The sequence below is a fragment of the Idiomarina solivarensis genome (assembly GCF_033052755.1).
Classification (GTDB): domain Bacteria; phylum Pseudomonadota; class Gammaproteobacteria; order Enterobacterales; family Alteromonadaceae; genus Idiomarina.
The window spans coordinates 57,672-114,748 of record NZ_JAVFHZ010000005.1; the positions used below are offsets into that span (position 1 = coordinate 57,672).

General features: G+C 48.0%; 57 protein-coding genes (2 of these 57 cut by a window edge). 29 read left to right on the forward strand and 28 right to left on the reverse strand.

Annotation, left to right across the window (positions count from 1 at the left end; all coding sequences use genetic code 11):
* The 3 genes from RBK99_RS09350 to RBK99_RS09360 all read right to left on the reverse strand — a co-directional run.
* Nucleotides 1–951, reverse strand: partial view of a TonB-dependent siderophore receptor gene (locus RBK99_RS09350; protein ID WP_317504338.1) — the start only. The gene continues 1,200 nt to the left of window position 1, outside the view; 951 of the gene's 2,151 nt are visible here — the first part of the coding sequence; its start codon is at nt 949–951; its stop codon lies off the left edge, out of view.
* A gap of 72 nt (nt 952–1,023) precedes the next feature.
* On the reverse strand, nt 1,024–1,494 hold the full coding sequence (locus tag RBK99_RS09355; RefSeq protein ID WP_317504339.1) for a hypothetical protein: 471 nt from the start codon (nt 1,492–1,494) through the stop codon (nt 1,024–1,026).
* The gene (locus tag RBK99_RS09360) at nt 1,494–2,639 is read right to left on the reverse strand and encodes a PepSY-associated TM helix domain-containing protein (RefSeq protein ID WP_317504340.1); all 1,146 of its coding nucleotides are present in this window, start codon (nt 2,637–2,639) and stop codon (nt 1,494–1,496) included. Before RBK99_RS09360 ends, RBK99_RS09355 begins: the two co-directional genes overlap by 1 nt.
* A 110-nt stretch (nt 2,640–2,749) precedes the next feature.
* Here RBK99_RS09360 and RBK99_RS09365 point away from each other — a divergent pair, with 110 nt between their 5' ends.
* From RBK99_RS09365 to RBK99_RS09395, 7 genes are all read left to right on the forward strand, one after another.
* Entirely contained in the window at nt 2,750–4,894 is a 2,145-nt protein-coding gene (locus RBK99_RS09365; protein ID WP_317504341.1) for a TonB-dependent siderophore receptor, read from the forward strand.
* Nucleotides 4,895–5,016: 122 nt separating this feature from the next.
* On the forward strand, nt 5,017–5,919 hold the full coding sequence (ctlX, locus tag RBK99_RS09370; protein ID WP_317504342.1) for a citrulline utilization hydrolase CtlX: 903 nt from the start codon (nt 5,017–5,019) through the stop codon (nt 5,917–5,919).
* 201 nt (nt 5,920–6,120) lie between these two features.
* Entirely contained in the window at nt 6,121–6,330 is a 210-nt protein-coding gene (locus RBK99_RS09375) for a cold-shock protein (protein ID WP_248264387.1), read from the forward strand.
* Nucleotides 6,331–6,459: 129 nt separating this feature from the next.
* Nucleotides 6,460–7,287, forward strand: a complete 828-nt coding sequence (locus RBK99_RS09380; RefSeq protein WP_317504343.1) for a putative RNA methyltransferase — start codon at nt 6,460–6,462, stop codon at nt 7,285–7,287.
* 118 nt (nt 7,288–7,405) lie between these two features.
* Nucleotides 7,406–7,642: a DUF4160 domain-containing protein gene (locus tag RBK99_RS09385; RefSeq protein ID WP_317504344.1), complete on the forward strand. Its 237-nt coding sequence runs from the start codon at nt 7,406–7,408 to the stop codon at nt 7,640–7,642.
* Nucleotides 7,623–7,862: a DUF2442 domain-containing protein gene (locus RBK99_RS09390; protein ID WP_317504345.1), complete on the forward strand. Its 240-nt coding sequence runs from the start codon at nt 7,623–7,625 to the stop codon at nt 7,860–7,862. Before RBK99_RS09385 ends, RBK99_RS09390 begins: the two co-directional genes overlap by 20 nt.
* A 3-nt stretch (nt 7,863–7,865) precedes the next feature.
* Nucleotides 7,866–8,999 (forward strand): GNAT family N-acetyltransferase, encoded by a 1,134-nt coding sequence (locus RBK99_RS09395; RefSeq protein WP_317504346.1) that lies wholly within the window; start codon nt 7,866–7,868, stop codon nt 8,997–8,999.
* On the opposite strand, the gene RBK99_RS09400 is transcribed toward RBK99_RS09395, so the two are convergent.
* Nucleotides 8,996–10,771, reverse strand: coding sequence for an SLC13 family permease (locus RBK99_RS09400; protein ID WP_317504347.1), 1,776 nt, complete (start codon nt 10,769–10,771; stop codon nt 8,996–8,998). The genes RBK99_RS09395 and RBK99_RS09400 overlap by 4 nt on opposite strands.
* A 95-nt stretch (nt 10,772–10,866) precedes the next feature.
* Between RBK99_RS09400 and RBK99_RS09405 the strand changes: the two genes are divergently transcribed.
* On the forward strand, nt 10,867–11,892 hold the full coding sequence (locus RBK99_RS09405; protein ID WP_317504348.1) for a Vgb family protein: 1,026 nt from the start codon (nt 10,867–10,869) through the stop codon (nt 11,890–11,892).
* A 32-nt stretch (nt 11,893–11,924) separates the two neighbouring features.
* On the opposite strand, the gene RBK99_RS09410 is transcribed toward RBK99_RS09405, so the two are convergent.
* Nucleotides 11,925–12,755: a DUF4198 domain-containing protein gene (locus tag RBK99_RS09410; RefSeq protein ID WP_317504349.1), complete on the reverse strand. Its 831-nt coding sequence runs from the start codon at nt 12,753–12,755 to the stop codon at nt 11,925–11,927.
* Nucleotides 12,756–12,757: 2 nt separating this feature from the next.
* Nucleotides 12,758–13,825 (reverse strand): PepSY-associated TM helix domain-containing protein, encoded by a 1,068-nt coding sequence (locus RBK99_RS09415; RefSeq protein WP_317504350.1) that lies wholly within the window; start codon nt 13,823–13,825, stop codon nt 12,758–12,760.
* A gap of 141 nt (nt 13,826–13,966) precedes the next feature.
* Between RBK99_RS09415 and RBK99_RS09420 the strand changes: the two genes are divergently transcribed.
* From RBK99_RS09420 to RBK99_RS09445, 6 genes are all read left to right on the forward strand, one after another.
* A complete protein-coding gene (locus RBK99_RS09420; protein WP_317504351.1) occupies nt 13,967–14,749 on the forward strand; it encodes a ferredoxin--NADP reductase in 783 nt (260 codons plus the stop codon).
* Nucleotides 14,750–14,793: 44 nt separating this feature from the next.
* Nucleotides 14,794–15,633, forward strand: a complete 840-nt coding sequence (locus RBK99_RS09425; protein WP_317504352.1) for a patatin-like phospholipase family protein — start codon at nt 14,794–14,796, stop codon at nt 15,631–15,633.
* The gene (locus tag RBK99_RS09430; protein ID WP_317504353.1) at nt 15,590–16,180 is read left to right on the forward strand and encodes a uracil-DNA glycosylase family protein; all 591 of its coding nucleotides are present in this window, start codon (nt 15,590–15,592) and stop codon (nt 16,178–16,180) included. Before RBK99_RS09425 ends, RBK99_RS09430 begins: the two co-directional genes overlap by 44 nt.
* A 70-nt stretch (nt 16,181–16,250) precedes the next feature.
* On the forward strand, nt 16,251–16,499 hold the full coding sequence (locus RBK99_RS09435) for a hypothetical protein (protein WP_317504354.1): 249 nt from the start codon (nt 16,251–16,253) through the stop codon (nt 16,497–16,499).
* A gap of 9 nt (nt 16,500–16,508) precedes the next feature.
* Nucleotides 16,509–17,225, forward strand: a complete 717-nt coding sequence (locus RBK99_RS09440; RefSeq protein ID WP_317504355.1) for a PepSY domain-containing protein — start codon at nt 16,509–16,511, stop codon at nt 17,223–17,225.
* Complete coding sequence (locus tag RBK99_RS09445; RefSeq protein ID WP_317504356.1) at nt 17,222–17,899, forward strand: PepSY domain-containing protein; 678 nt, start codon at nt 17,222–17,224, stop codon at nt 17,897–17,899. Before RBK99_RS09440 ends, RBK99_RS09445 begins: the two co-directional genes overlap by 4 nt.
* A gap of 10 nt (nt 17,900–17,909) precedes the next feature.
* Here RBK99_RS09445 and RBK99_RS09450 read toward each other — a convergent pair whose 3' ends face one another.
* Nucleotides 17,910–18,371, reverse strand: a complete 462-nt coding sequence (locus RBK99_RS09450) for a methyltransferase family protein (protein ID WP_317504357.1) — start codon at nt 18,369–18,371, stop codon at nt 17,910–17,912.
* Between the two features lie 36 nt (nt 18,372–18,407).
* On the opposite strand from RBK99_RS09450, the gene RBK99_RS09455 reads away from it, so the two are divergent.
* The 3 genes from RBK99_RS09455 (at nt 18,408) to RBK99_RS09465 (ending at nt 20,840) form a co-directional block, all read left to right on the forward strand.
* Complete coding sequence (locus tag RBK99_RS09455) at nt 18,408–18,947, forward strand: DUF1415 domain-containing protein (protein WP_317504358.1); 540 nt, start codon at nt 18,408–18,410, stop codon at nt 18,945–18,947.
* Nucleotides 18,948–19,028: 81 nt separating this feature from the next.
* Nucleotides 19,029–20,417: a sensor domain-containing diguanylate cyclase gene (locus tag RBK99_RS09460; protein WP_317504359.1), complete on the forward strand. Its 1,389-nt coding sequence runs from the start codon at nt 19,029–19,031 to the stop codon at nt 20,415–20,417.
* Between the two features lie 213 nt (nt 20,418–20,630).
* Nucleotides 20,631–20,840, forward strand: a complete 210-nt coding sequence (locus RBK99_RS09465; protein WP_054490368.1) for a cold-shock protein — start codon at nt 20,631–20,633, stop codon at nt 20,838–20,840.
* Between the two features lie 62 nt (nt 20,841–20,902).
* Here the strand turns inward: RBK99_RS09465 and RBK99_RS09470 are convergent, their stop codons facing one another.
* Both RBK99_RS09470 and RBK99_RS09475 read right to left on the reverse strand, forming a co-directional pair.
* Complete coding sequence (locus tag RBK99_RS09470; protein WP_317504360.1) at nt 20,903–21,235, reverse strand: helix-turn-helix transcriptional regulator; 333 nt, start codon at nt 21,233–21,235, stop codon at nt 20,903–20,905.
* A gap of 3 nt (nt 21,236–21,238) precedes the next feature.
* Nucleotides 21,239–21,634, reverse strand: coding sequence for a hypothetical protein (locus RBK99_RS09475; RefSeq protein ID WP_317504361.1), 396 nt, complete (start codon nt 21,632–21,634; stop codon nt 21,239–21,241).
* A 221-nt stretch (nt 21,635–21,855) separates the two neighbouring features.
* Between RBK99_RS09475 and RBK99_RS09480 the strand changes: the two genes are divergently transcribed.
* The gene (locus RBK99_RS09480; RefSeq protein ID WP_317504362.1) at nt 21,856–22,515 is read left to right on the forward strand and encodes an SDR family oxidoreductase; all 660 of its coding nucleotides are present in this window, start codon (nt 21,856–21,858) and stop codon (nt 22,513–22,515) included.
* On the opposite strand, the gene RBK99_RS09485 is transcribed toward RBK99_RS09480, so the two are convergent.
* Nucleotides 22,489–23,346 (reverse strand): LysR family transcriptional regulator, encoded by an 858-nt coding sequence (locus tag RBK99_RS09485; protein WP_317504363.1) that lies wholly within the window; start codon nt 23,344–23,346, stop codon nt 22,489–22,491. The genes RBK99_RS09480 and RBK99_RS09485 overlap by 27 nt on opposite strands.
* A gap of 116 nt (nt 23,347–23,462) precedes the next feature.
* On the opposite strand from RBK99_RS09485, the gene RBK99_RS09490 reads away from it, so the two are divergent.
* Nucleotides 23,463–25,481: a ligand-gated channel protein gene (locus tag RBK99_RS09490; RefSeq protein ID WP_317504364.1), complete on the forward strand. Its 2,019-nt coding sequence runs from the start codon at nt 23,463–23,465 to the stop codon at nt 25,479–25,481.
* A gap of 4 nt (nt 25,482–25,485) precedes the next feature.
* On the opposite strand, the gene RBK99_RS09495 is transcribed toward RBK99_RS09490, so the two are convergent.
* A complete protein-coding gene (locus RBK99_RS09495) occupies nt 25,486–26,517 on the reverse strand; it encodes a phospholipase A (RefSeq protein ID WP_317504365.1) in 1,032 nt (343 codons plus the stop codon).
* Between the two features lie 166 nt (nt 26,518–26,683).
* Between RBK99_RS09495 and RBK99_RS09500 the strand changes: the two genes are divergently transcribed.
* Nucleotides 26,684–27,811 carry a TraB/GumN family protein gene (locus RBK99_RS09500; protein ID WP_317504366.1) on the forward strand — a complete coding sequence of 376 codons (1,128 nt, stop codon included), beginning with the start codon at nt 26,684–26,686 and terminating at the stop codon, nt 27,809–27,811.
* A 33-nt stretch (nt 27,812–27,844) separates the two neighbouring features.
* Here the strand turns inward: RBK99_RS09500 and RBK99_RS09505 are convergent, their stop codons facing one another.
* From RBK99_RS09505 to RBK99_RS09565, 13 genes are all read right to left on the reverse strand, one after another.
* Nucleotides 27,845–28,663, reverse strand: coding sequence for a hypothetical protein (locus RBK99_RS09505; protein ID WP_317504367.1), 819 nt, complete (start codon nt 28,661–28,663; stop codon nt 27,845–27,847).
* Nucleotides 28,664–29,440: 777 nt separating this feature from the next.
* Nucleotides 29,441–30,622: a BaiN/RdsA family NAD(P)/FAD-dependent oxidoreductase gene (locus RBK99_RS09510; protein ID WP_317504368.1), complete on the reverse strand. Its 1,182-nt coding sequence runs from the start codon at nt 30,620–30,622 to the stop codon at nt 29,441–29,443.
* Nucleotides 30,622–31,113 carry a peroxiredoxin gene (locus tag RBK99_RS09515; RefSeq protein WP_317504369.1) on the reverse strand — a complete coding sequence of 164 codons (492 nt, stop codon included), beginning with the start codon at nt 31,111–31,113 and terminating at the stop codon, nt 30,622–30,624. Before RBK99_RS09515 ends, RBK99_RS09510 begins: the two co-directional genes overlap by 1 nt.
* On the reverse strand, nt 31,097–31,876 hold the full coding sequence (locus RBK99_RS09520; RefSeq protein WP_317504370.1) for a class I SAM-dependent methyltransferase: 780 nt from the start codon (nt 31,874–31,876) through the stop codon (nt 31,097–31,099). The genes RBK99_RS09515 and RBK99_RS09520 overlap by 17 nt, the downstream gene beginning before the upstream one ends.
* Complete coding sequence (locus RBK99_RS09525) at nt 31,873–32,325, reverse strand: GNAT family N-acetyltransferase (RefSeq protein WP_317504371.1); 453 nt, start codon at nt 32,323–32,325, stop codon at nt 31,873–31,875. Before RBK99_RS09525 ends, RBK99_RS09520 begins: the two co-directional genes overlap by 4 nt.
* Nucleotides 32,322–33,194 (reverse strand): Dam family site-specific DNA-(adenine-N6)-methyltransferase, encoded by an 873-nt coding sequence (locus RBK99_RS09530; RefSeq protein WP_317504372.1) that lies wholly within the window; start codon nt 33,192–33,194, stop codon nt 32,322–32,324. Before RBK99_RS09530 ends, RBK99_RS09525 begins: the two co-directional genes overlap by 4 nt.
* Before the next feature lie 81 nt (nt 33,195–33,275).
* Nucleotides 33,276–34,829 carry an AAA family ATPase gene (locus RBK99_RS09535; protein ID WP_317504373.1) on the reverse strand — a complete coding sequence of 518 codons (1,554 nt, stop codon included), beginning with the start codon at nt 34,827–34,829 and terminating at the stop codon, nt 33,276–33,278.
* 45 nt (nt 34,830–34,874) lie between these two features.
* Nucleotides 34,875–35,948 (reverse strand): 3-dehydroquinate synthase, encoded by a 1,074-nt coding sequence (gene aroB / locus RBK99_RS09540; RefSeq protein ID WP_317504374.1) that lies wholly within the window; start codon nt 35,946–35,948, stop codon nt 34,875–34,877.
* 18 nt (nt 35,949–35,966) lie between these two features.
* The gene (gene aroK, locus RBK99_RS09545) at nt 35,967–36,500 is read right to left on the reverse strand and encodes a shikimate kinase AroK (protein ID WP_317504375.1); all 534 of its coding nucleotides are present in this window, start codon (nt 36,498–36,500) and stop codon (nt 35,967–35,969) included.
* 137 nt (nt 36,501–36,637) lie between these two features.
* Entirely contained in the window at nt 36,638–37,912 is a 1,275-nt protein-coding gene (locus RBK99_RS09550; RefSeq protein ID WP_317504376.1) for a type IV pilus secretin PilQ, read from the reverse strand.
* Nucleotides 37,909–38,736, reverse strand: coding sequence for a hypothetical protein (locus tag RBK99_RS09555; RefSeq protein ID WP_317504377.1), 828 nt, complete (start codon nt 38,734–38,736; stop codon nt 37,909–37,911). Before RBK99_RS09555 ends, RBK99_RS09550 begins: the two co-directional genes overlap by 4 nt.
* On the reverse strand, nt 38,729–39,253 hold the full coding sequence (locus RBK99_RS09560) for a hypothetical protein (RefSeq protein ID WP_317504378.1): 525 nt from the start codon (nt 39,251–39,253) through the stop codon (nt 38,729–38,731). The genes RBK99_RS09555 and RBK99_RS09560 overlap by 8 nt, the downstream gene beginning before the upstream one ends.
* Nucleotides 39,241–40,050 (reverse strand): hypothetical protein, encoded by an 810-nt coding sequence (locus RBK99_RS09565; protein WP_317504379.1) that lies wholly within the window; start codon nt 40,048–40,050, stop codon nt 39,241–39,243. Before RBK99_RS09565 ends, RBK99_RS09560 begins: the two co-directional genes overlap by 13 nt.
* Nucleotides 40,051–40,205: 155 nt before the next feature.
* Here RBK99_RS09565 and RBK99_RS09570 point away from each other — a divergent pair, with 155 nt between their 5' ends.
* The gene (locus tag RBK99_RS09570; RefSeq protein ID WP_317504380.1) at nt 40,206–42,668 is read left to right on the forward strand and encodes a penicillin-binding protein 1A; all 2,463 of its coding nucleotides are present in this window, start codon (nt 40,206–40,208) and stop codon (nt 42,666–42,668) included.
* Between the two features lie 23 nt (nt 42,669–42,691).
* On the opposite strand, the gene RBK99_RS09575 is transcribed toward RBK99_RS09570, so the two are convergent.
* On the reverse strand, nt 42,692–45,133 hold the full coding sequence (locus RBK99_RS09575; RefSeq protein ID WP_317504381.1) for a bifunctional aspartate kinase/homoserine dehydrogenase II: 2,442 nt from the start codon (nt 45,131–45,133) through the stop codon (nt 42,692–42,694).
* A 174-nt stretch (nt 45,134–45,307) separates the two neighbouring features.
* Between RBK99_RS09575 and metJ the strand changes: the two genes are divergently transcribed.
* The gene (gene metJ / locus RBK99_RS09580) at nt 45,308–45,631 is read left to right on the forward strand and encodes a met regulon transcriptional regulator MetJ (RefSeq protein ID WP_317504382.1); all 324 of its coding nucleotides are present in this window, start codon (nt 45,308–45,310) and stop codon (nt 45,629–45,631) included.
* Here the strand turns inward: metJ and RBK99_RS09585 are convergent.
* Nucleotides 45,628–46,872 (reverse strand): malic enzyme-like NAD(P)-binding protein, encoded by a 1,245-nt coding sequence (locus tag RBK99_RS09585; protein ID WP_317504383.1) that lies wholly within the window; start codon nt 46,870–46,872, stop codon nt 45,628–45,630. The genes metJ and RBK99_RS09585 overlap by 4 nt on opposite strands.
* Nucleotides 46,873–47,112: 240 nt before the next feature.
* Nucleotides 47,113–47,331, reverse strand: a complete 219-nt coding sequence (gene rpmE / locus RBK99_RS09590) for a 50S ribosomal protein L31 (protein ID WP_011235687.1) — start codon at nt 47,329–47,331, stop codon at nt 47,113–47,115.
* 167 nt (nt 47,332–47,498) lie between these two features.
* Here rpmE and priA point away from each other — a divergent pair, with 167 nt between their 5' ends.
* From priA to hslU, 5 genes are all read left to right on the forward strand, one after another.
* Nucleotides 47,499–49,709: a primosomal protein N' gene (priA, locus tag RBK99_RS09595; RefSeq protein ID WP_317504384.1), complete on the forward strand. Its 2,211-nt coding sequence runs from the start codon at nt 47,499–47,501 to the stop codon at nt 49,707–49,709.
* A 92-nt stretch (nt 49,710–49,801) separates the two neighbouring features.
* Nucleotides 49,802–51,544, forward strand: coding sequence for an arginine--tRNA ligase (gene argS / locus RBK99_RS09600; protein ID WP_317504385.1), 1,743 nt, complete (start codon nt 49,802–49,804; stop codon nt 51,542–51,544).
* 6 nt (nt 51,545–51,550) lie between these two features.
* A complete protein-coding gene (locus RBK99_RS09605) occupies nt 51,551–52,117 on the forward strand; it encodes an SPOR domain-containing protein (RefSeq protein ID WP_317504386.1) in 567 nt (188 codons plus the stop codon).
* An 82-nt stretch (nt 52,118–52,199) separates the two neighbouring features.
* Nucleotides 52,200–52,757 carry an ATP-dependent protease subunit HslV gene (gene hslV / locus RBK99_RS09610; protein ID WP_011235683.1) on the forward strand — a complete coding sequence of 186 codons (558 nt, stop codon included), beginning with the start codon at nt 52,200–52,202 and terminating at the stop codon, nt 52,755–52,757.
* A 1-nt stretch (nt 52,758) separates the two neighbouring features.
* Nucleotides 52,759–54,120 (forward strand): ATP-dependent protease ATPase subunit HslU, encoded by a 1,362-nt coding sequence (gene hslU, locus RBK99_RS09615; RefSeq protein WP_317504387.1) that lies wholly within the window; start codon nt 52,759–52,761, stop codon nt 54,118–54,120.
* Nucleotides 54,121–54,145: 25 nt separating this feature from the next.
* On the opposite strand, the gene RBK99_RS09620 is transcribed toward hslU, so the two are convergent.
* A complete protein-coding gene (locus RBK99_RS09620) occupies nt 54,146–56,218 on the reverse strand; it encodes a putative bifunctional diguanylate cyclase/phosphodiesterase (RefSeq protein ID WP_317504388.1) in 2,073 nt (690 codons plus the stop codon).
* A 161-nt stretch (nt 56,219–56,379) separates the two neighbouring features.
* Between RBK99_RS09620 and rraA the strand changes: the two genes are divergently transcribed.
* On the forward strand, nt 56,380–56,865 hold the full coding sequence (rraA, locus tag RBK99_RS09625; protein WP_317504389.1) for a ribonuclease E activity regulator RraA: 486 nt from the start codon (nt 56,380–56,382) through the stop codon (nt 56,863–56,865).
* A protein-coding gene (locus RBK99_RS09630; protein ID WP_317504390.1) for a formimidoylglutamase crosses the window boundary here: on the forward strand, nt 56,862–57,077 show its 5' end (the start). It continues 834 nt past the right edge of the window; only the first 216 of its 1,050 coding nucleotides appear in the window; it begins with the start codon at nt 56,862–56,864; its stop codon lies beyond the right edge, outside the window. Before rraA ends, RBK99_RS09630 begins: the two co-directional genes overlap by 4 nt.

Here is a 57,077-nt window from a genome sequence, read left to right on the forward strand (position 1 = left end):
GTCGCTGTAACGGCTTGCCAAACGTACGCGCCAATTGAGGTTTATATCATGCTCAACAATTGCGGTTAACGCGTCTTGCTCAGTATCGTATTTATCGAAGTCTGGCTCCGACACAAAGGTGGCGCTATCAATTTGGCCAAACTCGTTGGGTAGCAAGGTGCCCTGCCAGGGAAAGAATTGCGTACTGGAGCCTGACTCATTGCGCTGGATGTTTCCAATGAGCGTAATTTTAGTATTTTCGTTGGCGTGCCAGGTCAGAGACGGATTTAACACCAGACTGTTATCCGGTACGTAGTTGGTTTGGGTGTCACTATCACGATATAAGCCAACAAAACGACCTTGCAGAGACGCGTCCTCGTTTAACGCACCGGTAATGTCTCCGGCAATCTGTTTCCGTGAATAGTTACCGAGCTGAGCCCAGAACTCACCTTCTGTTTCGGCCTGGGGGCGTTTACTGACAAGGTTAATGATACCGCCCGTTGAGCCTTGCCCATATAAAACTGAGCTGGGACCTTTTAATATTTCGATTTGACCTAGCGAGTAAGGATTAACGCGTACGTTGTTGTAGTAACCAAAAAGAGATTTCAGGCCGTCTAAATACTGGACCGGAGACACAGCTCGGATTTGCGCCCAGTCTCCGCGTGTGTCAACGCCATAGGGTCCGTTGTATAAACCGGCGACATAACCGATAGCGTCCTGCACGGTAACGGCCCCTAAGTCTTCAATGCGAGCTTCAGTAAGAACAGAAACCGACAAGGGTGTTTCAATAATGGGGGTGTCAGATTTTGATCCGGTCGCGCTAACGTAAGAGATAAGTCCGCGAGAACTGACCTTGATGGTCTCCATCATCTCTTCTTTTGATTTTTCTTTTTTTTCTTCTTGTGCGTAACTGCTGGTGCTGGTTAAGGCAGCCAGAATACTAGCCGCCAACAACGCTTTTTGAATCTTCATTGTTCCCCTCGAGTTTTAGGTGGTGTCTAAATTGAGGTGGATCGTAAATGAAAACGATTCGTATTTAAAGTGTTATTTCACCCAATTGTCCGGAAGTTGCCAATTAGCGGTGTGCACATCGCCATTCCAGGTCTGCAACGTCACCCATACACGTTGTTCCGGCTCTAAATTTTGCGGGGCTATGGCATGCACATGTTGCAGCAGTTCACTACCATGCAAAATGCCAACATCGTCTTTCTGTAGTGTTTTTAGCGGTATCGGCTTTTCACCAATATTCACATAACCCTGACGAATGTTGCTGACTTTCCCCTCTTTCACATAAGCGGAAAAGTCTTTTACCCAGTCGTCGTGATGGGCATATGGCGCTTCGTCATTCATGGGCTGTATGGCGACTGTGAAGGGCCCTACTGACTTTTCAGCCCATACTGGAGGAAACTCAGGTGGCTGCAATTGTTCATACAAAAAGTAGAAGGGCAAAATAAGGATTAAGCCACTGAGTTTAAATTTGTTTCGGTTCCAAAACGTATTTTTGCGACGCGCCATTAGTGTGCCCCCTCGCTTTGAAGTTGTTCCTGAGCAGCCGCCCGCTTTTCCTTGGATGCTTTAACCGTACGGGATCCCCAGATCAAGAAGCCAGTAATGGACATGGCGGATAAAATAAGCCCGAAAATGAACCAAATAATTTTAGTCCATATGCCCCCTATAGTGCCGTAATGCAGTGGATCGGCAATATGCTGAATGGTCTGCAGGGCATTCATATTATCCGGTGAAATGGCTCTAGCAATATCACCGTTCCAGGGGTTTATATCCAGACGATAAGAATACTGGTCGTAGAAGACGAAGTCGCCGCCGCCCATAATTTTAAACATGTCGCGGTTATGCTCTGGCATCATGATGTAGCTGGGGCGAATATCAGGAAAGCGCTGCTCGGCAATGAGTAACGCGTCTTCAAAAGATACCGGTGGTTGTGCTTTGCTGCCGGTGGGAATATCGGACGCCTCGACCAGCGGTGCATGCCCTTCAATGTCGATATCCGCATGCCAAAGTACTTGTTGCGTAAAGTACCACAGGCCGGTCAGGCTCATGACAAGAAGGAACCAGATAGACCAGGCTCCGCCGTGCTTGTGCAAGTCGGTTAACAAGGTTTTTTTCCCTTGTTTGGCGCGAACTTTTGGCTGTGTGTAGGCACGCCAGAATTTTTTGTAAATAACCAAGCCGGTAATGAGCGCCCCTAACATGACGAACGACATGGCGGACACTAAGTAATAACCAACGCTGTAACCGTCCTGCCAGGGGAATAGCAACCAGCTGTGCAGCGAACGCATAAAGTTGATAAAGGTAATGCCCTGGTTTACTTCCTGAATTTGGCCGGTGTATTGGTTTACGTAAGCAATGCCAACCGGAATGTTCTCGGTTGAAAACATAACGGCATTAATCAGGTAGGGTTCAAACGTCATGACTGTTGTGACATTGGCGGTCGGGAACTGGCTCTTAACATTAGCAACGAGCTCTGAAATGGGTTTAGCGGCTAAATCGTTGGGGTTTACCGCACGGGCGTTTTCGTTAAATAGCCAAGTCAATTCATGACTGAACACGGCAATAGTACCGGTAATGCAGATAAAGCAGAACAGGATCCATATTGGCAGAGAGCACCAGCCATGTAATTTGAACCATTGTCGTTGCGTCATTTTGACTCCCTCACAAAATTTTCCGAAATGATATTGCAAATACGAACAATTATCAAATACAATGTATCGATAACGATTCGCATTTACGTAATTTGGTCGGGAGACAATTCATGAAGGCATTTGCCAAAAATTTTATAGCAACCGCGGTTGCTTCCGCGTTGCTAAGTACTGCGGCAGTCGCTGCTCAATCCGAAGATTCAACAACGCAATCAAAGGAGAAAGCACAAGCGCAGGAAAAGATTTTTGAACACGTTAAAGTCACCGGAAGCCCGCTGGACCGGGCAACGACAGCCACTGGTCTGCCTTTAACATTGCGCCAGACACCTCAGTCTATTTCCGTTATTGACCGTACCTTTATTGAAAGCTTCTCACTGGAAACGGTTGCCGATGTGATGCGATTTGCGCCGGGCATTCAGGCACAGCAGGCCGAAACTGACCGTTTCTTTTTCCGTGCTCGTGGTCGTGATGTAACCAACTTCCAGTTTGACGGTGTACCCATTGCCTACAATAGCTTTTTTAGTGAAGCATTAGCCGACTCTGTTATTTTTGAACGGATTGAAATTGTGCGTGGCGCAACGGGTCTGCTGACGGGGGCGGGGGAGCCTTCAGCGGCCATCAATTTGATTCGTAAACGCCCCAAAGCAGAGGATGGCGGTTACGTAAGTGCACAAGCGGGTTCATGGAGTAACCGTCGGTTAGAGCTGGATCATTCTCAAACCTTATCGGAAAGCGGTAATGTGAAAGGCCGCGTGGCCATGGCTTATGAAGAAGGTGAAAGCTATGTCGACTTATCCGAAAAAGAGAACGCGCAAATTTATGCGGTCATCACTGCGGATTTAAGTACCCAGACGCGTTTAACTGCTGGGGCGGACTACAGCGAACGGAATCCTCAGGGAAGTATGTGGGGTGCGTTACCGTTGTTTTATGCGGACGGAACCCAGGCGGATGATTTGCCGGTGAGCACGACAACGGCCTCGCCCTGGAACCGCTGGGATCGTCAGAGCACTAACGCATTCGTGCAGTTGGAGCATGCGTTTGATAACGGCTGGGATGTGCAATTGGACGTTGAGCGCCGCGAAGGTGAGATGGATGGCTACCTTTTGTACTTTTCCGGGTTCCCGGATCAGGAAACCGGCTTAGGTTTGAGTTCCTCGCCTAATCACTATGTTGCAGACAGGGAGCAAATGTCATTTCGGTTTTTGGCGTCAGGTCCTTTTGAGCTTTTGGGGCGTGAACATCAATTAACTGCCGGTGCCTTGTATTCAGATCAGGAAGAGTCTGCAGAGTCATTTGGCACTGCAGATACGATTGTTATTCCCAGCTTATTTGAGTGGGGAGATGGGGTGCCGCGTCCAGACTTTAACAATACGCCGGCGTATGGAACCAGCGGTTCTACAACTCAAAAAGGGATTTACGCCGCAGCACAGTTTAGCTTAACGGATGAATTGACGGCTATTCTCGGAAACCGAGTGACGACATACGATGCCAGAGTAGAGTCTCCTTGGGCTCCAAGTGATTACAAAAACTCAGGTGTGAATACCCCGTATCTGGGGGTTGTTTACGATATTACCGATATTATCTCAACCTATGCGAGCTATACGGAAATATTTCAGCCGCAAGACGCGCTTAACGTAAACGGCGAATTAGTAGGTCCGGTTGAAGGCTCTAACGCAGAAGTAGGTGTGAAAGGTGACTTTTTCAATGAGGCACTTTCAGCCAGCTTTGCTGTTTATAAAGTGAAAGAAGATAACCTGGCAATTAACGACCCGAACAATACCGACTTTATTCCCGGAACCAACATACGCCCGTCTATTGGCGTTGATGGCGCTGAAAGTGAAGGTTATGAGCTGGAGCTAAATGGTAAGCCAACAGAAGCACTGAATATCTTTTTCAGTTATACCCACAACGAGTCTGAAGCTCGTGATGGTTCAGATTACGCGCCGTACTTGCCGGAAGATATGATGAAAGCCAGTGTGCTTTACAGCATGACTGGTGCTTTGAAGTTTGGAGTGAATGCCAACTGGCAAAGTGAGGTTTCTAACCCGGGAGCCGGGCCGAATGGTGAAACCTTTAATCAGGACAGCTATGCGGTCGTTAATGCCATGGCGAGTTATGAGCTAAGTAAAAACTGGGACCTGAGCGTTAACGTCAATAATTTGTTCGATGAAAAATACTATTCCAGCATCGACTTTTATAATCAGGGCTTTTTCGGTGCACCGCGTAATTTTGAGGTGAGCGTCAAATACGCGTGGTAACACCAGAAGTGTTCGGTTTTACGAAGGGCAGTGTTGATCCACTGCCCTTTTCTTTTGTACATTGCTAAGCGCCCCGCAACTTGCTATAACTGCGCGCAAATTCTGCAATCTTGTTTTGTCCAATGAGCCAGTCGTCCAATACCGTTGTTATGGTGCGTCCGCATTACTTTGCTTCTAACCCCGAAACTATGGCAGACAATGCCTTTCAGTCGGTTGCGCAACAGGGCGTGAATGTTGCGAAAGCGGCCTATGATGAAGTGACAAAGGCGGCTGAAGTGCTGCAGAGCAAAGGCGTTAAGGTGCACCTTTTTGACGATGAAGGCACTGAAACACCAGATTCGGTTTTTCCGAACAATTGGTTCAGCACACACCGCACGGGTGAATTGGTCCTGTACCCTATGTATTGCAGTAGCCGCCGTAAAGAGCGGCGGACGGATATCATTGAGTTTTTGCGTACGGAATATGGTTACGAGAAAACTCTGGATTTAAGTTCGTTAGAGCAGCGTCATGTGTTTTTGGAAGGGACCGGCTCTGTTGTTTTCGACCATAACCATAAAGTGGCCTATGCTGCGCGTTCCAAACGCATGGATGAAGGAGCTCTGAGCCAACTGTGTGAGCGGCTGGGTTATGAGCCTATTGTGTTTGATGCAACCTCGGGCGACGGCAAACCCGTGTATCACACCAATGTGTTGATGGCTGTTGGCAGTGACTTTGTCATGGCGTCGCTGGATATGATCCGCAACCCTGAACAAAAACAGCGTGTGATACGCTCGGTTGAAGCCTGCGACAAAGCTCTGGTGCCCTTAACAGAGCAGCAAATTAACCACTTTGCAGGGAACACGCTGGAGCTGGATGCTAACGGCCGTAAAATTCTGGCTATTTCTGAGACCGCTTATCGTTCATTAAATACAGATCAGGTTCAGCAACTGAAGCAGTGGGTTGAGCTGTTACCGATAGCGGTTCCTACTATAGAGCTTGGCGGCGGATCAATACGTTGCATGCTAGCGCAGATATTTCCAAAATAATTGTTTGACATGGCATAGAATAAGCGTACAGTGGCGGCGTTGGATAAGAAACAGTTAGTTAAACACTCCTAATACGTCGCTTTATTAAGTAGTAATATCTTCGTCCTGTAGTTTAAGTTTCATTTTTTACCCCGCACGATCATCGCAATCGGGAACGCTCGGAGCGATTACTTATTTTTTTAAAATTTCAGGATATTTATTATGTCTAATTCAGTAAACGGTATTGTTAAGTGGTTTAACGAAGCAAAAGGTTTTGGTTTTATCGAGCAGCAAGGTGGCGCAGACGTATTTGCTCACTTTAGCGCAATTGTTGGCGATGGTTTCAAAACGCTGACCGAAGGTCAAAACGTTTCTTTCTCAATCACTCAGGGTCCTAAAGGTCCTCAGGCTGAGAACATTCAAGCGGCGTGATCCGCGTGAATTGAGCTTTTAATTAAGCCAGAATTATGAGAAGCAGCTTACGGGCTGCTTTTTTTGTGTCTGAATTTTGGCGTAAAACCACGTAGAATAACTCCAGAATCAAATCAAACGGAATGCAATGTGACTCAGCCGTTAACTCATTTTATTTGTCCGTTGGATGGCCATCCTCTTCATTTACACGGACGCAGCTGGCGCTGTGAAAACGGGCACAGTTTTGATGTGGCAAAGCAGGGCTATGTGAATTTGTTGCCGGTGCAGAATAAGCGCTCGAGAGACCCTGGTGACAGCAAAGCCATGGTGCAGGCTCGCCGCGATTATCTGGAACACGGTTATTACCAGCCGCTGGCGCAAGTTTTAACTGATACGGTTTTGGCGCATGGCAATCAGGCGCTGTTAGATGCGGGGTGTGGTGAAGGTTATTACCTGCGGTATTTGATTGAGCAAGCTGAGCAGAGCAACGTGAATTTAAACATTGCGGCACTGGATATTTCAAAGTGGGCAGTGCAGGCCGCGGCAAAGAAAGACAAACGTTTGAGCTGGATGGTGGCATCGAACGTTTCTATTCCGCTAGCTGACAATAGTGTCGATACCATTTTATGCGTGTTCGGCTTCCCGGTCGAAGCTGAGTTTAAGCGGGTTTTGAAACCCGGTGGCCGATTGATTATGGTGGACCCTGCCGGTGACCATCTGCAAGAGTTGAAAGCCATTATTTATTCTGAACTAAAAAGTAAAAATGAGACGTTACCAATCACCTCGTCCGAATTTGAACTGACCTCCGAACAGCAAGTGACTTTCCCGGTATCACTGACATCAAATCAGGCCATAAAAGACCTACTGACCATGACACCGCATCTCTACCGAAGTAGTGCTGAAGGCCGTGAAGAAGCTTCGAAACTTGAATCACTCGACTTAACCGCTGATATTTGGGTACGAGTTTTTAGTTATTAAAATTAGTATTCGATAGTCATAAAGGGCAAGTGACTACGTAAGTTTAAGTTATTTGTTAACGTATAATCGTTCAGATCGTTCTAAGCTTTGTTTCTTTGAAAAGTACGGAAACTAAAGCATGCCAACGATACTAAGGATTGGTGCTTATCGTTTTTTCTTTTATAGTAATGAAAGCGGTGAGCCCCCGCACATTCATGTGCAGCGAGACAATAAACTGGCAAAGTTTTGGCTGAAGCCTGTTTTAATGAGCAGCTCGATAGGTTTCTCATCGTTTGAGTTGAGGCGCATAAACAGAATAGTAGTTCAACACAGAAAAGGGCTTTTGGAGGCTTGGGATGAATACTTTAGAAATTGATCGGCATCCTGTTGCGGTGAATGTTTGCGTCACCGAAGCAACGCTCGAAGTAGAGCTAGCTGACGGGCGTAAAATTTCTGCACCGATTATCTGGTTCCCCCGTTTGCAAGCCGCCTCAGAAGAAGAGCGTAGTGATTGGCAACTATTGGGAAATGGTCAGGGCATCCATTGGCCGAAACTGGATGAAGATATTAGTGTGCGAGGGCTCTTAAGCGGCTAACACATGCAAGCCGTTATTCACTCAACAATAACCACAATACCCGAGGCTGACTGGAACCGGTTATTTAAGAGCGATTACCCGTTTACTCGTTATGATTTCCTGTTGGCACTTGAGCAAGGCGGCAGCCTTGGACCGCAGCGTGGCTGGTTGCCCCAATACGTTGTTGTAAACGACGACAACGGCACCATGATTGCGGCCATGCCGTGGTTTAAGAAAACACACTCCTATGGTGAGTATCTGTTCGACTGGGCCTTTGCCGAAGCTTTTGAGCGCTATGGCTTTCAGTACTACCCGAAATTAATTAACGCGATACCTTTTACTCCTTGTCAGGGGCCCAGGCTGGCTACTGCTGAAGGCGTTAAGCCCGGCGATGTATTAGCGGTGATTGAATCGGCGCTACTACAAGCCCATGATGTCAGTAACCTGCAGAGTTTGTACGTTGAGCCCGATGTCAGTCATGCGTTAACCGACGAGGGTTGGTGGCAGCGCTTTGATCTTCAGTTCCTCTGGCAAAACCGCAATTATGGCAGCTTTGACGACTTTTTAGCGGCACTGGTGTCGCGTAAACGTAAGTCGATTCGTAAAGAGCGGCAGAAGATCTCAGAACACAGTGTGCAAATGCGCACCTTGCATGGACATGAGCTCACAGCCGACTTTTGGCGACAGTTCACGTTGTTTTATCAGCGTACCTATTTAAAACGCTCGGGGCATGGAGGTTATTTAACGCCCGCGACGTTCAAATTATGGGGTGAGCATTTAGCCGATAAAATCGTTGTTTTTGCGGCCTACCGGAATGAAGAAATGCTTGCCGCTTCCTTGTGTTTTAAGGATGAAGACACACTTTACGGGCGTTACTGGGGCTGTCAGGAAGAGCTGGAATTTCTGCATTTTGAAGCCTGTTATTACCAAGGTATTGAGTATTGCATCAATCACGGTCTAGGCTATTTTGATGCGGGTGCTCAGGGTGAGCACAAGTTGCATCGTGGTTTTGAGCCTGTATTGAGAGAAGGGTTTTACCGTTTTAATCCTTCCCCGCTCAATGAGGCTATTGAGCAGTACTGCCGCGATGAGCGCACGGCGCTGAACGAACATCTGAAAACGCTACAAACTTACTTGCCTTATAAAGCCAACGATTAATACAACGGCCACACCAGTAATATCATCACCAGGGCAATAGCAGACACAAGCAAGGAAAGCGGTAAGCCAAGCTTCCAGTAGTCGCTAAAGCTGTAACCGCCCGGACCCATAACCAGAATATTGGACTGATGGCCAATAGGCGTCAGAAAGGGCACCGCTGCACCAATAGCCACTGCCATTAAAAACGGGTCCATGCTGGCGTTAAAACTGTCAGACATACTGATGCCAATCGGCGCCATTAAGACGGCCGCCGCCGCGTTATTGACAATGTTAGACAGCAACATGGTGACGAGTAACAGTAAGCCCACGGCTACAAATTCAGGCGAACCAGCACTGATAGACAATACCGCGTTGGCTATTGTGTCAGCAGCACCACTGCGTTCTAGCGCGGAACCGAGCGGAATGGTTGCCCCCAGCAGTACGATAATGGGCCAGTCGATAGCATCATAAAGTTCGCGCAAGGGGAGAATATTGGTTATTACCATAAGCCCTGCCGCCAGTGAAAACGCGACCGGAACCGAAACGAGACCGAGCGCGGCCGACAGGATGGTGGCAGCAAAAATGCCCAGGGGCAACAGGAGTCGTTTTGATGAGCCAATGCGCAGGCTACGCTGTGCTAACGGAAAGCAACCAAAACGCTGGAATACATCGTTAAGCACTTCGGCATCGCCCTGCAGTAATAAAACATCGCCGGGTTTAAAACGAATATTGGCCAGTGCTGTCCCGAGTTTTTGGCCTTGTCGAGCGACTCCTAACACGTTTATGCCGTAGCGGCTTCGTAACTTTAAGTCGGCTGCAGAGCGGCCAATAAGGCGAGAGTCGTGACCGACAATCCCTTCGATGACGGTAATGTCATCGGATTTCAGAAAACGTTCGTCAATCTGTTCTTCGGCGTTAAGCTCTAGCCCGGTTCCGTCAATAACCTGTTGTATGGTTTCAGCGTTGGCCTCAACAATCAGTACGTCGTCTGGTTTCATTCGTAAATAACGAGCGGGCGCTGACCACCGTTTATCACCCCGTTGCAAGGCGACAATAACAAAGTCTTCTTCGCTGCGGCTCTCCAGCTCATACAGGGTTTCTCCAATAAAGTTGGAGCCCGTGGGTACGTAGAGCTCAGTCAAGTAGCTGCTGACGTCGTAAAGTGACCCTGACTTTGACCTTCCGGATTTTTCCGGCACTAACCAATGACTGAGCAGCCACATAAACAGTAAACCGGCAACGGCGATGCTCAGGCCTACCGGGGTGAAGTTAAAAATGCCAAAGGTTTCGCCCATAGCGTCGCGGCGGATATCGGAAATAATGATATTGGGTGGTGTACCGACCATGGTGATGGTTCCCCCTAGCAACGAACCAAAAGCCATCGGCATAAGTACTTTGGAGGGGTTATTACCACTGCTGCGGGACAGTTGAAGGGCAACCGGTATCATAATTGCCATGGTGCCCGTATTGCTGATGAAAGCAGAGCAGATGGTAGTGACCGAGGTCAGGGCTATCATTTGTAGCCAGTGTTTATCGCCAATGTTTTTCATTGCTGAGGCGAGCGCATCCACCACGCCTGAACGCCACAAAGCGTGGCTTATAATTAATACGGCAGCGACAGTAATAACGGCGGGGTTACCAAAGCCACTGAAGACTTCAGTTGTTGGAACCAGACCCAGAATAGCGGCGGACAGCAACGCCATCATAGCCACCAAGTCATAACGCCATTTATCGATAATAAAAAGCGCCAGCATGACAGCTAAGATAATTCCAATGAGCCATTGATCCAGCATAGTAGGTTTACCATTGACGGTTTAAACAGTGAACATTGCATATGTTGGGATCTGGTGCAATATTTAGATGAGATCCAGCTCAGGAGGCCATAACGATGAAATACATCAGTGTAGCAAGTGCGGCAATTATTAGCCTGGCGGGAATAGCCAGCGCACCCGTTAAAGGTGATCACCATAATGAGGGAAATTTGGCGAACGCAACGATTTATGAATGGGTGGTTCCCTGGGAGGACTCGCGACCAAGAGACCCTTGGGTTCATGATGGTTTAGTCTGGTTTGTGGGCCAGGGAAGTGATTATGCAGCAACATTTGACCCGCAAACAGAAGAGTTCAAACGCTATGATTTAGCGGAAGGGACAGGTCCTCATACGGTGATTGTTGACGACCGCGGCGCGTGGTATACCGGCAATTTAAAGGAACACATTGGTTTAATTGACCCCGGTACGGGCGATATTACGCGTTTCCCGTTACCGGGAACTGGCCCCAAAGATAGCCATACCATGGACTTTACTAAATCCGGTGATATTTGGTTTACCGTTCAAGGCGGTAATCAAATTGGCTTTTTGGAAACGTCCAGTGGTGAAATTATGTTGTGGGAGGTACCGACTGATTCTGCCAGACCTTACGGTATCATTGTGGAAGATGGCGAACCCTGGGCGACGCTGTTCGGTACCAATAAACTGGCAACCATCACAAAGGGCAATCTACGTGAAATAGAGCTGGACCGAGAAGAGAGCCGTCCGCGTCGACTTGGTATGGCGGACGACGGCACCTTATGGTATGTCGATTACAATCAAGGTTATGTTGGCAGTTATGATCCGGTGAGCGGTGAAAACCAGGACTGGCGCGCCCCTGCCGAGATCAATTCACGGCCTTACGGCATGGCCGTTGATAAGCGTAACGATGTCTGGTTTGTGGAAACGGGCGTCCAGCCGAACCGGCTTGTCGGTTTTGATACAGAAACTCATGAGTTTTCAGAGCCGATTGAACTGGAAAGCGGCGGCGGTACCGTTCGTCACATGTTTTATGATGAAACGACCGATTCTATTTGGTTCGGTACCGACGCCAATACTTTGGGAGTGGTTCGTTTAGAGAAACCACCTGCTGTAACAGCCGATTAATTGAGCCTGACGTGAATGTCAGGCTGCATGGCTTATAACGGCAGTACTTCTAACACTGCAACATACGAGCCCTGGCGCTTACTTGCCGGGGCGTCACCGTTGTCATCCTCGTACTCAGCTTCTAACCAATACATGCCCGGCTCTTCTAATGAAAAGGTGACTTCGCCTTTCTCGTTAGTGCTCAGTTTTGTTGGCTGCGACTGGTCACGATAGCGCTCACCATCTTTGACTAAAATCAGGTCAGTGCCGGCGGCAGCTTCGCCGTCGATAGTGAATTTAAAGGTAATGTTCTCACCGGTGTATAAGTCGTTAGGATGAGTGACCGGATCCAGCTCCAGGCCTTTGCCTGTTGGCCCCAGAGTATCGTAAGTTGGTGCGGCTGAGGTAACAAAGGTTTCTACACGATGTGAGCGTTCACTGACCTCAAGGTCTTTGGCGTCTTGAGGGACTTCTTTATAAAAGTCTTCATTGGTTTTTTGCGCACCTCGAGGTGGCCAGTATTGGCGCTCACCCTCATCATCTGTCCAGCGCGCTGACAGGCCAGAGCTTGCTGAATAGATGGTGTAAGTGCCCTCTTGTTCCAGCTCAATATCGAATACTGAGCGATACTTTCCTTTATGACCGTTTTTCATAGTGATGGCAGAGCCATCGGGTGCCATAGCTTCTACGCGGTCAAGTCCAAGGGGATAGTGATCAGGGTAGAAAATGCCGTTTGCGATAGCGGCATCAAAGGTGACCCAGCCAGAGTCGCCCGATACGATGGTTGTGCTTGGCTTTATCCAAACCCGGTGGGCTTCACTGCTGGTGCTGGCGAATAACGTCAGCACCGCCAGGCTCGTCGTCAGTACAGAAGATAATTTCATGGTTAAGGCTCCAGAGTTAGCGACACTCGGCCAAGCTCATGCTCACCGGTGTCTGTTATGGATATTGGGTTTTCAATAGGTAAAGACAATGGCAGCCGCAACATTTCACGGCCACCGAGTTCACGCGCGGCTTCTACATATAAGTAGTATTGGCCAGACTCAAGCTCAGATAATTTGCTTATTAAAGGGGTTAAATCCACACGATTAATGCCCGGGCGGCGAGTTGCCCCTGAGACACCATCAATAGGCATCTCGGCCATACGGCCACTGCGGCGCCACCATTGGCGCATGTCCTTCAGCCATTTCTCGCCTTCGTTATTTTTCAGGTTAACGTCATACCAGACGGCAATATCAGCGACTCTTTGGTGGCGCTTGTTGGCTAACCACACAGCAAGGTAGGGAGGGTGATACTCAGCGACCGACAGGCGTGGAATTTCGATCGTCAATTCATTTTCAGCGGCGTGAGCCGAACCCATAATTGCAAAAAGAGGAATGATGAATCCGGCCAGAACCAACGGCCAGGTCGACTTTCGTCCTTTACTGTATTTTTTCAAAAGTAATAACCCCGTAACAGTGAATAAAATGCTGGCAATGGCAAATACATCAATGAATAAGCTCCACAAAAAGCCGGTATTACGAGCTTTGTGGAGGTCATTGAAATAGGCTATCCAGCCGCGATCGGTGGTTTCGGAATAAAAAGCACCGCTGGCTAAATCGACGCTGAACCAGCTATCCCCGCCAGGTCGGGGCATGGCGACATACAACTCATAATCCGTCCATTGAATTTCGGCATTTGAACTGAGACTGTTTTGCGTCTTATCTTCGTACCAACGGTGAAAAACGGCGGGTAGAGCATCATTCCCTGATGCATTCACCAGCCGGGCCAATTCCGTTTGTGGGAGAGAACCTTCGTGGCTTTCGACGGCGGGGGCGGACTCTATCCAACTGGCGTGGTTAAGGGTAATGCCGGTTATTGAAAATAACAGTATGCCAATAAGGCAAACAGCAGAACTTATCCAGTGCCAATCTTTTAGTGACCATCCTTTGCGTCCACTCGAGCGTCGAGCCATTGCGTTTCGTTCCTTTACAAACAGCAGTGAATGTATCTTATATAAAAACCATTCTCATTTGCAATACTTAATGATAAAAATTCTCATTTAGATTTAAAATCTATGTTATTATGCGCACAAAATCGCCAGTGAGGAGTATTTATGCGAAGTATCATTGCGGAAAAAGTCACTCAGGTCAGGCACTGGAACGACACCCTGTTCAGTTTTCGAACCACCCGTCAGCCGAGTTTTACTTTTGAAAATGGTCAGTTTGTGATGATGGGTTTGCAACTGGAAGAGAAGCCTTTGTTAAGGGCTTACAGTATAGCCAGCGCCAATCACGAAGAAGAACTGGAGTTTTTCAGTATTAAGGTGCCGGATGGCGCTTTAACGTCACGCTTGCAGCATATTCAAGTGGGCGATGAGGTGGTGCTGTCAAATCGGCCTACCGGTACTCTGGTGCCCGGGCATTTGCTGCCAGGTAAAAACCTCTACTTGCTGAGTACGGGAACCGGTCTTGCGCCCTTTATGAGCGTGATTAAAGATCCTGATATTTACGAACAGTACGATAAGGTCGTGCTGGTGCATGGCGTGCGTTGGATTTCTGAACTGGCGTATCAAAAGGAAATTTCCGAACACCTCCCCAATAACGAGTACTTTGGTGACTGGGTACGCGACAAACTGATTTATTATCCGACCGTTACCCGCGAGCCGTTTCGCCATGAAGCTCATCAACAGCGCATTACCGATTTGCTTGAGTCGGGTACCTTAACCAAAACCATTGGTATGCCGGACATAAACCCTGAGCACGACCGCTTTATGTTGTGCGGCAATGACGCTATGCTGAAAGACTTAATGGCCATATTGAATGAGCGTGGCTTCACCAAAGCAACGTCACGAAAGCAAGGTGATTACGTGATTGAGCAAGCCTTTATTGAAAAATAAAGGCTTTGGGAAAGACAAAGCGCTGAAAGAAAGTCAGAAGGTTTATGAAGCGAGAAGAGGCTAAAAAAGCACTGGTTGTTGAAGGTGGCGCAATGCGTGGTATCTTCGCCGCAGGTGTGCTGGACGGTTTTCTTGAGGCCGGGCAAACGGACTTTGATTTTGCAATTGGCGTTTCCGCAGGCTCCACTAACCTCATTGGTTTTCTTGCCGGTGACCATGGGCGTAACCGGCAAATTCTTTTACAGCATGCACGGCAGCCAGAATTTCTTAATTGGCGTCGGTTCTTAAAAGGTGGACACTTTTGTGATGTCAGTTGGCTCTGGCATGCTTCATTTGAACAGGTTCCTCTAAATACTCAATACTACCTTGAACAAAACCGGCCTTTGTATGTCGTGACCACCAATGTGGACACCGGTTTTCCGGTTTACACCCGGGTGACCGCAGACAACTTACACGAGCTATTTCCGGCTTCCTGCGCCATTCCGTTGGCCTACCGTGATTTTCCAACGGTTGACGGAGCCGCCATGACTGATGGTGGCTTGGCAGATTCGATTCCAGTGATTAAGGCGTACGAAATGGGCGCGCGGGATATTACGGTTATTTTGTCTCAGCCACGAGGCTTCCGTAAGAAAATACGACCATTACCGACCTTTATGAAGCGCTTCTTTAAGCATCATCCCGCCTTATTTGATGCCGTTGCTAGACGGTCGGTGGTATACAATGACGCTATAGACTTCATTGAGGATCCCCCCGGTGATTGCGCAATGACGGTACTGGCCCCGCCGGCTGACTTTCCGGTGGGACGTTTTACTCAGGATAAAAAGTTGTTGGAGCAAGGCTATGAAATGGGAAGAAACGCCGCACTGGCAACAACTACTGCGTGATGTTCGGGCTTGTACCTTATGTGAACCTGAGCTTCCGTTAGGTGCACGGCCTGTTGTTCAGTTAAATCCAAAAGCGAGGATTTTGGTTGCGGGCCAGGCGCCGGGTAAACGCGTGCATGCCTCAGGAAAACCCTTTGATGATCCCAGTGGCGACCGGTTGCGGGAATGGATGGGTATTGATAAAGAAACATTTTATGATCCCGAACAACTGGCAATTGTGCCTATGGGGCTGTGTTACCCCGGTACGGGTCATTCTGGTGATCTTCCGCCACGGCCCGAATGCGCTCCAGCGTGGCGTAATAAGCTACTGGAGCAACTGCCCAATTTAGAGCTCACTTTGGCCATTGGCCAATACGCCCAGCAGTGGCATTTGCAGGAACCCAGGCGTAGCCTGACAGAACGGGTGAGAGACTGGCGACATTACTGGCCGCAAATTTTACCGTTGCCCCACCCAAGTCCACGCAATAATATTTGGCTGAAGCGTAATCCTTGGTTTGAAACAGAGGTGGTTCCGCAATTAAAGCAGCGAGTGAAAGAACTGCTTTGACTTTTTAAAAGCGACCCGATAGTTTTGTAAAGCACTCTATAACAACTAATTATAACAACCGAGGTTTTTAATGGAAAATCAAAACACTAACAATGACGTTATCTCGACAGGTAACTGGTTCGTTACCATTTTAATTACCGCTATTCCGCTTATTGGCATCATTATGTTGTTTGTCTGGGGCTTTTCAGACGCAACGAATCCAAATAAGAAAAACTGGGCCAGAGCCGCCCTTATTTGGGTCGCTATTGCTATTGTCATTAATATTTTCATGTTTATTGGTATGCTCGGCATGGCAGGTTCAATGAATGGTGGTTACTGACTGTAACTTATGAACCCAAGAAAATGGCGCAGCTGGCACCGCTGGCTGTCTCTTATTGTCGGTTTACAGCTGGTGATATGGAGTATTAGCGGCGCCTATATGGTGTTTTTTGATCTGAGCTTTATTCATGGTGATCACCTGGTGAAAAAGCTTGAGCAGCCGCTCGAAAAAAACACGACGCTTTCGCCAATCAGCTGGGTTTTGGATGAAAAGCCAGAAGCAACATCAGTGCGTCTTATGCAGCAGTGGGTCGATGGTTCGCTGCGTGCTGTTTACCGTGTCGAAAGTAAAGCGGGTACGCAGTTGTTGTTGGCCGAATCACTGGAGCCAATCACGCTTGATCGAATGGATATTGGTTACATAGCTAGTCAGCACTTCGCCAACAATAAAGACGTAAAAGCGCAGGTCAGTTTTGTGGAAGATAAAGCCCCGGGTGAGCTTAACCCCGCCTTGCTCCCGGTATGGCGGGTTGATTTTAACGACTTCTCCAGCCCGACTTTATATTTCTCTGCTGCGACAGGCGAACTTGTTACTAAAAGGCATGATTTCTGGCGATTATTCGACTTTTTCTGGATGCTTCACATAATGGACTACGAACATCGGATAGACATCCAGACTTGGTGGTTAAAGGCCTTTACCATCGCGAATATATTGTTTTTAGTGAGCGGCGGTGCCTTACTCTATTTCCATTTTCGTCCACGTAAGAAAAGAAGGCGAGCAGCATGAAGTTTATGCGCAAACTGCATCGCTGGTTAAGCTTAATTATTATTATTCAGGTACTTATTTGGTTAATTAGTGGCTTCTATTTCAGTTGGCTTGGGCATCAGAAACTAGCAGCCCATGACTACTTCCAATCTGCCCCTGCAACTCCGGTTGGTTCAGCTTTTTATCCGGAGAATGCATTATTTGAACGTTTCAATGATATTAAAAGCATAGAAATACGTTCAGTAGGCGATACTCCCCAATATGTAGTAATAACGACCGCTGGTACCAGCCATTACGTGAATGCATTAACCGGAGAGGACTGGACAACATCGGCTCCGCTGGCGGCGGAGCTGGCGCGCAAAAGTTACAACGGTCCCGGTCGTGTCAAAGAGGTACAGGCTGTAAAGGGGAGCGACGAGATTATTGGCTGGCAAGATGCGGGTTTTAAAGTCACGTTTTCCGATGATCTCGCGACTCGCGTTTATGTTGATTCAGCGTCGGGCAATGTCGTGGATCACCGAAACAGTCGCTGGTGGCTCAGCGACTGGATGTTTCGTTTACACTTTATGGATTACAGTGGCGAGCGGGATTTTAATAGCTTGCTTAATATTATTGCGGCAACCGTCGCTCTTTGGTTTAGCTTGTCCGGACTCATTTTGTTAGGGCGCAGCCTAAAACGACGGCAGCTGTTTTGAGCTTAAGGCTCTACCACCAGCGCCCTGTTTTCTGGCAGTAGTTTTTGTAAACTTCCCCAAAGGTCTCGGTCAGAATGCGCTCTTCCGGCATAATTTGGAAACGGTTCATGTACGCCACATACAACGCTAAGCCCCACAACGAAAACACGCTACCCAGATAAACGCCCCAAGCCATCAGTAAAAAGAAAAAGCCTAGATACATAGGGTTTCGTGTTCGTTGGTAGATACCGTTGGTGACAAGTTCCGTACTTTTCCCCGGGTCTCGAGGGTCCACTGTGGTTTGTGCCCGGCTAAAGCTCAGAATGCCGAGCAAAGGTAAGAGTACCCCTAATGCCAGTAGGAAAATGGCAGCAGCGCGCTGACCAACATAAAATTGATTAAAGGCTTCAGTGTAGTGGGCAGTTAGCCACATGAGTCCGGCAACAACTGCAACAACCACTACGGGCGGTACTTTGAGTTCAAGTGATTTCATGGCAAAGTGGCTTCCTTTTCGGCAAAGGTACGAAAAATGATGACCGATACATCTGAGATTATTGAGCAAACTCGGCATTGGGTGCAACAGTTGATAGTGAAGTATAACATTTGCCCTTTTGCACGACGCGAAGTTGAGCGCAAGAGTATTCGTTATGTAGCGGCTGAGGAGCAAAAGCCTCAGGCGGTACTGCAACAGTTAATAGATGAAGCGAAACACCTGGATACAACACCTGAAACCGAAACAACTCTGCTTATTTTGCCGTCTGGGTTCGAAGGTTTTTACGACTTTCTGAATTTGGTTGATATTGCCGACGCTTTACTCATTGAGGAAGGCTATGAAGGGGTTTATCAGTTGGCACACTTTCACCCTGACTACTGTTTTGATGGTGAGCCGCAGGATGACCCGGCGAACTATACCAACCGAGCACCTTATCCAACGTTGCATCTATTGCGCGAGGCCAGTATTGAAGAGGCGTTGCAAAATTATGACCATCCTGAATTGATTCCGGAACGAAATATAGAGTTTGCCCGTCGTAAGGGGGTTGAGTTCTTTAAGGGAATCTTGACCGTTTAATCTGTGAGTTTTTGCTACACTATTTATTATAGTGTTAAAACGAACTGTTCGTACTGATTACCTATAAAGCGAAGAGGCGCAATGTCAGCAGACCACATTACCCATAAAGTTATTGCACAGCTACCGACTATGGTGGCCTATGTCGACCAGAGCCGGTGTTTTCGTTTCGTTAACACGGCCTACGCGTCGTTTTTCGGCCTAAAACCTGACGACATGCTGGGTAAGCCGGTACTTGACGTCCTAAGTGATGAATCCTACCAGCGAGTTAAACCGAACCATGACCATGTGTTTTCTCATGGTGAGAAAATGGAGTTTTCGGAATCGATTACTTTTCGCAATGGACGTAAATGTTTTTTGGATATTCGCTACCTTCCCGAGTTTGACGATAAAAACGATGTCATTGGTCTGTACGCCCTTATTGAAGATGTCACAGATTATTATGCATCGGTTGATCTGATGCGCACCATTCATGAGGTCATTCATAAACGCGGAAGACGTATTGATCCGGCATCAATTAATGAGCTGCTTAAAGTGGGCGTGGACTATTTAGGGACTGATATTGGTACTGCTAGTTCGATTAAGGGTGGTACCTATACGATTGAATGGGCGCAAACGGCAAAAATGGACTTTCCGGCCGGCACGCAATTACCATTGGAAACCACGTATTGTTCCGTCGTGCTTGAGGCAAATGACTTAATTTACACTAATGATGCTTCAACCGATTCACGTTTTAAAGAACACGCAAGCTACCGGACCTATGGTCTGGAAACTTATATTGGTACACCGCTTATTATTAATGACCAGGTGTGGGGCATTTTAGGTTTTGCACGCAAGAGCAAGCGGGCTGACCCTTTTAGTGAGCTTGAAGTAGAGATGGTGCGTATGATGGGCACCGCGGTGGAAACGGTGATTGCCGAACAAGAAATTCGTTCCGATTTAATTCGCCAGCGAGATGATATGGCCGTGATTGCCTACACCGACTCATTGACGGGGTTGAAGAACCGGTCAGCAGGCATGCAAATTCTCGAGCAAAGTCTTGAGCGGCAAAGTGGCCGCCAGAAATGCGTTGTCTCGGTCATTGACTTCGACCACTTTAAAAACATTAATGACACCTACGGGCACGATGTTGGAGACAAAGTGCTTATTGCTGGTGCTGCAGCAATGTCCGATGCGATCCGAAGTAGCGATAGTGTTGTTCGGGTAGGGGGCGAAGAGTTTATGGTGGTGTTAGCTTATACCGACCATGAAAGTGCTGCTCAAGTATTGGAAAGAGTTAGAAAGACGGTAGAAGACACGGTTGTGACGCTTGATTCTGGTGAAACCATTAACCCTACGGTGAGTATCGGGGCATCTGAGAGTCGAGCGGACGACGATGTTTCCAGCATTTACCGACGAGCTGATCAGGCGCTGTATAAGGCTAAGCGGGCTGGTCGTAACTGCGTTATATGGGAGGATGGCAGTGACTCTTAAATTTATTTTGAAAATAATGCATAAATCGTTTGACTCACTGTGGAATAAGCGTACACTCCAACGCGTCGGATAGATAGAAAGACAGTTAGTTAAAAAACTCCACTTCGTTGACCTATTATTATTAATACCATCGTCCTGTAGTTCTAAGTTCTTATTTTTACCCGCATCATCGGCCAACAGGCCACATACTTAAAAGTTACAGGAAGATATATTATGTCTGATAAAATTACTGGTTCAGTAAAATGGTTTAACGAAGCAAAAGGCTTCGGTTTCATCGAACGTGAAAACGGCGCAGACGTTTTCGCACATTTCAGCGCTATTTCTAGCGACGGTTTCAAAACCTTAACTGAAGGCCAGCGCGTTGAGTTCGCAGTAACTCAAGGCCCTAAAGGTCCTCAGGCTGAAAACATCGTAGCGCTGTAATAACACGCCTCGAAGTCTAAAAGGGCAACCCTCGGGTTGCCTTTTTTTGTGTCTGTTTTTCGCTACCGACTGGTTAGCCAAAGTGTTAATCCAATACCGATAGCCATGCCGAGTAATAGCGTGATTAACATAGGCAACGCATCTAACCAGCTGGGTGAGCGCTGCGGTTTCAGCGTATTACTATCTGCCCTGCCAACAACATTTCCCACTTCAATAACTTCTCGTTCTATCTCGTACACACTGCACAACGCTGACACAGTTTCCTGAGACGCAATGCCGTCTTTTTCGACGCGTTGTATGGTGCGTAAACTCACCGCGCAGGCGTCTGCAAGATGCTGCTGTGTCCAGCCGTGCTTGCTTCGGAGCTCTATTATCTTGGCTGCATCAATCTGCATAGCTTACCCCATTACCTGTAACGCAATGGTCGCAGCTAAATAGCCAAAGGCCATACCGGCCAGAAAGAAGAGAATGAGATTACGGATAAACGTCTTCTTGTTATCAATTGCTGAGCGCGTTTTTGTCTCTATCAGGTTTCCATTGGTCATTAGGCTACACTCTACCTGGCAGAAGAGAAATCCGGTTACGTTAAAGTGTAATTCATATTCAGTACCGTCAATCGCAAATTTGTGGCAGCTGGATAGACCCAGGTTCCGCTTTTTAGAAATGGACTTTCCATCTAATAGGATCTCTTCTTTACCGGTCAGGCTGGAGGCATTTGCGGTGACGATATGACCGTTGTGTTCAAACTCAAAACGATACGCTAAATACAGTTTTTCACTCAGTGATTGCTTCATAGGGATTTCCTTTTTATTTTAAGTCAAGAGTACACCGTTCGTGTGGTGAATAAAGCTATCAGTGTCAGAAAAATACTGTGACGTCAGTTTTGAGCCTGTCATATGACAGCGGGCTGTCACATTGTATGTAGCCCTTTTGTAACGTGTAAAAGTAGGTGAAGCAGCGATCTAATTTAATCCCCAGTAACGTAGGATCAGATAGTAAGAAATCAAGGAGGTGGATGATGAAAGTAGCTGTTATAGGTGCTAATGGGAAAATTGGTCAGCATTTGGTCGAGCAAATGCAGCATGCCAAAACGCATGAAGTGATTGCCGTGGTGCGCAAAGAAGCACAGCAAAAAGCTTTGCAGGAACGCGGACTGACCGCAAAACTAGCAGACTTAGAAGGCCCGGTTTCAGAACTGAAAAGTTTACTGAAAGACGTCGATGCCGTGGTGTTCACTGCCGGTTCAGGCGGCAATACAGGCGACGATAAGACCTTATTGGTGGATTTAGACGGTGCAGTAAAAACAATTGAAGCAGCCGAGGCTAGCGGTGTTAAGCGTTTTGTAATGGTCAGCGCATGGCAGTCTAATAACCGGGAAAACTGGGCTGAAGACTTGCGGCCTTATTACGCCGCTAAACATTATGCTGACCGCGAGCTGATGCGTAGCAAGTTGAGCTGGACCATAGTTCGTCCGGGTGCCCTCACCGACGAAGAAGCGACAGGCAAAGTCGTTGTTGGCGACTCGCTTGCTCCCGGAACAGTGCCGCGTGAAGATGTCGCCAGCGTTTTACGCCGGTGTCTGGATGAAAACGGAACTGAGTTCAGAGCCTTTGACTTAATGGCTGGTGAGAGCGAAGTCGAGCAATCACTACAGTCGATGAAAGAAATGGCTTAGTACTTCAACAGTCCGTTCAGTTTTCGTCGGTACGTTGTCCTTAATTGGCAATACGGCGTGTACACTGTACGGACTACCTTCCCAGTGTGGTAATAGTCGAAGTAAGTGACCACTCTCAATATGGTGCTTAACTTCTGGTTCCGGAAGTAAAGCATACCCGACGCTATCGAGTGTCAATTGAACAACGGTTTGCATATTGTTCAGTAGAATTTTTGGCGGCGGTAGCGCCAGCTCCGATGAATTAGAGCGATGTCCGATGAAGCAGTCCGTTGGTAAATCCTGAAAGCTTTTAATCGACTGTTTTGCTGCAGGATGGTTTGCGGCAATGCAAGGGATCATCCTCCAGTTAACCAAATGTCTTGCGTACAAGCTGGAGTCAGCCAGTGGCCCAATGCGAATCGCAAGATCCGCCCCCGCCTTAATCAAATCTATGGGGTCGTCGGTCATGTGGAGCTGAAACCGGACATTAGCGAACTCCTGTTGAAGCTGCTTTAATGGCTCGCTCAACAACCCCCCACCAAAGCCAACCGGCGCAATAATTTTTATTTCGCCCTGAGGCTGATTGCTTAATTGATCCCACTTTTCTTGATTTTTCGATGCAATGGTCAGCATGTCCAGGCAGGACTGATAAAACACACGTCCGGCTTCGGTGAGCGACAAAGAACGGGTATTGCGATGAAAAAGCGCAACGTCGTTGTCTTTTTCCAGTCGTTGCAGTTGTTGGCTAATGGCCGAAACGGTCATGTGCAGCTCATTGGCCGCTGCGCTCATACTGTTCAGCTCTACCGTCCGAGTAAACGCTTTTAATGAGCGAATCATTTTTGGATTCATGTGCTTTAAGTCCTGCTAAAAGAGCTTTCAATATTTTTGAAATTGCTGATTCCATAGTACCAGTTAAAATCGCTAATGAAAATAATTCGCATTTAATAACTTATTAGGGGATGACAATGAATCGCAGGAACAGCGGCTTAAAATTGAGTGTTTTGGCACTAACTATTGCGACAGTCTTTGGTGCCGCTCAGGCTCAAGAGCAGGGAAAGCAGGAGAAACATGAAAGTAAGCATCACAAGCGTCAAGGCATGGAAGTGATGGTGGTAACCGCATCGGGTATTGCGCAGCATTTGAAAGACGCTCCGGCCTCTATTTCTGTTATTGATAAACGTGATCTCTCTCAGCGTTTCTATAAAGACCTGACGGATGCAATGACCGATGTGCCGGGGGTTATTGTGACCGGCGGTGGAGATCGCCAGGACATTAGTCTGCGTGGCATGGGCGCTGACTACACTTTAATTCTGGTTGACGGCCAACGACAAAGCTCACGCGAAACGCGTCCAAACAGCGACGGTCCGGGCGTAGAAGGGGCATGGACACCGCCACTAGCCGCTATTGATCGTATTGAAATAATTCGTGGTCCTATGTCGTCACTTTATGGCTCGGACGCTATTGGTGGTGTCATTAATATTATTACTCGTAAAACGCCGGAAGAATGGCACTCAGAAATTCGTGTTGACGGCACCTTGCAGGAACGTTCGGAGTCGGGGAACAGTTACCAGACCAATTTGTATACTGCAGGCTCTCTTATTAAAGATACACTGGGCATTCAGCTTTCAGCGGGTTATACGCGACGTCTGGAAGACGAAATAGTGTCTGGTTACCGGGATAAAACGGCAGAAGATGCTGATTTAAAGCTAGCTTACACGCCAAACCGCGACCATGAAATTTTATTTGAAATTGGTACGGCTGCGCAAACGATAGACGCTTCTTTAGGGAAGACAATAGAGCCGCTGGCGCCTGGAGAAGAGTGTGGACGCCGAGGTTGCCCTGAGTCTTCAACCACCGAATACGACAGCAATACTGTGTCTATTGCCCACAATGGCCAATGGGGGCTGGTGGGATCCCGAAGTTATTTAAAACGTGACGAGTATGAAAACAAAGCGCGTTTAATGACCATTACCAATACTGATTTTCAAAGCCACTGGAACGTGCCGTTGTTGAAAGAAAATACAATGAATCTTGGTGTTGCGTATCAAAAGGAAGAGCTCGAAGATTTAACCAGTAATCAGATAAGCGACAGAACTCGCATTGAAGGGTCACAGTGGTCGGTGTTTGCAGAAACCGCCTGGCCGTTATTGACCGACTTTAGTTTAACGACAGGTGTGCGTTACGACGAGGACGATGTATTTGGGGGTCATTGGAGTCCACGCGTCTACGGTGTCTATTCGTTAAGTCGTGCAACTACCCTGAAAGGCGGTGTTTCGACGGGTTTCCGCGCGCCTAGCCTGCGTGAAACAACAGCCGACTGGGGACAAGTCAGTCGCGGGGGTAACGTTTATGGTAACCCTGACTTAGAAGCCGAAACTTCAACCAGCTACGAGCTGGGGTTATACAGCGACTGGGGGCGTCGTACTTTTACTTCTGTAACGGTATTTTATAATCAGTTTGATGACAAAATTACCCGAGTAGACTGCCCGGAAACCGTTTGCGATGCCGGACCTAACCAGTTTGGCTCTATGCCAACGACACGGGTGAACATAGATGAAGCCATTACCCGCGGCGTTGAAATAACAGCGAGTACTCATTTCAGCAGAGAATGGTCACTGAAAGGTAACTACACTTACACCGACTCAGAGCAAAAATCAGGCGAGTACAAAGGCGAGCCACTGAACCAGCTGCCTAAACATTTGATTCAGACGTCGTTGAGCTGGAAGCCTAACAAGCGCTGGAATAGTTGGTTGCGTGTGCATTACCGTGGGGAAGAAAGCCAACCGACGACGGGGCCGTCTCAAAGCTCTTTGGTCGCTCCTTCGTACACGTTGGCAGACGTTGGTGTGAACTATTTTGTCACGCGAGATTTAAAGCTTGGAGCAGGCATTTATAACGTACTGGATAAGCAAATTGGCGTGGAAGAGTACGGTTATGTTGAAGACGGCCGACGCCTGTGGCTGTCAGCCGCCTACAGTTTTTAACGGGTTACAGGACGTTGTTTAAGGCTATGCCTAAACCGAAACGTGTTTGTTTGTGGTTGTAATCAATCAAACTCTCTCCGTAACCGGTAAAAATTGAGGTATAGCCAATAAACTTACCGCCAATGGGAAACGTCCAGTTTAGTTCTGCTGAGCCGCGTCCGGTGTCAATGGCATGCCGCAGCTTAAAGATATACTCAAAATCACCATCGCTATAGGCGGTGGTGAATTCATAATCGCCAACGTAATCGGTAATATTCGGGTTGTCATCACCGCTGGACTGCAGCGGGTCCGTTTTCGGATCTTCTTGCAGGCGGATCCAGGGCTTAACGGAAAAAACAAAATTGCCTTTTTCTACCACAAATTGAGCATAAAAGCGGTTCCAGCTGCGCGATAGCGGCTGGCTGCTGCCGTTTGATAAATGTTCAGCACCAAATACGAGTCCGGTATTGGTACCAAATGGATGCCAGCCGGTTGGTGTGGCGTAGAAAAACTCCGGCATATAGTTTGTTTCACGGAAGGGCTTAGATATTTTGTTGGAATACACTTGCCACCAGGACTGAACCGTAAAGCCGAAAAACAGGCGGTCATTCTCAAAAAGTAAGCTTTCTCTATTGAACGGCACTTTAAAACTGACCTGAAACTTAGCCTCGTAGTCTTCCAGGTTTTGTTGATAACCCTGTAAGCCGCTGTATACTTCACGGTTGATATTATTCGAGGTAATAATCGGCAACATATAGTTACGGCGGTGGGGGGTTAACACATAAGGGTCAAACTGAGTGACTTGCTCGCTTCGAATGCGCTTCGTCAGTACCCCGGCTTCTCCCTCAACCGCATCCACTTCGACTACCTCTTCCTTCTTGGCTGCCCGCAGCTGCTTTTCACATTGAGAGCGAACCTCTGCAATAGTGGTGTCGGCATTGGTGGTGTTCATTTTATCCAACAGGCATTGTTGCATATCGGAAAGCACTTGCGCCTGAGCATTACCGGCTACTAATACGGTAAAGCATGATGCAATCGTCCAGATCCATTTCTTCATAAGCACAAGACTCCTTAATTTCAACTCCTAGTACTATAGCTTAAGGGAAGGTTTTAGATCACCCTGTTGGCATAAAGGGAGTGTAAAAGTGGGTTTTTAAGGCCTTGTTCATTGACCTTGAGTCAGCTAATGTTAATTAACATATTTACAACAGTTAACTAGTTTTATGAGATTATTTTTCGCATTTCTAATTTTCGCTCCAATGTTGGTGTCGGCAGAGAGCAAAGACAGTTCGACGAATAGCGTCGCTTATAGCCTCGAACAAGGACACATTAATAAGCTCTTGGAATCGGTAAGCGACGCACCACAAACAGAAGCCGCCTTTCTTACCCTGATGGGTCGTTCCGATAAAGTCTATGAGTTCCTGACCCAGTTTACGGCTCGTGGTTATTGCGAAGTAAGTTCTTCAGTTAAAAAAGTGGCCGGAACGCCGTTAGTAAAACAGCGTGTGGGCGAGCATCAGGTCGTTATGGTAAACGAAAACCATTTTAACGTAGCCTCAAGAGCTATTGTAGCCAAGTGGTTACCATGGTTTAAAGCGCAAGGCTTTACGCATGTTGGCTTTGAAGCCCTGCAACCCGGAGAGCACGGCGCAAAGGAGGCGTATGTGCAGGAACCCATGATGTCGAACCTTATTCAGAAGGCTAAGACGTTAGGTTTTAATGTGTTCGGATACGAGCGAACACAGCTTGCACCGGATGACATGTCATCTGCGGAAAGCTTTGCTTTCAGAGACCGTCAGCAGGCAGATAATATAATGACCCAAATTAGTCAGGCGGATGATAACGCCCGGTTCCTGATATTTGCGGGCTGGGCGCACATTGCTGAAGCTCCGCTTAATAGTCCGGATGGTGAGTATCGGACAATGGCTGACTTCCTGAAGAATGAGCACGGAATTGATCCGCTTACCATCGACACGACCGCGTGCCCTTACCGCGGCAATGACGAGAACCCACTTGCCACTTATGCCTACGTCCAGAACGGAAATATTCTAAACGTCGGCAGTGTGCAAAACGTTGATATACAAATACGAGTGCCTAAAGCGCCACCGGAAACGACAGGCTACTTTCGCAGAGACTTGGGAGACTCTTATATGCCAACTGAACCTGACTGGCCTGAGAATAGGCCCGTCATACTTCAGGCCTATAACCTTAAAACGGGCTATGTCGCGGATCGCGTTCAATCGGATGCAGCTGAAAAGCTGCCGCTTTATCTCCCTGCCGGGAACTACCGCGTTACGCTGCATGGGCTGGATGGAGAGTTGTTGTGGGAAGATGAGTTGGAACGGGATTGACTTATTAGCGTTCTATCGACGGTTATCAGGAAGCTAATCAGACACAATATGGGTAGCGCCACTGCACACTTCCTGAACGAACCTCATAGCCTTTTGTTTCTCACTTATGCTGCTTAATTCATACGAATTAGAGTAAGCTTGTTGAAGTCCTTTTTGGAATAGATAATAAGCCTTTAATGAAAGTGAATAATCAGCCCAGTTTGTAGGCTCAGGAGGCGCTTTATTGTTCAAAACAAACTTCTTTGTATTACTTGCGTAGATCTCATTACAGTAATCAACAGTGTAGGCCAAAACTTCGTCTTCAAGCTCAGTGATAGCTATTTTATTTTCATAAATAAAAACATGAAATGACTCATGAATTATTGTTCTGATTGCGTCTTTGAAAGACTTTACTATTAATTTCTGGTCGCATCCTTTGGTGTCCTCTACACCAAACACGAAATTCAATCTCTCAGAGCTATTCTTTTTCTTCTTGCTCGTTATTAGAAAATTTGATTTTGGTATGAAATAAACACCTAAATTATTGTCTTCTAATAACATCAAGAATTCATCAGATATTAACCCTCTAACTTTCTTCTCGAGAGACCTTTCTGTTTCAAAGCATTGGGCTAAATGCTTTGTGGTAAAAATTGACATGGTAAATTCTTCATCATGAATATTAACGAGATTAAATGTTTCATATTGAGCGATGGACTTAAGTGGTTCATAATTTTCCTCACCATAATATGAAGATACGATAGAAATATCATTCTCAGAAAAATTTACGCCGTGGGTATGACCTGGAATAGGAGTTGGAGCACATCCAGTGATAAGAGAAAAGAATATTAGAAACAGTGAAAGTTTACTCTTCAAAGGGACCTCGTATTCACCGACAATAAAGTTAACATACTAAAAGCTGGAGCCAACTTAACCACTATTCTTAACTTTTGCCTGTTTGAATGCCAGAAAAATTTATGAAATTAATCCAAATTTTTCTACGAAATGTCCATTAAATTAATAGATCGTTCAGTCTTAAAAGAGAGTGTCTGGTTCATTAATATAGATTAAAGATTTAAGGTAACTATAATCTTCTTTATTCATGTAAAACCCTGGTGCGAGCTTATAGCGCTTACCCTCATAGGTGAATCGTAGAAAAGGACCACCTAGCCAGAATGTCCAGTCTTGTTTCCTTAGGACATACTTGAGCTCATTTAAAGGAATTTTTTTCTCTTTTCCCAAGGTTCGTATGTAAAAAAAATGTTCATCGACGTAATACCGAGTTATTAACGCTTTTATTAAAACGTAAGGATAGTAAAACAGAATGCCAACTGCGGTAATAACGAGACTAAGAGCAAGGTATCCAGTCATCCTGGAACCGTTACCAGTATAAAAGAACTGGAATAAGGCTTGTTTCTCCTCATAGAGTATGTCGATCATTAGCGTCATAATTATTACGGTCGGGATCCACCAAATAAAGCTGTACTTAAATTTTTTCAAATTTTCTCCGTAGGCTTTAGCGGTTGAACTTCAACGGGTTGGAATCGCTACTAATTTATTGGAAACCCGATAGTTTCTTTTGAATCGCCTTTCATACTCTAGCGCTCGTAGTTAATCATTGAAATTATGTCGGTGTTTATTATTGCAAGAGACTCACAACTCCGACCCACAGGCAAACCCGCTGCTCCACGCCCATTGGAAATTAAAGCCCCCCAGCCAGCCGGTTACGTCCAGCACTTCGCCAATAAAATACAGGCCGGGTTGTTTCTTGCTTTCCATGGTTTTGGAGCTAACTTCATCAACGTTTACGCCGCCTAAGGTCACTTCTGCTGTGCGGTAGCCTTCGGTGCCGTTGGGTTTTAGTTGCCAGCGGTTGAGGTTATCGGCTATGGCCTGGAATTGCGCGTTAGAGGTGTCCGCTAACTTGTTGCTCAGGGGCCACTGGTGTTGTTTTGCAAATGCTGAGACCACTCGTTTAGGAAAGTGTTGCTGTAAAACAGTATTCAGTTGGGTTTTAGGTTGCTGCTGTTGCTGTGTTTTCAGCCACTCAAAAGCGTCTAAGTCGGGTAGCAAGTTAATGGTGACGGCTTCGCCGGGCTGCCAATAGGACGATACCTGCAAAATGGCGGGTCCGCTCACGCCCCGGTGGGTAAACAGCATAGCTTCACGGAAGTAGCCATTGTTAGCTTCTGCGGTTACGGGCACTGCAACACCAGAAACCTCAGCAAAGCGGTTTTTTTCATCTTCCTGTAGAGTAAATGGGACTAACCCGGCTCGCACCGGCACAATGGAATGCCCAAACTGCTCGGCAAGTTGATAACCCAGGGGCGTTGCGCCAAGTTTCGGCATGGATAATCCCCCGCAGGCGACCACCAGCTTATCGCAACGGTACTCCCCTTTGCTGGTCTCAATACGGTAATTGCTGTCATGTTCTACCGAGATAACATCGGTGCGCAATTGAACTTTGGCACCATGACGGTCGCACTCACTCATCAGCATGCGCACTATGTCTTTGGCGGAGTCATCGCAAAACAGCTGACCTAAGGTTTTTTCGTGGTAAGCAATGCCATACTCAGCCACCAAGCCAATAAAGTCCCATTGGGTATAGCGGCTGAGAGCCGATTTGCAAAAATGCGGGTTTGACGAAAGAAAATTTTCCGGGCCAGCGTACATATTAGTGAAATTGCAGCGGCCGCCACCGGAAATCAGAATTTTCTTACCGGCTTGTTTGGCGTGATCAAGCACCAGCACCGAATTACCGCCTTTTGCGGCGTGTGCGGCACAATGCAGCCCGGCGGCGCCGGCACCAATAATAATCACGTCCCAGTTCGACATTACTTTTGCAGTTGTTCCAGTACGTACTCGGCTTTGCTAACTTCGAAAGTTTTGTCGTCTTCGACAAACAAGCCAGTAACTTCACCGTCAGTGATGATCATCGCGTAACGCTTCGAGCGAATGCCGCCAAAGCTGCCGGTGTCCATGCTTAAGCCCAGCATTTGGTTGTAGGCGCCGTTGCCATCGGACAATAACCGAACCTTTTCTCCGATCCCTAAAGACTCGCCCCAGGCTTTCATTACGAAGGCATCGTTTACGGCAACACAATTAATGCTCTGAACACCCGCTTTTTCTAATGCCTCAGCGTGCTCTACGTAGCCGGGCAGGTGTTTCTCCGAACAGGTCGGAGTAAAAGCGCCAGGTACTGAAAATAGTATGTGTGTACCTTTAGCAAAAATTTCTGCGGGATCGTAGTTTTGAATACCAAGCTCACCTTTACTGGTGAGTGACCCTGACGATATTTTATCGCCTTCTTTAATTTGTTGACTCATTGAAACCTCGTTTTATGTAAACATCGAAACGATGCTTTTTACTCTTAATTTGACTGTTTGGTTCACGCTCGGCCAGAAAAGGTGCGCTATTCGGGCGTTTTACCACCACTCGGTATTTCGCTCGGGCTATTGAAGGCTCCAGTAAGTTGTCCGCGTCTTCATCGCTGCCGACCAGTTGTTGGAACATTTGCATGTCTTTTTTTACCTGAGCTTTTTGCTTACCGGTTTTTGGGTACATAGGGTCCAGGTAGACTACGTCGGGTTCGTGGGTGAAGCCTTTTCCGGTAAACAGGTTATCGGTGCCTATTAAGTGCATACGCTGGCAGGTTTCACCGATAAAGTCGGCTTCTTGCTGAGCGCGTTGTAAGCCGTTGTCGAGCAGCGCTGCCACAACAGGATGACGCTCAATTAATTGTAAGTCACAGCCTAATCCGGCAAGAACAAAGGCGTCGCGACCCAACCCTGCGGTAGCATCGAGTACCGACGGTTGGAGTTTTCCGCCTACACCAACGGCTTTGGCAATGGCTTCATTTTTTAATTGCGTATGTTGTGCCCGGTAGGCGGCTTTGCCTTGATGAAAATCCACTACCAGCGGTGACATTTTCTGTGGGCTTTCTAGCCAATGAAGTGCCAGTACCCCCTCTCTGAGCCAGAGTTGGAAGGTGTCTTGTTTACTGCTCTGAGTGGGTAAGCCCCAGCGTGCTGCAATTTCGGCGGCAGCATCAGCACATTCCGGTTCACTCAGTACAGGGGCGAGGATCACTGTGCGGCCTTACGTTGCATATCAATATGCGGAATATCGTCTTCCAGATATTCCTCGCTAATGGCTTCAAATTTAAAGCTTCTATAGAATTTTAGCAGGTAAACCTGGGCCCCTACCTGGATGGGTGCCTGCGGAGCCTGTTGTTCAAGATATTCAATACTGCGCTGCATGAGTTCAACGCCCAGCTTCTGACGGCGAACTTTCTCGTGCGTTATTACCCGCCCAATGCGGGAATGGCCGGTAGCAGCGGTTGCCAGGTACAAGCGGGCGTAGGCAATCATCTCGCCTGTCTCATTACGGGCATACAAATGCAAAGCCTGCTCATCTGCGCCATCGGCATCGAGGTATGGGCAGGTTTGTTCCACCACGAAAACTTCTTGCCTAAGTTTCAGCAAGTCGTATAGATCGTGTAGCGAAAGTTCATTAAATGCTTTTAAATGCCAGTTCATGTGCCTACTCTTCTCAATGACTTGTTAAGAGAAACTACGTTGCTTTTGTTCGCCTTGGTATCATACAAGGCGAGCAACTCAGCGACAGGTTTTCGACCGTCGCCTTTTTGACTGATGCTGCGCGAGACCGACAAACTACTGATATCGGCGTGCTTGTATAAGGCGCGAGTGAGGTCGGTGTCATGATTGCTAATAAGTACCGGAATGTGTCGTTTTTTGGCAACTTGAACCGCGCGGCGCGCTAACTCATCCTGATCGCCCAACCCAAAGCCGCCGGTCGCATAGCTGGTAAAATTCGAAATCTGGTCCAGGGGGGCGTAGGGCGGGTCGCAGTATATGACGTCGCCTTGGCGGGCGCGCCGGAACACTTGTTCAAACGGGCGGCAGATAAACTTAGCTTTACGCGCTTTTTCCGCAAAGTGCTCAAGCTCACGCTCGGGAAAATAGGGCTTGCGATAGTCACCAAACGGGACGTTAAAAATGCCTTTGCTATTGTAACGGCAGAGGCCGTTGTAACCGTGTCTATTCATATAAAGAAACAGCAGTGAGCGGAAGTATGGGTCGCTGCTGGCATTAAATGCGGCGCGCAGGGCGTAATAAGCATCGGCGTGATTATTGCGATCGACGAATAGTTTGCGGGCATCCTGAATAAAGGTTTTAGGGCGGCGTTTCACAAACTGATACAGGGTAATAAGGTCCTGATTAATGTCGTTAAGCAGGTAGCTGTCGTAGTCGGTATTCAGAAAGACTGAACCGGCACCAACAAACGGCTCGATAAGCTTTTTACCTTGCGGCAAGCGTGCGGTAATAGGTTCGATAAGTGAGTACTTACCGCCTGCCCATTTTAAAAATGCCCGATTTTTCTTCATGCGCCGGCCGTTGGTGAATCCTTAGTGGATTGTACCCCAAAGGCCGGGGGATGAAAATTGCTGACTGCGCGATTCGTTACCCTACTCGCCGGTAATGTCGTTCTGCACACTGCTAAACGACTTGGCCCAGGGCTCGATTTTCTGGACTTCTGTCGGCAACTCAGCCGTTGCTGCACGTGCCTCTGCAATGGTGGGGTAACTGCCAAAAATAACGACATAACGTTGGTCAGCGCGTTGGTAAACTTGGGTATTGCCCGCAATACCATAGTCATTGCGAAACGTACGCAGTAGCTGTGGGTCGCTAATAATGCTGATTTGCAGTGTATAGCGGTTGGTGTTCTGATCCAGAGCCCATTGGGTCTGGAACGGCAGCGCACGCTGTGGTTGTGGTTCAGGTTGCTCTGCAGTTGCTTCTGGCTCGGCTACAACGGTTTTTATACCGGCCTCCGCGGCTGATTGTCCCACGGGCTCAGCTTCTTTTGGTTGCTGTTGCTTAATAAAGCCCAGCGATATATCGCCTTCCGTTACTTCAGCAGACGCCACGGTATTTAATGTTCCCAGCGCAGTACGGTATGACGACGCAAGCTCAGCAGGAACCAGCTCCAGTGAACGTTCAGTTAACGGCTCAAAGGTAGGCAACTGGGTTGTTTCTTGAGCTGCTTTAGTGGCTGTTTCGTTGGTTTTCTCTGCTACGTCAGCGGTGGTTTCTTTGGTAGACGGTTGTGCGGTTGTCGCCGGCTCAGGGTTTATCTGCTGCCAATAGGCCGTTAACTGGTCCTTATTCAAAAATCCTGCAAAAGCCAGACTAATGACGGTTGTGACCAGAATAATAGGCCAAAGCTTCATTTTACGATCACTGTTTTTCTCTGATTTATGCTCCACTTTGCTCTGTGCAGCTGTATCGTTACGGTCGTCATTATTTTCAGTATGGGTATCGCGGTAACGGGCCGCCTGCGTGGTTAACGTTAACTGCAGGCGCTGCTGGATTTCTCCCGGAAACCCATGAATAGAGTTCAAAAATTGCTGAATGCGTTCAAGGTTCCAGAAGCTGCGCTGCTTTTCAGGTAGTAACGCCTGCACAAAGCGTATTTGTTCGTCATGATTCAGTGGCTGCACCTCAATCATGGTCGGGCCCTGTACACGCAAATGCGGTGCTGGACGTTGTTGCTGAGCCCAACGGCTGTCGCCGGTAATAATAATACTGGTGCGCTGACCAATAGCACTCAATTGCGTAACCGTAGAAATGCACTCAGCCAGAAAACTTTCGGAAAGCAGCTCACCGTTATCAATAACGATGATGGCATGGTTTAGTGGACGTTGGCGTTGCATCTGCCGGCTTAATGACTCGTCATTAATACTAATGGTGCCAAACAACTGGTTGAGTATTTGTGCGCGAACGCGGTCATTGGTGGAGCGTTCATTTGCGCCAATAAAAGCAACTTCAGCGTATTCCGACGCCTGCTCAAGAAAGACTTCCGCAATGGTGGTTTTGCCGCTGCCTTCTTTGCCGTGCAGCATAATAAGCGACACGCTTTGTTGGCAATGTTGGTGGAGCTGGTCAATAACCTGCTGTTGACTCGGTTTGGTTTTTACCGGTGCCGCAACAATATGTTGTGTGGTTGCAAGTGCTTGCATCTGTCTGTTCCTGTCTGTCAGCCGAATAGAGATAACGCTCAGGCGTTAGCAACATTCAGTGATCACAGCAGCAACGGTATGATGTTCTATCGTACTGACAACTTCAGCCTGACCAATAGCGACTGGGAGAACAAAATGCAGCTGTCCATCTTTTACTTTTTTATCGCGCTGCATGTAGTCTAACCAGTCCTGCCAGGGCATTTCCGGGCCCTTCGTTGGCAAACCAAGTGCCAGCATTAAATCTTTGATGCGTCGAAAATCTGACGAATCGAGCCGCTGTGTCACTTCTGACAGTTTAGATGCAATTATGATGCCAGCAGCCACTGCTTCGCCATGGGTCCATTCGCCGTATTCGGTAGCCGCTTCAATGGCGTGACCAAAAGTGTGACCTAAATTGAGTAATGCCCGTAGTCCTTTTTCTCGTTCATCCTGGGCCACAACTTCGGCTTTAATTTCGCAACTGCGCTGAATGGCATAGGTGAGCGCCGCCGGATCCTGCTGAGTTAATTCGGCGGTGTGCTGTTCCAGCCAGTTAAAAAATTCAGCATCGTAGATAATGCCGTACTTAATCACCTCCGCTAAGCCGCTGCGGAAGTCTCGCTCAGTTAGTGTCTGCAGGCAGTCAATATCAATAACGACGGATTTCGGCTGATAGAAGGCACCAATCAAGTTTTTGCCTTGTGGGTGATTTACCGCCGTTTTTCCGCCCACAGAAGAGTCAACTTGAGACAGTAAGGTGGTCGGAATTTGATAAAAGTCGACACCGCGTTGAAAGGTTGACGCAATAAAGCCAGCTAAGTCGCCAACCACACCGCCGCCCAAGGCAATAATGCCACAGTCGCGGTTAAAGCCGGCATCAATCAGAATATCCATCGCTTCGGCATAGCTGTCCAGACTTTTAAACTGCTCGCCGTCGCGCATTTCAAATACCTCAACCTGATGATCGGCAAGCGTGCGCAAAAGAGGTTTTAGGTAATATTGACTGACGGTCGGGTTGGTAATAATCAACAGCTGTTGATTGAGTTTTTGCGGGAGGTTTTCTACGTAGTTTGGTAACAAACCGTTACCAATATAAATCGTGTAGCTGCGTTCACCTAAAGAGACGTTAACCTCAGCCATGAACGCAGCTCCTGATACTTACCCGAGACCAGTAATTGATTCGAGTTGATCGATAATATCGTTGACGACAAATTTTGCACTTTGATCATCGGTTTGCACCGTGATGTCAGCAATTTCTTCATACAACGGATCGCGTTCCTGAGCCAGGTCTTCAAGCACCTTACGCGGGTCGTCAGCTTCAGCAATTAAAGGCCGGCGCTTGTCACGCTGGGTACGGGCCAGTTGCTTCTCGATAGGCGTTTTTAGATAGACAACCACACCCCTCGCCGAGAGACGATTACGGCTTTCTTTGCTTAACACCGAGCCGCCACCAGTCGCCAAGACGATGCCCATGTTTTCGGTCAGCTCTTCAATCACTTTTTCTTCGCGTGCACGAAAGCCTTCTTCGCCTTCCAGCTCGAAAACCCAACTGATTTCAGCACCTGTGCGGCGCTCAATTTCAGAATCTGAGTCGTAGAACTCTAAATGTAATTGTCTGGCGATTTGACGGCCAATCGTACTTTTGCCAGCCCCCATGGGCCCAACAAGAAAAATATTACGTTTCTCAGCCATATTCCTGCTTACATCATTAGTTAAAATTAGCTGTAACTCACGAATCCGGAGTGTCTGGAGACGTCCCCCAACCCAACGAAAAGAAGCGCGATTATCGCAACTTGAGCCCAGTTTAGCAATAGTAATCGGATTTTGGACTAAGTTTGTGGCAATATCGTCGGTGTGACGAAAATCATAAGCTCTCGCTTTTCATCGCGTTGCTGCTGATGTGAGAACAAATTTCCCAGTAACGGCAGCGATCCTAAGATAGGGATGCGGCTGTCATCAGTTAAGTTATGTTCCTGAAAGATCCCCCCTAAAACGATCGTTTCTCCGTTTTTGGCTAATACCCGAGTCGACATCTCCTGAGTATCAATAGCAACAGCCGGACCGGTTGGCGTTGCAACGGTGTCACCACGGGTGTTCTGGGTGATAGTCAACTCCATTAAAACATGGTTGTTGGGGGTAATTTGAGGGGTGACACTTAAGCCCATGACCGCTTTCTTAAACTGGACTGCGGTTGTGCCATGTGCGGCGGTTTCAACATAAGGAATTTCGGTTCCCTGCTCAATATACGCAGGTTGCTGATTAGAAGTAAAAATTTTAGGGCTGGTGATAATTTCCGCTTTATTTTCCCGTTCCAGCGCGGTTAATTCCAGATCCAGTAAAATGTCATCGCTGAGCCTTGCCAGGTTAGCGGCAAATGTTCCGGCCGGGTTACTGGCTGGTAAATCAATCTGCATACCCTTTATAAAGGTTCCCGCGTCTTCAGGTATAGCCAGACCATACTTTGAAGCGCCCCAGCGAATGCCGAGTTCTCTGCTGACATTGGCCTTAACCGTCACCATTCTGGCCTCTATAAGCACCTGCTTAACGGGTACGTCCAAATTACTGACCAACTGCCGGATGGTTTCTAGTTGTGTCGGCGTATCACGCACAATCAACGTATTGGTCCGTTCATCGACACTGACGGCGCCAGTAGGTGACAGAAAGCTTTGTTGCTCATTCTTTAATAGCTTTGCTAAGTCAGTAGCCTTAGCAAAATTAACACTCAGCAAAATGGAGCGATGTTCGCTGCTATTATTTTGCTGGTTATCTGCAATACCGATTTTTAATAAGGTGCCCTGTAAATTGATATCAAGGCCATGGCTGGTTATCAGTGTTTCAAATGCATCCAGCCAGGCAACGCCATTTAATTTTAGACTGGTGTTACCGTCGATTTTGTCTGTGATCAGTACGTTCAGCTGATGCTGGTCAGCTAATAACTGTATTAACTGGCGTAATGGCATTTTATTCGCATTAATCGAGACGGGTTGGTGCCGTTGTTCTTCGCTAAGCAGTCTTTGCCAATTTTTATTGGCGGCCTGGCTTTGTTGTGGGGACAGCATCAGCAGCAAAGCAACTACGCAGAAAGAGAATCGAATGTGTATCATTGTGAGTTCGTGTCCTGAGTTAAATAGAGTGTCAAAGAATGTGCTGACCAGCACCCGGCTTCCTTTTGCCAGTGTTGAAAAGTCGCGTAGTCCGGATGAATGCTTCGTAGTTGGATGAGCGGCGTTTCTATCCACTCGCGTTCAGTGAGCGTCAACAAGGGCTGTTCGGGTATTTTCAGTAATACTTTTTGTAACGGAGAGGTTTGAGTCGCGAGCAATTGTACTGACGACCACGCACTGATTTTAATCTCGCTGTGCGCTTTGGGTTTGCTCAGGCACTTAATTGGCTCAGCAATAACCTGGGGAAAATGTGTTTTAAACACTGCGGGGCTGTTGTGTTCCGGCAGTTTTGAGCCTGCAGCGGTGACCCACAGAAACTGCCAGCTAAGCTGACCGGTTTGAGCCCCAGTGTCTTGCCACTTTAGAGTCTGGGTTAACGGAAAGGACTGTTCTGAGTTCCGCTGTGCTTGCAGCACAGAAGCAATAAAGCGGGCGGCACTTTGATAATCCCCACTGACACCGACCAGCCACTGCTCTGAGTTACGGGCGTCTTGTTGGTAATGCAAGTTCACCTTCTGTTGTCTGGCGGCCTGGGTGAGTAAAGAAGACACATTGACAGGTTGCGCCGCTGACAAACGAGAATGGGGGAGTTCGGGAACACGAGGCACCGACTCGCGCAACGTCTGGTATTGACGCTGAAGGGTGTCGTTGAATTTTTTAGCCTGATAACTGGTTAAAAAATAGCTAACTGCTATAGCAAACACTATGAATAATAGAAGGCCGATCCCCCAGAGCCACAACACTTTTCGTAATGAATCAGCCATTCGTCTTTGCTCCGTGCGGATTATTTGAGTAGTGAAATAGCACACGCCGCTGCGGTAATAGCTGCTGCTTTAAACGAGCTTGAGGCAACTGTTTCTCTAGCCAGACATAGTGGTCATTAACGTCCTGCATCTGCTGGTATTCAGCGCGAAGCTGGAACTGTGAACCACTGAGAGACAGTTCACGGTGCTGCAGGTTTTGATGGGTTCTATAAAGTAACGCGTAGAAAGCATTAAGTTGGCGCTGGTTAGCACTTTTAAGCTGTACAAAAGCCCGCTGCGCTTTTTGCTTCTGCTGATAAGCTGTCCTGAGCTGCTGCTGGCGCTTCTGTTTTTTTAAGGCCGCTTTATGCTCAGTGATCTGCTGCTCCAGATGATCCAGGTAGCCACCATAGTGAACAACCCATTGCACTGAAAGGAAGCAAACCACCAGTACAAGCAAAATGCCCAGGCTATGAAGGGTACGATAACGTCGCCATGAACTTTGTTCTCGCCATTGAAGAAGGTTTAACGATGCCATTGGTTGAACCCTCGTAAAGCAAGACCTAGTAAAACGATTTCGTTATCTAAAGCAGAAATGACAGGGGGTGAATTACCGTTAAAAAATGGCGCTGTTGAAAGCGCTATATGCTGTAACGGTGAGTGTTCTGCCAACTGCTGTTCAAGTGATGACTGCAGTGCCTTGTCACCAAAGCTCATTACCCAGCGTAGTTCGGTCGACAGCAAAAAAGTGATTAAATGGGTTGTATCAACGTACTCGAGACGCTGAAATACCCCGTTTTTGCAATATAGGGCAATGCACTGCGGACGACGTAGTTCAATAATGACCCACTCCATTAGGCTTTCAAATAGGGCGTCGTCGGGCCACAAATAAGGCAGCAAAGCATTAGTTGCGCGCACGACTGACTGATACGTGGGTTCGACAACCTGAACCGGCATTTGCAGCGGCTCAAGTTGTATCAGCAGTTTCTCCAATGCGGAGCGGTGGCCAATAACGGCTTCAAGCTCGCTATTGTCGTCGGTCACATAATCGTAGGTGATACCGGTGTCGGTTTTAAGTTGCGGCGGCAGCTTTTGCAGAAGCTGTTCTTCAACCTGAAACTCTGCTTGCAAAGGAATCTTCTGATAATGAGTGGCGCTATAATCAAGCGCTGATACAACCTGTCCTTTTTTCAGTTTTTGGTGGCCCAGGCTGCTGTAATGCTGTTGCGAAAAATGCTCAACGACAAAGTGTTGGCTTTGTCGCGATAACTGTAAGACTAAGCAATGTTCCCGATTAATTTGAACAGCAAGTGACTGCAGGTGGAGCAATGACATTAGACAATATCCTTATTGTAGAAAAGCCAGATGCAAGCGTAGTGTTGTGAACAAAAATCCGCCATAATAGTCAGTAAGAGTTCAGAGCTAATTTATGTCGGCATTTTCGGGTTGAAGGTGTTAGACCGATTGACGTGTTGTTATGGAGTAGATAATTGAAGTGGTTTAAGCGGTTAGGCTACACCTTTTTGGTGTGCATTATTCTTGGTGGCGTAACGGTTGGTGGACTTTATTTCTACGTAAAGCCGGAGTTACCCAGTGTAGAAACACTGCGTGATGTGCGTCTACAAACACCGATGCAGGTATTTACCGCCGATGGGGAATTGATCTCGCAATTTGGTGAAAAACGCCGAATTCCGGTAAAACTGGAAGATGTACCTCAACCTCTTATTGATGCGTTTCTGGCGACAGAAGACAGTCGGTTTTATAAGCACTTTGGAGTGGACCCCATTGGCGTGGCGCGTGCTTTTAGTGTGCTAGTGATGACCGGAGAAATCCAGGAAGGTGCCAGCACCATCACCATGCAGCTGGCAAGAAACTTTTTCCTGAGTTTTGAACAAGCCTGGATGCGCAAAATTAAAGAAGCCTTTATTGCGGTTCACATTGAACAGTTGCTGAGTAAAGATGAAATTCTTGAACTGTACCTGAACAAAATAACCTTCGGTCACCGCGCCCATGGAGTAGGTGCAGCTGCGCAGGTTTATTATGGTAAGCCGCTGAATGAACTCACTTTAGCCCAGATGGCAACCATCGCTGGTTTACCGAAAGCCCCGTCTAATTTGAATCCTATTTCTCATCCGGCCGCGTCAAAAGCGCGCCGGAAAGTTGTTTTGCTGCGAATGCTGGATGAGAAAAAAATAACCCGTAGTGAATTTGAGGAAGCCTCTAACGCTCCGGTCAGCGCGCGTCGTCATGGTGCAGAGGTGACGGTTTATGCGCCTTATCTGGCAGAAATGGTGCGCCAGGAAATGGTGGCCCGCTACGGTGAGGAAAAGGCCTATAACCACGGCTATAAAGTATATACAACGGTCAGAAGCGAGGTGCAGTTAGCGGCTCGACAGGCTATCTGGGATAATTTGCATAGCTATGACGAACGTCACGGATATAGAGGTCCGGCAAGTTTATTGTGGTCGGCCAAGAAGAATGAACAGCCGTTAAAAGAGGAAGCTATCCAGGCCTATCTTGAGCAGCTGGATGTTATCGGCGCAGTGACGCCGGCTGTTGTCACCTCAATTAAAGAGCAGTCTGCCGAAGTGATGGTGAAAGGCGAAGGTCAGCTCACCTTGCCCTGGACGGCTATGCACTGGGCCCGTGAATATCTGAGCGAAGAGCGTCAGGGCGAACCGCCGCAAACAGCGGCCGAAATTATGCAGCCCGGTCATGTTATCTGGCTGCGCCGTGTTAATCAGGATCAGAAATGGCGCCTGGCGCAAATTCCGGAACCCAGCTCTGCTATTGTTTCTCTGCGTCCGGGTGACGGTGCCGTCGCTGCTGTGGTCGGCGGATACAGTTTTGAGTTAAGTCAGTATAACCGAGCGCTACAAGCTGAGCGTCAAGTGGGCTCAAACATTAAGCCTTTAATTTACTCAGCGGCTTTCGAAGAAGGGTTAACTCTAGCAACTTTGGTGAATGATGCGCCGATCAATCAATGGAATCCGGGCACGGGTGTTGCGTGGCGGCCAAAGAACTCACCGGAAGTGTATGAAGGTCCTATTCGTTTGCGTAAAGCGCTGGCTAAGTCTAAGAACGTGGTTTCTGTCCGGTTGATTCGTGAATTGGGTGTTGAAACGGTTGCCGATCATTTGGCCAAATTTGGTCTGGAGCGCTCAACAATTCCGGAAAACGAGTCTTTGTCTCTGGGGTCGCTATCAATGACGCCAATGGAAGTCGCCAGAGCCTATGCGGTTTTTGCTAATGGTGGCTTTTTAATTGACCCTTACTTTATTGATCGGGTGGAAGACGCAAATGGCGATATTTTAGTCGAGGCGCAACCGATACGAGCCTGCTATGAGTGCGAAAATCCCGCACCTCAGGTAGTGAGTGAACAAAATGCCTTCCTGGTTGAGCAAGCGATGAACTCTGCTGTATGGGGTGGTGGCAGTTGGGCAAATGGTACCGGCTGGAATGGAACCTCCTGGCGTATTCAGCGCTCTGACCCAATCACCGATGCTGTGGGTCGTAATATTGCGGGTAAAACAGGAACGACCAACGACGTCCGTGATACTTGGTTTTCCGGTTTCACTTCCAATTTAGTGACGACCGTCTGGGTTGGTTTTGATGATGTTTCCAGAAAGTTAGGGCGTACGTCAAAACACCCGGACGTCGACTCCAGTCAGCAGGCTATAAGCGGTGGTGAAGCGGGTGCAAAAACAGCTTTACCGGGTTGGATCCTGTTTATGGAAAAAGCGCTGCCATTATACCCTTCGCGTGAGTTTGGTATTCCGCCGGGCGTCGTCAATGTTCGAATTGACCTTGAAAGCGGTAAGTTGTCGCATAAAAGCGATTACACAACACGTTTTGAGTACTTTATTCGTGGAACAGAGCCGACAGAATATATTCGTAAAAACGGAAACTCTGACGGCGATATCTTTGAAAATAACGATGACGACTTGTTTTAAGTGGGTCAAAAAAGCTGGGAGCGTTACGCTCCCACTGCCAGTTTACTGAGTAACTGATTTAAATCGGATTGCACTCCGCCAGCAGTAACGTGCTTGCCAGCGCCAGGTCCACTGATGACTAACGGCATCTCAGAGTACCAGTCGGTGTAAATAACAAAGATATTTTCGCCGGGTATTAAGTTAGCCAGCATGTCACCTTCCGGAATAAATTCGATGCCAACCTGAGCGCTGACTCGTTGATCATGTCCGACGGTGAAGCTGGCCAGTAGCCGAGGTACTTTATTATCTTTAGCGGCGTCGTCCAGCATGGCTGTCATGGGCTCATCAAGCTCGGATAACCGTTGCATAAACTCGTTTAGCGGTAACTCGCGCAAGCTTTCCGGTACCAGGCTTTGCACCTTAATATCCTGCCAGTCGAGCTTCAGACCAATTTCACGTGCCAGAATCAGCAGCTTACGAACTAAGTCCTGACAAGATAAATCTTCCCGTGGGTCGGGCTCACTGTAACCGCGTTCTTTGGCTTCTTTTACCAGAGAGCTAAAAGCAACGCCCTTCGTGAAGTTTTCAAATAGCCACGACATGGTTCCGGAGAAAATCCCGGAAATACTGCGAATTTCATCGCCGGAGTTACGCAAGTCATTAATGGCGTAATTTAGCGGTAATCCTGCTCCAACGGTGGTGTTGTAAAGCCACTCGCGTTCATATTCGTGCTGAATTGTACGAATTTCCCGGTATAGCGCTTCGTCGGCAGAACCTGCGCGTTTGTTGGCACTAATAATGTGTAAACCGTTGGCAAACAGGCTGGGGTAGAGTTGCGCCACCTGTTTTGCGTCAGTTAAATCGATAACAACGAGCTCGTCGTAGGGGGCATTTGGCAGCTCTCGTAGCAGTTCAGTTAACACATATGGCCGTGCTAAACGGTCAAAATCGTCCGCCCACTCAGTGAGTTCAACGCCATTGTAGTCCAGCCATAAACGTCGTGAATTAGCGATGCCAATGACCCGTACATCCATCACCTGGTTAATGCGATCACGCTGCTGTCTGAATAACTCCAGCCAGGCAGTACCAATGTTGCCGCGTCCTACAACTAATACGCCCAGGCTGCGACGGTAGTTAAACAGCTGACTGTGCAGACGGTTTAGAAGACGGTTGTCGAGCTTTTGCTCTAAAATAGCAACCGCAGAGTCGCCGTTTTGAGTCAACGCAAAGCGACGCACTTTTTGTTCCGAAAGCTGCAATTTAAACGTTGAGAACTGGTCGGTCTCCTGAATGCGGTTACCGACAATGGCGAGCATCGAGTAGCCCCGCATTTGCGTGATGGCATCACCGGCGCCAAGGCTGTCTAACCAGCCAGTCAGGTAATCTAAATGGTTTTGGTGAAAGACCAGGTATTGCTGGTGATTTTCTGGCTCGGTCCAGCTGACTAAGGGTTCCAGTTCCAGCTCGTCCAAACGTTTTACTAATGCTTTATCGCGCAACTCAACTTTAAACAGCACAACTTCAGACAACGAAGTAAATACCTTGCCGCGAGGCTGTGTGTTCTGGAATTGACCAATACGGGTTTGCTGATTCTCTACTTTCAGGCTGGAGCGTACCGAAATGACCATGCGCTGGCGGTCGACTGGCTGAAACGTTCTGGGGTGCAAAACTGGGCTGCCCAGCCGGGCGAGCTCTTCGGCTTCGGTCCAGTCGAGAGTCGGTAGGCTGACAACTCGCTCAACCTTGCGGGGGTCTGCTGAGTAAACGCCGGCAACGTCCTTCCAAATGGTGACCTGACGGGAATCTAAAAGGCTTCCGACCAGCGTGGCAGAGTAGTCGCTGCCGTTTCGGCCCAGCGTTAAACTCTCACCATTTAAACCACGGGCAATAAAACCGGTAACAATAAAGCGGGTACCGGAATGAGGCGCCACCCTTAACAATAACTTTTCACGTGAATGCTCTACCTGAATGACGGGCTCAGGCGCATCGGCCGCCAATAAAAAGTCGCGGGCATCAATGTGATCGGCACGCGTACCCTGCTTTTGCAACAATGCCGCAAGCAAACGGGCGGACCAAAGTTCGCCGTAAGATAATAGTTCAGCGTTGTGTGAAATTTGCTCATCACCGGCCAGCCAGCGACGGAATCGTTTAAAGTCTTGCTGTGATTGCTGTAGCAGCTGTTGTTGTAAATCACCGCTCAATAGCTCAGTGATTAATCCTTGCTGAAATTTCTCCAGCTGATCAATTAGAATGCTGGCGGTATCTCCTGGCTGCGCTTTGGCATTAATAATGGCAAGAATGCGGTTGGTGGTGTCACCGGCGGCAGAAACCACGACCAGATCGCTGGCACCCGCGTATTCCGTCACAATACGGGCGACGCGCCGGTAGCAAAAAGCATCGGCCAAGCTACTGCCACCAAATTTGTGTACCTGAACACTGTCGGCAACGGCCTGCTTTTGCTCTTCAGTGAGCTGGTGTTTTGTCATTCCGCCTTCCTTAACTACGCGCGTGGATTAGAGTTCTGCTACTAAGGCTAAAATATTGTCAGGCAAATGTCAGCAACTTTTAGCCATCTAGACGGATAAAATTTGACGGTGTCGCTTATTCGGGTACAATTCATTATAACTTATGTGGTTTTGTTATAGAGTGGGACAGTAGCAATGAAATGGAACGGTGAATACATTTACCCCTATGCTGAACATGGTCGTAAAAGTCAGCAGGTTAAAAAGGTTACGGTCTCAATCCCCACTCGTGTGTTAAAAGTTCTGACCGATGAGCGGACTCGTCGACAAATTTGTAATTTGCGTCATGCTACCAACAGCGAATTGCTGTGTGAGGCGTTTTTACACGCTTTTACCGGTCAGCCGCTGCCAGAAGATGAAGATTTGCAAAAATCCAATCCTAACAAAATTCCTAAAGCCGTGCGGGAAGAGCTAGAAGCACGAGGCTTGCCCATCCCCACGGACGACGAGTTAGACGATTAATCCTGCATGTAATTTTTCGGCAAATCGATTTTAGCCGCGCCGGACTTCACTGCCGCTTCGGCAACCGCACGGGCTACACGCTGACATAAACGCGGATCAATCGGTTTAGGAATAATGTAATCGCGGCCAAATTTGAGCTCTTTTACATCAGCGGCTTTTAACACGGAATCTGGCACGGGCTCTTTCGCTAATTGGCGAATAGCTTCTACCGCTGCCACCTTCATTTCATCGTTAATAGCCGTTGCCCGCACGTCTAAAGCGCCGCGGAACATAAACGGAAAACAGAGAACGTTGTTTACCTGGTTTGGATAATCTGAACGGCCGGTGCCCATAATCAGGTCATCACGCGCTGCCATAGCCACTTCAGGCTTAATTTCAGGGTCAGGGTTAGAACAAGCAAAAATAACCGGATTCGGAGCCATGAGTTTCAATTCATCGGGACTTAGTAAATTTGGTCCTGAAACACCTACAAAAATATCCGCGCCATCAATCACATCGGTCAGTGTGCGCTTATCGGTATTGTTAGCAAATAACTGTTTATACTCGTTTAAGTCGTCGCGACGGGTATGGATAACTCCTTTTGAGTCGAGCATATAAATGTGTTCGCGCTGGGCGCCACACTTAATGAGCAGCTCCATACAGGCAATAGCGGCTGCGCCTGCGCCAAGGCACACTATGCGAGATTCGGCTAAGTCTTTACCCTGAATTTCCAGCGCGTTCAGCATACCGGCGGCAGTAACAATAGCTGTGCCGTGTTGATCGTCGTGGAATACTGGTACATTGCAGCGCTCAATCAGAGCCTGTTCAATCTCGAAACACTCAGGTGCTTTAATGTCTTCTAAATTAATACCGCCAAAGGTATCAGCGATGTTGGCAACGGTATTAATAAAGTCTTGCGTGGTTCTGTGGCTGACTTCGATATCTATCGAATCAAGTCCCGCAAACCGTTTGAACAGCAATGCTTTGCCTTCCATGACCGGTTTAGACGCCAGTGGCCCCAAATTACCCAGTCCGAGAATAGCGGTTCCGTTGGTAATAACCGCGACCATATTCCCTTTTGCCGTATAACGATACGCGTTGTCCGGGTCTTGAGCGATTTCCCGAACTGGCTCTGCAACGCCCGGACTATAAGCCAGAGCTAAGTCTTTGCTGGTTTCAGCTGGCGTGGTTATTTCTACGGAAATTTTACCCGGCGTTGGGTATTCGTGGTAATCCAGTGCCTGTTGGCGAAAATCTGTCATGCGTGATACCTGAGTCTGGTGATCAGAATGCTAATTAGTCTATCGCTTTTAGACTAATAAACAAATCTTACCTCCATCTTTAGCGTCTTCGATAGGGAAGAAATTTTAAAGGTGTTTAAAAGTACACCAGTTAACTTTTCTTTAACAATAGGGTGTTTAGGGGAGGAGGTACAAAAAAAGGCGCTGTTTAGCGCCTTTTTCTTAAAATCTGCTGTTAAGCAGCGTTTTTCATAGGTTTTCTTAGGAGTCTTTCTTGCCCAGAGCACCAAAACGCTTCTTAAATTTGTCAACACGACCACCAGTGTCCATAACACGCTGCTTACCAGTGTAGAACGGGTGGCACTCTGAACAGACGTCCAGGTGTAAATCTTCTGAGCGGGTTGAACGCGTTTCGAACGTATGACCGCAAGAACAGCTGACTTTTAAAGTCTCGTACTTAGGATGAATACCTTGTTTCATGGGGTTACCTCAGTTATGGGCCGCATCGCCATTCGATCCAAAGCCGAACACCATGCGCAAAAAAACATCAATGAATTAAGAGCCGCGCATTTTATGTGATCTTGAGTCCGTGATCAAGCAGAATCTGCTGTCTTGTATTCTGCGCGGTAGCGTTCCAGAATAGAGCCATGAAGCAAGCCAATACTGGCAGCGAACGACGTTATAAAGTCGCACTGCCGTTACCTCTCAGACAAACCTATGATTATCTGTGCAAAAGTGCTGAACCACTGTCGCAGGGCGTGCGTGTACGTGTGCCCTTTGGGCAACGCCAGTTGGTTGGCTATGTGGTCGCAGAAGCCAGCGATGAAATGCCGGCGTTTGAGCTCAAGTCGGTGGCTTCAGTGTTGGATGAACAACGCCTGTGGCCGGAAGATATCTGGCAGTTGGTTCGTTGGTCAGCAGATTATTATCACCATTCATTGGGTGACGTTGCTGCCAATAGCTTGCCGGTGTTACTGCGCAAGGGTGATGCGCCGGAGTATTTAACTGAAACTTTTTACGCACTAACCGATTTAGGCCGCGCCCAGTCCATTAATGAGTTGAAGGGGGCAGCAAGACAGCAACAGGTTTTGGCGGCTCTGAAGCATCAGCCGTTGAGGCGAAGTGACTTAACCGAGATTGGTGTGACGTCCGCGGTACTTCGCACCTTGCAGGACAAAGGCTGGCTTGAGGTACGCGAACAGCAACCGGCTAAGCCGCAAAGTTGGCAGCAACAAAGCTCGGTACTGCGGGAAGAAGGGCATGCGTTAAATACCGAGCAAGCAGTAGCGGTTTCCACCATCAACCAACAACAGCAACACAGTACGTTGTTGCTGGAAGGTGTAACCGGCAGCGGCAAAACTGAAGTGTATTTGCAGGCTATGCAGCCAGTGTTAGAGCGCGGCGAGCAGGTATTGGTGCTTGTGCCCGAAATTGGCCTGACACCACAAACCTTGCAACGCTTTAAAGAACGTTTTAATGCGCCGGTGGTGATGCTGCATTCCGGTATGAGCGACAGAGAGCGACTGAACACTTGGCTGGATGCGAAACACGGGCATGCGGCGATTATTATCGGTACCCGGTCGGCGGTATTTACCCCTTGCCAGAAGCTCGGCCTGATTGTGGTCGATGAAGAACATGACCTGTCTTATAAGCAACAGGATGGGTTTCGTTATCATGCGCGGGACATCGCTATTAAACGGGCGTCGTTACTGAATATACCCTTGGTGCTTGGCAGTGCAACGGCCTCGCTGGAAACGTTGAATAACGCAGTCAGTAAACGTTTTCACTGGCTGAAGCTGGGCCAGCGCGCTGGCGGTGCGCAAATGGTTAAACACGAGCTGATTGATCTTAAGCAGCAACCCATAAAAGCGGGTATTTCAAAAACGCTCAAAGAACAAATTCAGGTCGAAATTGATCGCGGCAATCAGGTGCTTCTATTTCTGAACCGTCGTGGTTTTGCACCGGCATTAATGTGTCATGAGTGTGGCTGGCTGGCGCAGTGTCATCGCTGTGATGCCTATTACACGGTGCACAAAACCCATCAACAGCTGCAGTGTCACCACTGTGGGAGTCAGCAGCGAATACCGCGCCAGTGTGGCTCCTGTGGGTCTCCGCAGATGATTTCCCATGGGGTAGGTACCGAACAACTAGAGCACAGCCTGAAAGAAATGTTTCCCGGGCGTGGTGTACTGCGTATTGACCGTGATTCTACTCGTCGCAAAGGTCAGCTGGATGACTATTTGCAAAAGGCCACAAATAATGAGTATCCGCTACTTGTGGGCACTCAGATGCTGGCGAAAGGGCACCACTTCCCGCATGTGACCCTGGTCGCGCTGCTGGATGTTGACGGGGCACTTTACAGTGCCGATTTTCGGGCGGCGGAGCGTTTAGGCCAGCTGTATACTCAAGTAGCTGGTCGTGCCGGGCGTGAACACAAAGCCGGCAAGGTGGTTCTGCAAACGCACCATCCGGAGCATGATCTGATTCAGGACTTGCTCAACAACGGCTATTCGCATTTTGCGTTAACGGCTTTGGCTGAGCGTCAGCAGAGCGAATTGCCTCCGTTCTCTCATTTGGCGTTGTTCCGTGCCGAGGCAACCGACAGAGACTCGGTGGTACAGGCAATGACTCAAATTCAGCAATTGATGCCGCAGGTGGATGGGGCCTTTTTACTGGGACCGATGCCTGCACTAATGGAGCGTAAAGCCGGTCGTTACCGTTACCAATTGCTGTTACATTGTCAGTCGCGTAAATTACGTTTTCAGCTCATTGAACATTTGCTGCCACAGATTAATGCCTTGCCGCTATTGAAAAAAGTTCGCTGGTCGCTGGATATTGATCCGCAAGACTTCAGCTGATTAACACTTAAGCGGTTTTTTTTATCGGGCGGAGCGATTAAACTAAGCGCCTTGAATTTACTCTTCGATTTTTCATACAGGTAGTCGCATTAATGAAAGAACAACTTGAACAGTTACTGGCCGAAGCGATTGGTCAACTTAAAGCACAGGGAAAAATTCCTGCGGATCACCCAGTAAAGATTCAGTTGGATCGCCCTCGAGACAAATCGCACGGCGACTTTGCGACGAACCTGGCACTGATGTTGGCCAAACCGGCAAAATCGAACCCGCGTCAGTTGGCTGAAGCCATTGTCGAAGCGGTTCCCGAGAACACTTTATTGTCGAAAATGGATATCGCCGGGCCGGGTTTTATTAACTTCACTATTGCTCAGGACCAGTTGAAAGACCAGCTGACCGCCATGCTGAACAGCGACAGCCTGAATGTGGATGTAGCTGCCCAAAGCAAAACCGTTGTTATTGACTACTCTTCGCCTAACCTGGCGAAAGAGATGCACGTTGGGCATCTGCGTTCAGCCATTATTGGTGACGCGGTGTCGCGGGTGTGCGAGTTTTTAGGCCATAAAGTGATTCGGCAAAACCACGTGGGCGACTGGGGCACGCAGTTCGGCATGCTATTGGCGTACATGGAAGCACTGGATAATCAGTCGGCAGAATACGAACTGAGCAATCTGGAAACTTTTTACAAAGCGGCGAAACAGCGCTTCGATGACAGTGAAGAGTTTGCTGACCGTGCGCGTCAGCTGGTGGTTAAATTGCAGTCGGGCGACGAATACTGCCTGAAGCTCTGGAATCAGTTCATTGATGTGTCGTTGAGCCATTGCCAGGATGTTTATGACCGCTTAGGCGTAAAACTCACTCGTAATGACGTGATGGCGGAAAGTGCTTACAACGACAAATTACCGGGCGTTATAGAGCATCTGCGTGAAAAAGGCTTGTTGACTGAAGATCAGGGTGCGCAGTGCGTATTCCTTGAAGAGTACAAAGGTAAAGAGGGTGAACCGTTACCCATTATTGTGCAGAAAAAAGGCGGCGGTTATCTTTATGCAACCACCGATTTAGCGGCCATTGAATACCGTCAGAAGCAATTGGGTGGTGACCACCTGATGTATTTTGTGGATGCCCGTCAGGCACTGCACTTTGACCAAATTTTCACACTGGCACGCAAAGCAGGCTTTGTTGAAGGCGATATACAGCTTGACCATTACGGTTTCGGTACGGTGATGGGCAAAGACGGTAAACCTTACAAAAGTCGTGACGGTGGCGTGACTAAGTTGGCCGACTTACTGGATGAAGCGGAACGTCGCGCATTAGCACTGTTGCAGCAAAAAACCACAGACTTAACTGAAGAGCAGCAAAAGCGCGTAGCCGAAGTGGTGGGCATTAGCTCGGTGAAATACGCCGATTTATCGAAAAATCGTACCAGCGATTATGTTTTTGACTGGGACCATATGCTGACGTTTGAAGGCAATACCGCGCCTTACCTGCTTTACGCTTTTACTCGGGTGAACAGTATTTTTTATCGTCTGGGTGACACGAAGTTTGATCAAGAGGCCGACATTATTCTGGATGACGAGCGTGAACTGGCGTTGGCGAATCAGCTGGTTCGTTTTAATGAAGTACTGCACCAGGTTCAGGACAAAGCCATGCCGCACTTTTTATGCGGATATTTGTTTGACTTAGCTGGACGTTTCTCCAGTTTTTACGAAGCGTGTCCAATTTTGAATCAGGAAAATGAGGCGGTGCGGAACAGTCGCCTGAAGTTATCGCGGCTAACCGCGAATGTGTTGAAACAGGGCTTGGATCTGCTGGGTATTCCGACGTTGGAGAAGATGTAACGCTCTATGGATTACGCCAACCGTAAGCCCAAATCGCCGAAGCGTAAGCCGGCTAAGAAGCAGGGAGCCAACAAGAAACAGCAGCGCGGCGCTAAGCCGGTTGCTGACCGTAGGCCTGTCCCTTGGCTTGTGGTCGTTATTGCGGTGGTTTTGATTGCTTTATTTACTTACCTGTTAGTGCAAATTAACGGCAAGTCTGAACAAGTTGAACAACCGAAGATACAGCCGGCTCCGGCCGATTTATTGCCGGAAAAGCCGATCGAGCGCTGGCGTTATATAGAAGAATTGAAAAGCAAAGAGGTGGAAGTTGATGTTCCTGAACGTGAGGTTGGTCCGCCTAAGCTAATGCAATGTGGCTCTTTCCGGGAAAAATCGGATGCTGAAAGGTTACGCGCACAAATTGCGATGGCTGGCCTTGAGTCTCAAGTTCGCTCCTCAGAAGGCAGTAGTGGTGTGTGGTACCGAGTCATTCTCGGACCGTATGAAACTAAACGAGATGCTGAAAGTGATCGCCATAAACTTCAGCGAAATCAAGTGTTTGGTTGTGCTATTTGGAACTGGAATCTGGATTAGTCAACCCTTACCATTGAAAAACGTCGAATAGACCCTCAAATACTTGTCATCAATGTCACAAAGACAAAAAGAGGGTCTTGATTTGACTACTATCGTATCTGTTCGCCGCGGCGATAAAGTTGTAATTGGCGGAGATGGCCAGGTTTCCCTGGGCAATACCGTAATGAAAGGCAATGCGCGCAAAGTGCGTCGCCTTTACCACGATAAAGTACTTGCCGGCTTCGCTGGCGGAACCGCGGACGCTTTCACACTGTTTGAACGTTTTGAATCCAAACTTGAGCAACATCAGGGGAACCTGATGCGTGCGGCTGTGGAATTGGCAAAAGACTGGCGTACTGATCGCGCCTTGCGACGCCTGGAAGCTTTACTGGCGGTGGCTGATAAAGAAACCTCACTGATCATTACCGGTAACGGAGACGTCGTTCAGCCTGAAAATGATTTGATTGCGATTGGCTCTGGCGGGCCTTTTGCTCAGTCAGCAGCGAGAGCTCTGCTGGAAAACACCGATTTAAATGCCCGCGACATTGTGCAAAAAGCGCTGACTATCGCCGGAGACATTTGCGTATACACAAACGGCAACCAGACCATTGAAGAAGAAGAGTCGATTGCTGAAGACAAAACGAAGCAGGGGAAAAAATAAGATGTCTGAGATGACCCCAAGAGAAATTGTTGATGAATTAAACCGACACATTATTGGTCAGGACAAAGCCAAACGCGCAGTGGCTGTCGCGCTGCGTAACCGCTGGCGCCGTATGCAGCTGGATGATGAGCTGCGCCAGGAAGTGACCCCTAAAAATATCTTAATGATAGGCCCTACTGGTGTCGGTAAAACCGAAATTGCCCGTCGTTTAGCGAAATTAGCGAAAGCGCCTTTCATTAAAGTAGAAGCGACTAAATTCACGGAAGTGGGTTATGTGGGTAAAGAAATTGAGTCCATTATTAAAGACTTAACCGACGTGGCGGTAAAGCAAACTCGTGAAGAGATGATGCAGAAGGTGCGCTACCGTGCCGAGGAAGCGGCGGAAGAGCGTATCTTGGATGTGTTGTTGCCGCCAGCTAAGAAATCTTCTTCTGGCTGGGCTCAGCAACCGCAGGACGAAGGCGAGAGCAAAAGTAATGAAGAAGAACGAGGTACGCGTCAGGTGTTCCGTAAAAAATTACGCGAAGGCCAGTTAGATGATAAAGAAATCGAAATCGATTTAGCCATGCCGCAAATGGGTGTCGAAATAATGGCTCCGCCGGGCATGGAAGAAATGACGTCGCAGTTGCAGAATATGTTCCAGAACATGGGCAACGAGAAGACCAAGGTGCGTAAAATGCGCATTAAAGACGCTTACAAGCAATTGGTGGATGAAGAAGCTGCTAAGCTATTGAACCCCGACGATGTAAAAGAAGCGGCGATTGAGTCGGTCGAGCAAAACGGTATTGTCTTTTTAGATGAAATTGACAAGATTTGTAAGCGCGGTGATACCAGCGGACCGGATGTTTCACGCGAAGGTGTGCAACGCGATTTACTGCCTCTGGTGGAAGGGACGACGGTAAATACCAAGCACGGTATGATTAAAACCGATCATATTTTGTTCATTGCCTCGGGTGCGTTCCAGATGAGCAAGCCGTCAGATCTTATTCCCGAGCTGCAAGGCCGTTTGCCTATTCGGGTTGAACTGGAAGCATTAACCAGCGGCGACTTTGTACGCATTCTGACTGAACCGAGCGCTTCACTGACTACTCAGTATCATGCCCTGTTGAATACCGAAGGGGTTGAGGTCAACTTTACCGAGGACGGCATTCAGCGTATAGCCGAAGTGGCGTTCCATGTGAACGAAACCACAGAAAACATTGGAGCACGTCGTTTGCACACCGTACTGGAAAGGTTGATGGAAGAAATTTCTTTCCATGCAACCGACCACAGTGGTGAGAAGCTGACGGTTGATGCAGAGTACGTTAATGAGCATGTTGGCGAGTTGTCGCAAGACGAAGACTTAAGTCGCTTCATCTTGTAAGTACAGTTTAGTAAAAGTCAGCCGGTTAAAAAGCCGTTGCGAACTCCCCCGGAGGCAGCGGCTTTTTATTGCTCTGAATTTGCCGTTCAATAAATTGTTCAGCAAACTGTAGGCGCATAGGCGGCGAGTAAAAGTAGCCTTGCATCATGTCACAGCCCAATTTTTGCAGCATGTCCTGCTGTTCTTCGGTCTCGATACCTTCTGCAATCACCCGTTTACCCAAACCATGGGATAAGCGGATCATGGCCTTTAAAATGGTCGCATCGTTGTTGTTTTGTTGCAGTTCGCTGATAAAGCTGCGATCAATTTTGATTTTATTGATTGGCAGCGAACGCAGGTACGCGAGTGAGGAGTGCCCCGTACCAAAATCATCGATAGAAACACCAAAACCCATTTCCCGTAACCGCTGAATAACACTCATGCCGTTGTGTAAATCGGACATGGCAACATTTTCAGTAATTTCCAGTTCGAGCCAGTCGGGTAGAATGTTGTAGTCTTCCAGTAGCCGCTGCATTTTTTCAATTAACTGAAAATGCTGGAACTGCGGTGCGGACAAATTAACGGCAATGGGCCAGCACAGACCAAATTTTTGTTGCCAGGAGCTAAGAATCGCAGCTGCCTGATTGAGTACCCAGTCATCAAGCTCGGTTGAGAGACCTAGCTGTTCAATATAAGGAAGAAATTCTGCCGGGCTGAGTAACCCTCGCTCCGGATGCTGCCACCGAATGAGTGCTTCAAAACCGCAAAGCTGTTGGTGGTCGAAATCGAACTGGGGCTGAAGGTACAGTGTAAACTCGTTGTCTTGCATTGCCTTACGCAAAACCGGTTCCATATCTACCAGGTAGGCGTACATTTCGTCCATGCCCCGTTCATAAACGGTAATGACGGGTTGATGCGCTTGCTTGGCTTGAGTGAGCGCGATGGTCGCTTTATTAATCAACACCTCGGAGCGACTACCATGCTGCGGGTAACGGGCAATGCCAATGCCAGCGGCAATATTGAGGCTCTTTTCACCAATCTCAATTGGCTTGCTTAGTGCCTCCTGAAGTTCGGACGCTAAGTCCTGTATCAGGCGTCTGCTTTTTAAATGATCAAACGCAATAGCGAAGACGTCGCCACTGATACGTGACACCGTTAGGGGTTGTTTATTAAAGTTTTGCAGACGGCGGGCTATTTCTTTTAAAACCTGATCGCCACCCCGGATACCTATGTTTTCATTCACCACTTTAAAGCGACTGACGCCAACCAACATAATGGTTAAATGACGGTTGTTACTGCGGCAATATTCAATGAATAACGGAATTTTGCTAACTAATTGATCACGATTGGAAACACCCGTCAGTGCATCATGGGTGTGCAGGTATTCTGCCCGTTGAATAGCACGGACTGCGGTATTTCGTTCAGATTCCAGTAGCCAGATGATAACGCCGACGAGAATCGCGGCGATGATAATAACGGTTAACAGCGCCTGGAAGCTGAGTATCCAGTCAACACCGTTGCCGGACAATGACAGTATGGCACTGACCACAATAAAGTTCTTTATGCCAATACTAAAAAATCCAATGGATATTAACTTCGGGCCAATACCGCTTCCTAATTTACGCCACATAAACAGGCTAACCGCCATTAAGGCTAAACCAGTTACTAAAAAGCGCATAAAACCAGCGTTGGGCGTACTGCCGACGTAGCTTATTGTCGGTTCCAGCCAGAAGTAGGAAATGATGCCGCCCACAAGCGAAACCGCATAAGCGATGTATTGCCAGTAGGCTTGCGGCTTGCTATTAAAGGCAGCAGAACTCGCGCCCAGAGCAATAAAAGAAATGGCAAGATACTGAAAGGTTAAGGCAATGCCCTGCAAACCACTGGACCAGCTCAGTGCAGACTCGGGCGCAATCATTGCGCTGCCGGCAAGAAAGGCGCGGATCAGCTCACTCGGGCCAAAAGCAAAACAGGCGAACGACCAGTAACGTAAGTAGTCACGCTGGTAGTAGCGTTGGTAATAGAGTAACAGCAACGCAAATCCAATAAGGAAAACCGCTTGTATGGCGTGCGCAAACGTCTCTATGGCCAGACTGGTCATTAGATCGAGCTGGGGCATGGAAATAGCAATTCACTTTATTATTATTATAGTGAATTAGATTAAACGGGTTTTTGCTCTATAATTCAAGAGTTTCGTTATCTCTATTGGGTCTGCTTTTGTCCTTACCCGATAGCAGGTATACTGCCAGTTACTGCTAAAGCAACGCCAGGAATGCCATCATGGAATACAACACTTCAGAACTTTGCGATTTATACCCCGATATGGTCGATGTGGTTGAACCCATGTTTGAGTCTTACGGAGGCCGCAGTTCCTTTGGTGGTCGCTTGGTTATTATTAAGTGCCACGAAGACAAAGGACTGATTGAAGAAACGATTGCTGCCGACGGTGGCGGCAAGGTATTACTGATTGATGGCGGCGGCTCGGCACGGCGTGCGGTAGTTGACGCTGCGATTGCTGAGCAAGCTATGGATAACGATTGGGAAGGCATTGTCTGTTATGGTGCGGTGCGTGAAGTCGATGCACTGGAAGAACTGGATATCGGTATTTTGGGTGTTGCGTCCATTCCGGTAAGTGCAATCAGTGAAGGGGTTGGCGAATTGAATGTGCCCGTTAACTTCGGGGGGGTCACCTTTTTACCGGACGATCATCTTTATATTGATACCACTGGCGTTATTTTGTCCCCGGAACCTTTAGATATTGAATGATGAGTGAGATCTCTTATTTAGAATTAACCGACCCGGCAAAGTGGGTAACGGTACGAGAACAGGAAACAAAAATTGGTCAGGCTATTCGGGTGCTGTCTGAGCAAGGTACCTACGAGGAAAGCCTGGCTGCAGCCTTTGAAGATGGCCAACGTGTAGCATTAGTGGGTATTCCGGAAAGTATTGGCGTGCGGGCTAATCTTGGGCGTGCCGGT

Coding starts and splice junctions, on each gene's coding strand:
- RBK99_RS09565 (WP_317504379.1), bottom strand. CDS start 40,050: ATGTCATTGCTCCACCTGCAGTCACTTGCTGTTCAAATTAATCGGGAA.
- ctlX (WP_317504342.1), top strand. CDS start 5,017: ATGAGCCAGTCGTCCAATACCGTTGTTATGGTGCGTCCGCATTACTTT.
- RBK99_RS09395 (WP_317504346.1), top strand. CDS start 7,866: ATGCAAGCCGTTATTCACTCAACAATAACCACAATACCCGAGGCTGAC.
- RBK99_RS09365 (WP_317504341.1), top strand. CDS start 2,750: ATGAAGGCATTTGCCAAAAATTTTATAGCAACCGCGGTTGCTTCCGCG.
- aroK (WP_317504375.1), bottom strand. CDS start 36,500: ATGGCTGAGAAACGTAATATTTTTCTTGTTGGGCCCATGGGGGCTGGC.
- RBK99_RS09585 (WP_317504383.1), bottom strand. CDS start 46,872: ATGACAGATTTTCGCCAACAGGCACTGGATTACCACGAATACCCAACG.
- RBK99_RS09375 (WP_248264387.1), top strand. CDS start 6,121: ATGTCTAATTCAGTAAACGGTATTGTTAAGTGGTTTAACGAAGCAAAA.
- RBK99_RS09495 (WP_317504365.1), bottom strand. CDS start 26,517: ATGAAGAAATGGATCTGGACGATTGCATCATGCTTTACCGTATTAGTA.
- RBK99_RS09420 (WP_317504351.1), top strand. CDS start 13,967: ATGCGAAGTATCATTGCGGAAAAAGTCACTCAGGTCAGGCACTGGAAC.
- aroB (WP_317504374.1), bottom strand. CDS start 35,948: ATGGCTGAGGTTAACGTCTCTTTAGGTGAACGCAGCTACACGATTTAT.
- priA (WP_317504384.1), top strand. CDS start 47,499: ATGAAGCAAGCCAATACTGGCAGCGAACGACGTTATAAAGTCGCACTG.
- RBK99_RS09450 (WP_317504357.1), bottom strand. CDS start 18,371: ATGAAATCACTTGAACTCAAAGTACCGCCCGTAGTGGTTGTTGCAGTT.
- RBK99_RS09500 (WP_317504366.1), top strand. CDS start 26,684: ATGAGATTATTTTTCGCATTTCTAATTTTCGCTCCAATGTTGGTGTCG.
- metJ (WP_317504382.1), top strand. CDS start 45,308: ATGAAATGGAACGGTGAATACATTTACCCCTATGCTGAACATGGTCGT.
- RBK99_RS09455 (WP_317504358.1), top strand. CDS start 18,408: ATGATGACCGATACATCTGAGATTATTGAGCAAACTCGGCATTGGGTG.
- argS (WP_317504385.1), top strand. CDS start 49,802: ATGAAAGAACAACTTGAACAGTTACTGGCCGAAGCGATTGGTCAACTT.
- RBK99_RS09355 (WP_317504339.1), bottom strand. CDS start 1,494: ATGGCGCGTCGCAAAAATACGTTTTGGAACCGAAACAAATTTAAACTC.
- RBK99_RS09480 (WP_317504362.1), top strand. CDS start 21,856: ATGATGAAAGTAGCTGTTATAGGTGCTAATGGGAAAATTGGTCAGCAT.
- RBK99_RS09555 (WP_317504377.1), bottom strand. CDS start 38,736: ATGGCTGATTCATTACGAAAAGTGTTGTGGCTCTGGGGGATCGGCCTT.
- RBK99_RS09360 (WP_317504340.1), bottom strand. CDS start 2,639: ATGACGCAACGACAATGGTTCAAATTACATGGCTGGTGCTCTCTGCCA.
- RBK99_RS09560 (WP_317504378.1), bottom strand. CDS start 39,253: ATGGCATCGTTAAACCTTCTTCAATGGCGAGAACAAAGTTCATGGCGA.
- RBK99_RS09390 (WP_317504345.1), top strand. CDS start 7,623: ATGAATACTTTAGAAATTGATCGGCATCCTGTTGCGGTGAATGTTTGC.
- RBK99_RS09535 (WP_317504373.1), bottom strand. CDS start 34,829: ATGCAAGCACTTGCAACCACACAACATATTGTTGCGGCACCGGTAAAA.
- RBK99_RS09415 (WP_317504350.1), bottom strand. CDS start 13,825: ATGGCTCGACGCTCGAGTGGACGCAAAGGATGGTCACTAAAAGATTGG.
- RBK99_RS09430 (WP_317504353.1), top strand. CDS start 15,590: ATGAAATGGGAAGAAACGCCGCACTGGCAACAACTACTGCGTGATGTT.
- RBK99_RS09385 (WP_317504344.1), top strand. CDS start 7,406: ATGCCAACGATACTAAGGATTGGTGCTTATCGTTTTTTCTTTTATAGT.
- rpmE (WP_011235687.1), bottom strand. CDS start 47,331: ATGAAACAAGGTATTCATCCTAAGTACGAGACTTTAAAAGTCAGCTGT.
- RBK99_RS09530 (WP_317504372.1), bottom strand. CDS start 33,194: ATGAAGAAAAATCGGGCATTTTTAAAATGGGCAGGCGGTAAGTACTCA.
- rraA (WP_317504389.1), top strand. CDS start 56,380: ATGGAATACAACACTTCAGAACTTTGCGATTTATACCCCGATATGGTC.
- RBK99_RS09400 (WP_317504347.1), bottom strand. CDS start 10,771: ATGCTGGATCAATGGCTCATTGGAATTATCTTAGCTGTCATGCTGGCG.
- RBK99_RS09485 (WP_317504363.1), bottom strand. CDS start 23,346: ATGAATCCAAAAATGATTCGCTCATTAAAAGCGTTTACTCGGACGGTA.
- RBK99_RS09410 (WP_317504349.1), bottom strand. CDS start 12,755: ATGAAATTATCTTCTGTACTGACGACGAGCCTGGCGGTGCTGACGTTA.
- hslU (WP_317504387.1), top strand. CDS start 52,759: ATGTCTGAGATGACCCCAAGAGAAATTGTTGATGAATTAAACCGACAC.
- RBK99_RS09405 (WP_317504348.1), top strand. CDS start 10,867: ATGAAATACATCAGTGTAGCAAGTGCGGCAATTATTAGCCTGGCGGGA.
- RBK99_RS09490 (WP_317504364.1), top strand. CDS start 23,463: ATGAATCGCAGGAACAGCGGCTTAAAATTGAGTGTTTTGGCACTAACT.
- RBK99_RS09550 (WP_317504376.1), bottom strand. CDS start 37,912: ATGATACACATTCGATTCTCTTTCTGCGTAGTTGCTTTGCTGCTGATG.
- RBK99_RS09465 (WP_054490368.1), top strand. CDS start 20,631: ATGTCTGATAAAATTACTGGTTCAGTAAAATGGTTTAACGAAGCAAAA.
- RBK99_RS09575 (WP_317504381.1), bottom strand. CDS start 45,133: ATGACAAAACACCAGCTCACTGAAGAGCAAAAGCAGGCCGTTGCCGAC.
- RBK99_RS09470 (WP_317504360.1), bottom strand. CDS start 21,235: ATGCAGATTGATGCAGCCAAGATAATAGAGCTCCGAAGCAAGCACGGC.
- RBK99_RS09460 (WP_317504359.1), top strand. CDS start 19,029: ATGTCAGCAGACCACATTACCCATAAAGTTATTGCACAGCTACCGACT.
- RBK99_RS09510 (WP_317504368.1), bottom strand. CDS start 30,622: ATGTCGAACTGGGACGTGATTATTATTGGTGCCGGCGCCGCCGGGCTG.
- RBK99_RS09445 (WP_317504356.1), top strand. CDS start 17,222: ATGAAGTTTATGCGCAAACTGCATCGCTGGTTAAGCTTAATTATTATT.
- RBK99_RS09605 (WP_317504386.1), top strand. CDS start 51,551: ATGGATTACGCCAACCGTAAGCCCAAATCGCCGAAGCGTAAGCCGGCT.
- RBK99_RS09515 (WP_317504369.1), bottom strand. CDS start 31,113: ATGAGTCAACAAATTAAAGAAGGCGATAAAATATCGTCAGGGTCACTC.
- RBK99_RS09435 (WP_317504354.1), top strand. CDS start 16,251: ATGGAAAATCAAAACACTAACAATGACGTTATCTCGACAGGTAACTGG.
- RBK99_RS09525 (WP_317504371.1), bottom strand. CDS start 32,325: ATGAACTGGCATTTAAAAGCATTTAATGAACTTTCGCTACACGATCTA.
- RBK99_RS09620 (WP_317504388.1), bottom strand. CDS start 56,218: ATGCCCCAGCTCGATCTAATGACCAGTCTGGCCATAGAGACGTTTGCG.
- RBK99_RS09425 (WP_317504352.1), top strand. CDS start 14,794: ATGAAGCGAGAAGAGGCTAAAAAAGCACTGGTTGTTGAAGGTGGCGCA.
- RBK99_RS09475 (WP_317504361.1), bottom strand. CDS start 21,634: ATGAAGCAATCACTGAGTGAAAAACTGTATTTAGCGTATCGTTTTGAG.
- RBK99_RS09440 (WP_317504355.1), top strand. CDS start 16,509: ATGAACCCAAGAAAATGGCGCAGCTGGCACCGCTGGCTGTCTCTTATT.